The 57671-nt window shown below is 40.9% G+C and carries 55 protein-coding genes (2 of these 55 running past the window's edge); 46 read left to right on the top strand and 9 right to left on the bottom strand.

The features are described 5' to 3' along the window. Positions 1 to 281: the 5' end (the start) of a DUF4867 family protein gene (locus BLP87_RS05885; protein WP_026656510.1), read on the bottom strand. Its footprint begins 364 nt before the window's first position; only the first 281 of its 645 coding nucleotides appear in the window; its start codon is at positions 279 to 281; its stop codon lies beyond the left edge, outside the window. A 183-nt stretch (positions 282 to 464) separates the two neighbouring features. Between BLP87_RS05885 and BLP87_RS05880 the strand changes: the two genes are divergently transcribed. The 11 genes from BLP87_RS05880 (at position 465) to dnaB (ending at position 12022) form a co-directional block, all read left to right on the top strand. After that, a complete protein-coding gene (locus tag BLP87_RS05880) occupies positions 465 to 1106 on the top strand; it encodes an HAD-IA family hydrolase (protein WP_027209231.1) in 642 nt (213 codons plus the stop codon). A gap of 68 nt (positions 1107 to 1174) precedes the next feature. Then, positions 1175 to 1348 carry a chorismate--pyruvate lyase gene (locus tag BLP87_RS05875; protein ID WP_074461856.1) on the top strand — a complete coding sequence of 58 codons (174 nt, stop codon included), beginning with the start codon at positions 1175 to 1177 and terminating at the stop codon, positions 1346 to 1348. Between the two features lie 152 nt (positions 1349 to 1500). Next, positions 1501 to 1716 carry a hypothetical protein gene (locus tag BLP87_RS05870; RefSeq protein ID WP_074461855.1) on the top strand — a complete coding sequence of 72 codons (216 nt, stop codon included), beginning with the start codon at positions 1501 to 1503 and terminating at the stop codon, positions 1714 to 1716. A 119-nt stretch (positions 1717 to 1835) separates the two neighbouring features. Continuing rightward, on the top strand, positions 1836 to 2432 hold the full coding sequence (locus BLP87_RS05865) for a helix-turn-helix domain-containing protein (RefSeq protein WP_074461854.1): 597 nt from the start codon (positions 1836 to 1838) through the stop codon (positions 2430 to 2432). A gap of 163 nt (positions 2433 to 2595) precedes the next feature. Beyond that, a complete protein-coding gene (locus BLP87_RS05860; protein WP_074461853.1) occupies positions 2596 to 4020 on the top strand; it encodes an MBOAT family O-acyltransferase in 1425 nt (474 codons plus the stop codon). A gap of 35 nt (positions 4021 to 4055) precedes the next feature. Beyond that, positions 4056 to 5063 carry a hypothetical protein gene (locus BLP87_RS05855; RefSeq protein WP_074461852.1) on the top strand — a complete coding sequence of 336 codons (1008 nt, stop codon included), beginning with the start codon at positions 4056 to 4058 and terminating at the stop codon, positions 5061 to 5063. A 31-nt stretch (positions 5064 to 5094) separates the two neighbouring features. Next, positions 5095 to 5280 carry a hypothetical protein gene (locus tag BLP87_RS05850; RefSeq protein ID WP_074461851.1) on the top strand — a complete coding sequence of 62 codons (186 nt, stop codon included), beginning with the start codon at positions 5095 to 5097 and terminating at the stop codon, positions 5278 to 5280. A 382-nt stretch (positions 5281 to 5662) separates the two neighbouring features. Further along, positions 5663 to 8050 carry a phosphoketolase family protein gene (locus BLP87_RS05845; protein ID WP_330389993.1) on the top strand — a complete coding sequence of 796 codons (2388 nt, stop codon included), beginning with the start codon at positions 5663 to 5665 and terminating at the stop codon, positions 8048 to 8050. A 120-nt stretch (positions 8051 to 8170) separates the two neighbouring features. After that, on the top strand, positions 8171 to 10228 hold the full coding sequence (locus tag BLP87_RS05840) for a DHH family phosphoesterase (protein ID WP_074461849.1): 2058 nt from the start codon (positions 8171 to 8173) through the stop codon (positions 10226 to 10228). After that, entirely contained in the window at positions 10229 to 10675 is a 447-nt protein-coding gene (rplI, locus tag BLP87_RS05835) for a 50S ribosomal protein L9 (protein ID WP_074461848.1), read from the top strand. Positions 10676 to 10678: 3 nt separating this feature from the next. Further along, positions 10679 to 12022, top strand: a complete 1344-nt coding sequence (dnaB, locus tag BLP87_RS05830) for a replicative DNA helicase (RefSeq protein ID WP_026656524.1) — start codon at positions 10679 to 10681, stop codon at positions 12020 to 12022. Positions 12023 to 12137: 115 nt separating this feature from the next. Here the strand turns inward: dnaB and BLP87_RS05825 are convergent, their stop codons facing one another. Continuing rightward, positions 12138 to 12308: a DUF362 domain-containing protein gene (locus BLP87_RS05825; protein WP_026656525.1), complete on the bottom strand. Its 171-nt coding sequence runs from the start codon at positions 12306 to 12308 to the stop codon at positions 12138 to 12140. A gap of 415 nt (positions 12309 to 12723) precedes the next feature. Here BLP87_RS05825 and nifJ point away from each other — a divergent pair, with 415 nt between their 5' ends. Further along, positions 12724 to 16254 carry a pyruvate:ferredoxin (flavodoxin) oxidoreductase gene (nifJ, locus tag BLP87_RS05820; RefSeq protein ID WP_074461847.1) on the top strand — a complete coding sequence of 1177 codons (3531 nt, stop codon included), beginning with the start codon at positions 12724 to 12726 and terminating at the stop codon, positions 16252 to 16254. Positions 16255 to 16388: 134 nt separating this feature from the next. Here nifJ and BLP87_RS05815 read toward each other — a convergent pair whose 3' ends face one another. Further along, entirely contained in the window at positions 16389 to 17189 is an 801-nt protein-coding gene (locus tag BLP87_RS05815; RefSeq protein WP_074461846.1) for an adaptor protein MecA, read from the bottom strand. 863 nt (positions 17190 to 18052) lie between these two features. Between BLP87_RS05815 and BLP87_RS05810 the strand changes: the two genes are divergently transcribed. Genes BLP87_RS05810 through BLP87_RS05790 form a run of 5 tightly spaced genes read left to right on the top strand, consistent with a single transcriptional unit; the run spans position 18053 to position 22347 of the window. After that, entirely contained in the window at positions 18053 to 19669 is a 1617-nt protein-coding gene (locus tag BLP87_RS05810; RefSeq protein WP_176756608.1) for a glycosyl hydrolase family 18 protein, read from the top strand. A 1-nt stretch (position 19670) separates the two neighbouring features. Next, positions 19671 to 20729, top strand: coding sequence for an L-threonylcarbamoyladenylate synthase (locus BLP87_RS05805; RefSeq protein WP_074461845.1), 1059 nt, complete (start codon positions 19671 to 19673; stop codon positions 20727 to 20729). A gap of 36 nt (positions 20730 to 20765) precedes the next feature. Beyond that, positions 20766 to 21194, top strand: a complete 429-nt coding sequence (gene rpiB, locus BLP87_RS05800) for a ribose 5-phosphate isomerase B (RefSeq protein ID WP_074461844.1) — start codon at positions 20766 to 20768, stop codon at positions 21192 to 21194. Positions 21195 to 21225: 31 nt separating this feature from the next. Further along, the gene (upp, locus tag BLP87_RS05795; RefSeq protein WP_074461843.1) at positions 21226 to 21855 is read left to right on the top strand and encodes a uracil phosphoribosyltransferase; all 630 of its coding nucleotides are present in this window, start codon (positions 21226 to 21228) and stop codon (positions 21853 to 21855) included. A 9-nt stretch (positions 21856 to 21864) separates the two neighbouring features. Continuing rightward, entirely contained in the window at positions 21865 to 22347 is a 483-nt protein-coding gene (locus BLP87_RS05790) for a deoxycytidylate deaminase (protein WP_074461842.1), read from the top strand. Positions 22348 to 22359: 12 nt separating this feature from the next. Here the strand turns inward: BLP87_RS05790 and BLP87_RS05785 are convergent, their stop codons facing one another. Next, positions 22360 to 22848, bottom strand: coding sequence for a ribonuclease FAU-1 family protein (locus BLP87_RS05785; RefSeq protein ID WP_074461841.1), 489 nt, complete (start codon positions 22846 to 22848; stop codon positions 22360 to 22362). A 67-nt stretch (positions 22849 to 22915) separates the two neighbouring features. On the opposite strand from BLP87_RS05785, the gene BLP87_RS05780 reads away from it, so the two are divergent. Further along, positions 22916 to 25636 carry a hypothetical protein gene (locus tag BLP87_RS05780; RefSeq protein ID WP_074461840.1) on the top strand — a complete coding sequence of 907 codons (2721 nt, stop codon included), beginning with the start codon at positions 22916 to 22918 and terminating at the stop codon, positions 25634 to 25636. Between the two features lie 68 nt (positions 25637 to 25704). After that, positions 25705 to 26442 carry a DNA/RNA non-specific endonuclease gene (locus BLP87_RS05775; RefSeq protein WP_083334495.1) on the top strand — a complete coding sequence of 246 codons (738 nt, stop codon included), beginning with the start codon at positions 25705 to 25707 and terminating at the stop codon, positions 26440 to 26442. A gap of 102 nt (positions 26443 to 26544) precedes the next feature. On the opposite strand, the gene BLP87_RS05770 is transcribed toward BLP87_RS05775, so the two are convergent. Then, positions 26545 to 27174 (bottom strand): lactate utilization protein, encoded by a 630-nt coding sequence (locus tag BLP87_RS05770; RefSeq protein WP_074461875.1) that lies wholly within the window; start codon positions 27172 to 27174, stop codon positions 26545 to 26547. Positions 27175 to 27319: 145 nt separating this feature from the next. On the opposite strand from BLP87_RS05770, the gene BLP87_RS05765 reads away from it, so the two are divergent. Further along, on the top strand, positions 27320 to 27973 hold the full coding sequence (locus BLP87_RS05765) for an HAD family hydrolase (RefSeq protein ID WP_074461839.1): 654 nt from the start codon (positions 27320 to 27322) through the stop codon (positions 27971 to 27973). Between the two features lie 75 nt (positions 27974 to 28048). On the opposite strand, the gene BLP87_RS05760 is transcribed toward BLP87_RS05765, so the two are convergent. The 4 genes from BLP87_RS05760 to murC form a co-directional block, all read right to left on the bottom strand. Continuing rightward, positions 28049 to 29263: a ribose-phosphate pyrophosphokinase gene (locus BLP87_RS05760; RefSeq protein ID WP_074461838.1), complete on the bottom strand. Its 1215-nt coding sequence runs from the start codon at positions 29261 to 29263 to the stop codon at positions 28049 to 28051. Next, positions 29263 to 30246, bottom strand: a complete 984-nt coding sequence (locus tag BLP87_RS05755) for an ATP-binding protein (RefSeq protein ID WP_074461837.1) — start codon at positions 30244 to 30246, stop codon at positions 29263 to 29265. The genes BLP87_RS05760 and BLP87_RS05755 overlap by 1 nt, the downstream gene beginning before the upstream one ends. A gap of 200 nt (positions 30247 to 30446) precedes the next feature. Further along, positions 30447 to 31538 carry a DnaD domain protein gene (locus BLP87_RS05750; protein WP_242871819.1) on the bottom strand — a complete coding sequence of 364 codons (1092 nt, stop codon included), beginning with the start codon at positions 31536 to 31538 and terminating at the stop codon, positions 30447 to 30449. Between the two features lie 287 nt (positions 31539 to 31825). Beyond that, entirely contained in the window at positions 31826 to 33220 is a 1395-nt protein-coding gene (murC, locus tag BLP87_RS05745; protein ID WP_074461836.1) for a UDP-N-acetylmuramate--L-alanine ligase, read from the bottom strand. Between the two features lie 249 nt (positions 33221 to 33469). Here murC and BLP87_RS05740 point away from each other — a divergent pair, with 249 nt between their 5' ends. The 26 genes from BLP87_RS05740 to BLP87_RS05610 all read left to right on the top strand — a co-directional run. After that, positions 33470 to 34738, top strand: a complete 1269-nt coding sequence (locus BLP87_RS05740) for a glucose-1-phosphate adenylyltransferase (RefSeq protein ID WP_074461835.1) — start codon at positions 33470 to 33472, stop codon at positions 34736 to 34738. Between the two features lies 1 nt (position 34739). Further along, entirely contained in the window at positions 34740 to 35858 is a 1119-nt protein-coding gene (gene glgD, locus BLP87_RS05735; protein WP_026656545.1) for a glucose-1-phosphate adenylyltransferase subunit GlgD, read from the top strand. Positions 35859 to 35911: 53 nt separating this feature from the next. Further along, the gene (gene spoVG, locus BLP87_RS05730; RefSeq protein WP_074461873.1) at positions 35912 to 36190 is read left to right on the top strand and encodes a septation regulator SpoVG; all 279 of its coding nucleotides are present in this window, start codon (positions 35912 to 35914) and stop codon (positions 36188 to 36190) included. Positions 36191 to 36363: 173 nt separating this feature from the next. Further along, positions 36364 to 36639, top strand: a complete 276-nt coding sequence (locus tag BLP87_RS05725; RefSeq protein ID WP_074461834.1) for a hypothetical protein — start codon at positions 36364 to 36366, stop codon at positions 36637 to 36639. Positions 36640 to 36735: 96 nt separating this feature from the next. Next, the gene (locus BLP87_RS05720) at positions 36736 to 36996 is read left to right on the top strand and encodes a prevent-host-death protein (protein ID WP_074461833.1); all 261 of its coding nucleotides are present in this window, start codon (positions 36736 to 36738) and stop codon (positions 36994 to 36996) included. Beyond that, the gene (locus BLP87_RS05715) at positions 36993 to 37340 is read left to right on the top strand and encodes a type II toxin-antitoxin system RelE/ParE family toxin (RefSeq protein ID WP_074461832.1); all 348 of its coding nucleotides are present in this window, start codon (positions 36993 to 36995) and stop codon (positions 37338 to 37340) included. Before BLP87_RS05720 ends, BLP87_RS05715 begins: the two co-directional genes overlap by 4 nt. Positions 37341 to 37508: 168 nt before the next feature. Then, complete coding sequence (gene pth, locus BLP87_RS05710) at positions 37509 to 38078, top strand: aminoacyl-tRNA hydrolase (protein ID WP_074461872.1); 570 nt, start codon at positions 37509 to 37511, stop codon at positions 38076 to 38078. Further along, entirely contained in the window at positions 38079 to 41633 is a 3555-nt protein-coding gene (mfd, locus tag BLP87_RS05705; RefSeq protein ID WP_074461831.1) for a transcription-repair coupling factor, read from the top strand. A gap of 142 nt (positions 41634 to 41775) precedes the next feature. Then, positions 41776 to 42168, top strand: coding sequence for a hypothetical protein (locus BLP87_RS05700; RefSeq protein WP_074461830.1), 393 nt, complete (start codon positions 41776 to 41778; stop codon positions 42166 to 42168). A 91-nt stretch (positions 42169 to 42259) separates the two neighbouring features. Next, complete coding sequence (locus tag BLP87_RS05695) at positions 42260 to 42544, top strand: type II toxin-antitoxin system Phd/YefM family antitoxin (protein ID WP_074461829.1); 285 nt, start codon at positions 42260 to 42262, stop codon at positions 42542 to 42544. Next, entirely contained in the window at positions 42541 to 42858 is a 318-nt protein-coding gene (locus BLP87_RS05690) for a type II toxin-antitoxin system RelE/ParE family toxin (RefSeq protein ID WP_074461828.1), read from the top strand. Before BLP87_RS05695 ends, BLP87_RS05690 begins: the two co-directional genes overlap by 4 nt. Before the next feature lie 119 nt (positions 42859 to 42977). After that, positions 42978 to 44168 (top strand): pyridoxal phosphate-dependent aminotransferase, encoded by a 1191-nt coding sequence (locus BLP87_RS05685; RefSeq protein ID WP_074461827.1) that lies wholly within the window; start codon positions 42978 to 42980, stop codon positions 44166 to 44168. A gap of 25 nt (positions 44169 to 44193) precedes the next feature. After that, entirely contained in the window at positions 44194 to 44847 is a 654-nt protein-coding gene (locus BLP87_RS05680; protein ID WP_074461826.1) for a phosphatase PAP2 family protein, read from the top strand. A gap of 127 nt (positions 44848 to 44974) precedes the next feature. Then, entirely contained in the window at positions 44975 to 45490 is a 516-nt protein-coding gene (locus BLP87_RS15995; RefSeq protein ID WP_176756606.1) for a DUF6465 family protein, read from the top strand. Between the two features lie 958 nt (positions 45491 to 46448). Further along, positions 46449 to 47042: a hypothetical protein gene (locus tag BLP87_RS05665; protein ID WP_074461824.1), complete on the top strand. Its 594-nt coding sequence runs from the start codon at positions 46449 to 46451 to the stop codon at positions 47040 to 47042. A 24-nt stretch (positions 47043 to 47066) separates the two neighbouring features. Further along, positions 47067 to 47297 carry a helix-turn-helix domain-containing protein gene (locus BLP87_RS05660; protein WP_074461823.1) on the top strand — a complete coding sequence of 77 codons (231 nt, stop codon included), beginning with the start codon at positions 47067 to 47069 and terminating at the stop codon, positions 47295 to 47297. An 11-nt stretch (positions 47298 to 47308) separates the two neighbouring features. After that, positions 47309 to 48223 (top strand): ABC transporter ATP-binding protein, encoded by a 915-nt coding sequence (locus tag BLP87_RS05655; protein WP_074461822.1) that lies wholly within the window; start codon positions 47309 to 47311, stop codon positions 48221 to 48223. Continuing rightward, the gene (locus BLP87_RS05650; RefSeq protein ID WP_074461821.1) at positions 48208 to 48933 is read left to right on the top strand and encodes an ABC transporter permease; all 726 of its coding nucleotides are present in this window, start codon (positions 48208 to 48210) and stop codon (positions 48931 to 48933) included. The genes BLP87_RS05655 and BLP87_RS05650 overlap by 16 nt, the downstream gene beginning before the upstream one ends. An 8-nt stretch (positions 48934 to 48941) precedes the next feature. After that, positions 48942 to 49652: a hypothetical protein gene (locus BLP87_RS05645; protein WP_074461820.1), complete on the top strand. Its 711-nt coding sequence runs from the start codon at positions 48942 to 48944 to the stop codon at positions 49650 to 49652. Between the two features lie 471 nt (positions 49653 to 50123). Continuing rightward, on the top strand, positions 50124 to 51158 hold the full coding sequence (hrcA, locus tag BLP87_RS05640) for a heat-inducible transcriptional repressor HrcA (protein ID WP_083334494.1): 1035 nt from the start codon (positions 50124 to 50126) through the stop codon (positions 51156 to 51158). 50 nt (positions 51159 to 51208) lie between these two features. Continuing rightward, positions 51209 to 51898 (top strand): nucleotide exchange factor GrpE, encoded by a 690-nt coding sequence (gene grpE / locus BLP87_RS05635; protein ID WP_074461818.1) that lies wholly within the window; start codon positions 51209 to 51211, stop codon positions 51896 to 51898. 81 nt (positions 51899 to 51979) lie between these two features. Further along, positions 51980 to 53860 carry a molecular chaperone DnaK gene (gene dnaK, locus BLP87_RS05630; protein ID WP_074461817.1) on the top strand — a complete coding sequence of 627 codons (1881 nt, stop codon included), beginning with the start codon at positions 51980 to 51982 and terminating at the stop codon, positions 53858 to 53860. Between the two features lie 101 nt (positions 53861 to 53961). Then, positions 53962 to 55143 carry a molecular chaperone DnaJ gene (dnaJ, locus tag BLP87_RS05625; RefSeq protein ID WP_074461816.1) on the top strand — a complete coding sequence of 394 codons (1182 nt, stop codon included), beginning with the start codon at positions 53962 to 53964 and terminating at the stop codon, positions 55141 to 55143. Positions 55144 to 55422: 279 nt separating this feature from the next. Further along, positions 55423 to 56460, top strand: coding sequence for a 50S ribosomal protein L11 methyltransferase (gene prmA / locus BLP87_RS05620; protein ID WP_074461815.1), 1038 nt, complete (start codon positions 55423 to 55425; stop codon positions 56458 to 56460). Next, the gene (locus BLP87_RS05615) at positions 56460 to 57212 is read left to right on the top strand and encodes an RsmE family RNA methyltransferase (protein ID WP_074461814.1); all 753 of its coding nucleotides are present in this window, start codon (positions 56460 to 56462) and stop codon (positions 57210 to 57212) included. Before prmA ends, BLP87_RS05615 begins: the two co-directional genes overlap by 1 nt. A gap of 3 nt (positions 57213 to 57215) precedes the next feature. After that, positions 57216 to 57671 carry the 5' portion of a cysteine desulfurase family protein gene (locus BLP87_RS05610; protein WP_074461813.1) on the top strand. Its footprint extends 702 nt past the window's final position, so 456 of the gene's 1158 nt are visible here — the first part of the coding sequence; its start codon is at positions 57216 to 57218; the stop codon falls past the right edge of the window.

The raw sequence follows: 57671 nt of genomic DNA, 5'->3' as shown, positions 1-57671 counted from the left end.
TTGATCTCTGATGAACGGTGATACTCAAGACAGTTGAGCTTGGTGTTGTGTCCGTTGCACCATCCGAACTGCATATCGGAACCGCCAAAGAGGCTGTTTGTAATTGATGTTGCTGCAGCGAGAGACTGAAGTGCAGGCTCCTCGGCAACATAGTCTGTTCCCTCGGGAACGGGAGTGCTTGACTTAAGAGCCTCCACGATTGCCTTCTTTTCTTCTTCATAACCCTCGATGATCCTACCGTAATTTGTGAATTCAGGATCGTTTACATTATATATTTTCATAACCTTCTCCTTTCAAGAATTATTGATAATAATAATCATATTGCTATTTTACAGAGAAATCTTATCATTTGGTAGCGATTTCTTTTCAAAAGTTGCTTTTGTTATCAGATAAGCGATAAATCTTTACTTTTAAAGTGCCTGTGTGCTAAAGTGTGTAAAAGGTTTAGACAGGGGAGGAATTTGATGAAGTATAAAAATCTATTATTTGATCTTGACGGAACACTGACTGATTCATCTGAAGGAATCACAAAAAGTGCATTATATACATTTGAAAAGATGCAGATAACTCCGCCGGAAGAAAGTGAGCTTTATACATTTATCGGACCTCCGCTCGGATACAGCTTCGTAAAACACGGAGTTGAGGAAAAAGACAAGGACAAGGCGGTAGCAATATACAGAGAGCGCTACAATTCGATCGGAAAGTTTGAAAATGCGCCGTACCGCGGAATGATAGATCTTTTAAAGAAATTTAAAGACGAAGGATATAAATTATATGTTGCCACATCGAAGCCTGAAAAGACGGCGATAGAAGTACTCGATCATTTTGATATGACGGGATATTTTGATGAGATTGCGGGGGCAACTGTAGACGGCAGCAGAGAAAAGAAGGACGATGTAATAAGATACCTTCTTGATAAGATAGGAGAAGACGAGTCGGATACAGTGATGATCGGTGACACTAATTATGATGTCCTCGGAGCTGCGGAACTTGGAATCCCTTGTATTGCGGTGACGTGGGGATTTGGTGATATTGATGAGATGAAAAAATCCGGTGCAGTTGCAATTGTTAGCAGTATGGATGAACTATACGAGGCAGTGAGATAATGATAGCTGTTGGCGCGTTTTACTATGATAGAGAAATTTCATATCGAATTTGAAAGGAGATAAGCCAGATGGAAACATGGTTTTATGTAGTTGAAAGTATTGACGGCGATTATGCGAATCTTCGCAGAACTGATATCGAGTCGGATGATCTGAAGCTCGTTGCAAGAGCTCTTTTGCCCGATGGAATAGCGGAAGGAACTAAGCTTAAGTACGAACTTATGCAGTATTCGATAGTTGATTGATAATGAGTCTTTTGCAAATTTGCGAAAAAAGCGAATTAAACACGTTTTTTTCGCTACATCGAGTATATATATCGGTGGCGGGACAGAATATAATAAATATATCAACAAGCATCGGATAAAGATAACTTATATTTGAAAGGTTGGTGGGAATTATGTTGACACTGTTATTTATTATATTATTCTTCGGAATTTTCGGTAGGATGATCGGGTTTGCTTTTAAGGCAACCTGGGGAATCTTTAAGGTTATGACATTTTTGGTATTTTTACCGCTTATTCTGGTAGGATTGGTATTTGGCGGACTTATTTCCATAGCGTTCCCGATATTGGTCGTAGTCGGGCTTGCTAATTTATTTATGCGACTGACATAAGCGTAAAACAGTGGGATGTAAAGAATTTTTTACATCCCACTATTGTTTGTGTAAAAGTTTTTTGATGGCGGATAAACAGATATCTCGATATTCTTAAGCAGAAAGAGAGACGGCAATATATGGAACTTGGGATTAGAATAAAGGAATTAAGGAATGTTCAAGGAATTAATCAGGATGAACTTGCGAATAAGCTTTTTGTATCGAGGCAGACAGTATCGAACTGGGAAAACGGAAAGAGCTATCCTGATATTCAAAGCGTTCTGTTGCTAAGTGAAATATTTGATGTCTCCGTTGACAATCTGCTTAAAGGAGATATTGAGAAGATGGAAAAAATAGTTACAGAAGATACGCAACAGGATATTAATAAGATGATCGTTTACGCGCGCGTGATGGTATTTTTTTATGGCATAATGCTTGTTTCTGCTCCGATTTTGGTTCATCTGATCGGATTATGGTTTCTTATACCATATGCGATAGAAGCTGCATTAGGCATATATTTTGCGTATAAAGTCGAGGAGATCAAGAAAAAGCATGATGTTCAGACTTATAAGGAGATTATCAGATTTTCTAAAGGCGAAAGGCTGACACATACTGAAAAGATAGAGGAAAAAGTAAAACGCCCTTATCAGAAAGTTTTGTCCGCGATAATATCCGGATTAATAGCTATCGTGATATTTGTCGGATTACAATTTATTCTTTTAAAGTTTTTAAAATGATTCAGAAAAACCGCAAGATTAATGAAAATATAGCATCTGATGTAATAAAGACTTCCGTTTTTGCGCAAACGGGAGTCTTTTTTCGTGAAAATATTCATGGATGACAGAATATTTGTTAAATGATAGAATGGAAATGTAAATTATTTGTTTAGGAGGTTTGTTTGTGGCATTTTCTTTGTACACTGCTGTCTTTTTGATTTCTGTGATAGCAGTTTTTTTTATTGTTCGAAAGGAAGCAAGGCCGCTCGTGCTACTCTTGGCGAGTGTTTCATATATATATCATCTTAATGGAAGAGCTTTAGTTGTGCTTTTGGTGACAACTGCCATCGTCTATGCTTTTGGATTACTGATTCAGTTTTTTAAAGATAAGAATAGGAACAGGTCAGCCGGTGCTTGTCTTTTTGCAGGCTTATTTCTTCTGGTTTTTTCATTGTCTTTTCTGAAGTTTTCATCCAGAATTCCAATGTTTTCAAAACTGATTGTTCCGATTGGCTTTTCTTATTATGCATTCCAGGCAATCGGATATATTGTTGATATTTACAACGGTAAGATCCGCGCGGAAAAGAATATGATGTACCTTGCGCTCTATATGAGTTTTTTCCCTAAATTTGTAAGCGGTCCCATAGAACGTGAAGAAGATTTCGTGGCACAGATAAAGGAACTTAAAGAGGTTAGATTTCTGGACGAGCAAAGACTTTCCGAGGCTTTTGGATACATATTGTACGGATATTTTATGAAGCTGGTGGTTGCCGATAATTTGGGGGTTCTTGTGACTAAGTTGTTCAACGGCTACAGAGACAGCGGCAGTTTATGGCTTATTATAGGATCGCTGTCATACACTATGCAGATTTACTGCGATTTTGCGGGATATTCGGCGTTGGCTGTCGGAGTTTCAAGGATTTTTGGAATCAATCTTGTCCAGAATTTTACGTCGCCATATATGGCCGTGAATATTTCGGATTTTTGGCGCAGATGGCACAGGTCTCTTAGTATGTGGCTTAGGGATTATGTTTATATTCCGCTTGGAGGAAACAGAAAAGGCGTGCTCAGACAGTGTATAAATGTGGCAATCGTATTTATTTTATGCGGCATCTGGCACGGTAATGGGCTTAATTTCCTGGCCTGGGGGATGCTTCATGCTATATATTCCGTTATTGATGTTTTGGTCAGAAGGCGGAGGAACAAGGATAAAGCTAAAAGTTTTCTTTCAGAATTGAAGGGGCGTTTTGTTACTTTTTGCTGTGCTTCTTTTGCATGGATATTTTTTGGAGCCAGTGGTCTGAAAACTGCCGTTGAATACTGCATTGCCATGGTTACGGCAGGCAGCGCGGGAACTACTTTCATTGCAGAATACAATGAATTGTGCAATGAGACGACTCGAACAAATTTTATGGTGGGGTTCATTCTGATTGTTATTTTGATGGATGTCATAAGTTATAAGAGAAATAAGCCATTTCCGGTTGTGTTGCAGGATTTAGCCTGCGGCGCAAGGTATCTTATATATTATCTTATGATAATTACGATTATAATTTTTGGCCTCTACGGACCGGGCTATAGTGCAAGTAATTTTATGTATATGAATTTTTGATCTTTATTGTGTATTGAAACGGGGTAACGCATTATATGTTAAAAAAGAGGGTTTTACAGATTTTTTTCATATGCCTGACAATCTTTACTCTATGGTATCTTGACGGTGTGTTTTGTATAAAGTCGGCGCATGGAATAAATCAGGCAAGAGGGTTGTATTATCAACCAAAAAATACAATTGACGTGGTGATGATGGGCTCAAGCCATGTGCACTGCGATATAGATACGGGACTTTTGTGGAATGAGCACGGTATAGCGTCTTATGATTACAGCGCTGCCGAGCAACCGTTGTGGTGTACCTATTATTACCTGAGAGAATTTTGCAAGTATCAGAATCCGAAAGTTGTTGTGCTTGATCTATATTCTCCGGCAAGGTTTAAGGATGATTATCAGTACGTTTGGCTTAATCAGAATCTTAACGGAATGAGATTTTCAATGAATAAATTGGGGATGATCGTTGACAGTGTTGAACCGCGCAAGATTGGCAGGATTTTTCCTGATTTTGTCACATATCATGGAAGGGTTGACACACTTAAAGCGGAAGATTTTCTTTATCCGTTTACTGTAAGGAAGGATCTGCAGAATTTTAAAGGCTTTACGCCATACCTAAAGCGGGAGCCGCAGGAAGAACCGGTAATTGATGAGACGGCAAGTGTAGGGGTTACTGTTAAGTCGGAGATTTACCTTACCAAGATTATTGAATATACGCAGGAAAATGATATTGAACTGTTTCTTGTCGTGACCCCGTATATCACATCTGCGGAAGATGAAAAAGTATATAACAGACTAAAAGAGATCGCAGAGTATTATGGTGTGCAGTTTAACAGTACGAACTATGATTACGGCGAGATCGGACTTGATTTTGAAAAAGATTTTAATGATGAATCACATTTAAATTATTGGGGAGCATATAAATTCACTCATTATCTCGGCGGGGAGCTTAAGAGGCGATTTGAAATCCCGGACAGAAGGGGAGAGAAGGGATACGATTCATGGCAAAAAAATTATGAGGAAATTGCAGAGTATGTAAAAGAAAATACCTGATCGCGTAGTTTTTGAAAGGATGGTGACGGTTATGTTTTTTGGAAAGAGTGATAAGGATGTGCGACTTTCGGACAGTCAGTACAAGAAGCTTGTGAAAAACATGGGGAAGCAGGAACGCAAAGAGTTTGACCGCAAGCAAAAACAGCTCCAAAGGGAGAGGGATGATGACTGGCTTTTAGGAATGCTGTTCCTTACAGATGATTCGGATGATATGTAGTGAGTGAAAATAAACGTGGTTGCAATTGATGCAATCACGTTTATTAAATATCTATAAAATAACAAGAAAACCCATGAAAATGTGATAAAATAAGGCGAATTCTCTATAAAAGTTTCATATGGCAGAAGCATTATTTGCGATTGCACAATTGCTATATTATTAACAGAACGCACAACCATGCGGGTTACAGGATATGAGGGAGCGACATTTTTTTCACAATAGCAATAATTGATAAAGATTTAGCAATAATAATATAGTAAATGTTCTTCAAATAGCTTATCTTACAATAGATATATCAACGACCACGAGATTTTATAAAGAGATATACAGAGGTTTGATATGGCACATAGTATCGGTGATAAATAACGCCGGTATGTAATCAATAAAAAGGGAGAGGAATAATATGAATCACATGGAAATTACTGATGAGTATTTAGGAAAAATGGACGCCTACTGGCGTGCAACTAATTACCTCGCAGCAGCACAGTTGTACCTTCTTGAGAACCCGCTTCTTCGTGAACCACTTAAGAAGGAGCATATCAAAAAGAAAATCGTAGGACACTGGGGAACAGTTCCCGGACAGAACTTTATTTATGTTCACCTCAACAGAGTGATCAATAAGTATGATCAGGACATGATCCTTATCTCAGGTCCCGGCCACGGCGGAAACTTCTTCGTAGCCAACACATATCTTGAGGGATCATACAGTGAAGTATATCCTAACGTAAGCCGTGATATGGATGGTTTACAGAAGCTTTGCAAGCAGTTCTCATTCCCCGGCGGTATCTCAAGCCACGTTGCTCCTGAGACTCCCGGTTCTATCCATGAGGGTGGTGAGCTTGGTTATTCTATTGCACACGCTTTCGGTGCTGTATTTGATAACCCTGAACTTATCGCTGCATGTGTAGTTGGTGACGGTGAGGCTGAGACAGGACCTCTTGCTACATCATGGCAGTCAAATAAATTCCTTAACCCCGTTTCTGATGGAGCTGTTCTTCCTATTCTTCATCTTAACGGATTTAAGATTTCTAACCCTACAATTCTTTCTCGTCTTTCACACGAGGAGCTTGAGGCATTCTTCAAGGGTAACGGCTGGAAGCCTTACTTCGTTGAAGGATCAGATCCTAAGGAAATGCATCGTAAGATGGCTGAAACTCTCGATGTTGTTATGGATGAGATTAAGGCTATTCAGAAGAATGCAAGAACAACAGGCGATACAACAAGACCTGTATGGCCTATGATCGTTCTTCGTACTCCTAAGGGATGGACAGGACCTAAGTTCGTAGACGGAAACAAGATCGAGGGCTCATTCCAGGCACACCAGGTACCTGTAATGATGGATAAGCCTGAGCACCTTGATATCCTCAAGGAATGGCTCGAGAGCTATCATGCAGAGGAACTCTTTGATGAGAACGGACGTCTCATTCCTGAGCTTGAGGAGCTTGCTCCTAAGGGAGACAGACGTATCGGTGCTAACCCTCATGCAAACGGTGGTAAGCTTCTTCACGATCTCAGACTTCCTGATTTCCGTGATTATGCTATCGATGTTCCCGCTCCCGGTTCAGTTGAGAAGCAGGATATGATCGAGCTTGGCGGATACATCAGAGACGTATTCAAGCTTAATGACGAGCACAAGAACTTCCGTATCTTCGGACCTGACGAGACAATGTCTAACCGTCTCAACAAGGTATTTGAAGTTACAAACCGTGATTGGAACAATCCTATCGACAAAGATACAGACCAGTTCCTTGCATCAGACGGACGTGTAATGGATTCAATGCTTTCAGAGCATATGTGTGAAGGATGGCTTGAAGGATACCTTCTTACAGGTAGACACGGATTCTTCGCAAGTTATGAAGCATTCATCCGTATTATAGATTCAATGGCAGCACAGCATGCTAAGTGGCTTAAGGTTTGCAACGGTCTTTCATGGAGACAGCCTATCGCATCTCTTAACCTTCTTCTTACATCAAACGTATGGCAGCAGGATCACAACGGATTCACACATCAGGATCCCGGATTCCTTGACCATATTTCAAATAAGAAGGCAGACGTTGTAAGACTTTATCTTCCACCCGATGCTAACTGCTTGCTCTCAACAATGGATCACTGCTTGAAGAGTAAGAACTACGTAAATGCTATTGTAGCAAGTAAGCATCCAAGACCACAGTGGCTTACAATGGAGCAGGCTGTTAAGCACTGCACACAGGGTATCGGCATTTGGGATTGGGCTTCAACAGATACAGGTGAAGAGCCTGATATCGTACTTGCATGCTGCGGTGATACACCTACACTTGAGGCTCTTGCTGCAGTTGATATTCTCCACAGAGAGATGCCTGAAGTTAAGGTTCGTTTCGTAAACGTTGTCGATCTTATGAAGATGGAGCCTAAGAACAAGCATCCTCACGGACTTTCAGACGTAGAGTACGATACAATCTTTACAAAGGATAAGCCTATTGTATTTGCATTCCATGGATATCCGACTCTTATCCATGAGCTTACATATACAAGAACAAACAGAAACATCCACGTTTATGGATATCATGAAGAGGGAACAATCACAACTCCTTTCGACATGAGAGTTCAGAACAAGATCGACCGTTTCGATCTCGTTATCGCTATGCTTAACAACATGCCTCAGTTTGGCAACAAGGGCGCATTCCTCATTCAGAAGATGAGAGATAAGCTCGTTGAGCATAAGACATACATTCACGACATTGGTGTAGATATGCCCGAAGTTGCTGAGTGGAAGTGGACAGGTGTGAAGTAATCACATTCTTCTTTATATTCAAATATTATCGGAGGCGTCTGCGACGTATTGTCGCAGATGCCTTTTATGTTATAATAAGGAATGGAATGTCTAAAGGATTCCGGAAGAGGACCAAAAAATATGGCTACTAAAAACAGAATCAAACTAAAAGGTAAATTAGTGACATATCTTAAAGTATTGGCTTACTTGGGTATTATGTTACTTTTTGTAAATATTGCGGTATTTATTGTTGATGACTCAGCGGGTCTGATTCTTTTGATATTTACAGGTTTTTATTTTGTTTCAGTCATGTACCTTAATTTCTATAATAAGCCGATTATAATGAATGAGCTTATAAGCTTCGCGACGCAGTATGGGCAGATTCAGAAGAGATTGCTTAAAGAGCTCGATCTTGCGCATGCCATTCTTGACGATTCTGGAAAAATTGTCTGGGCAAATACAGCATTTGAAAAAGCAGTTCATATAGAAAAGGGACTTTATAAGAAGACTATTTTTTCTCTTTTCCCGGGAATAGCTGCTGATAAGTTTCCCGTTGATAACGAGGAAGTATCTTATAAAGTAGATTACGAGAACAGCAATTTCACTATCAAGTTTAAAAGAATATCTCTTCACGAGATGGCTGTAAACAGCGATATTATAGATGCCGAGAGCTATGAGGGAAGCCTTATAGCGGTTTATCTATATGATGAAACGGCGCTTAGACTTGCTATTCAGGAAGTTGATAACCAGTCGCTTGCGGCGGGACTTATCTATATAGATAACTATGAAGAGGCTCTGAACAGTGTAGAAGAGGTTAGAAGATCTCTTTTGACCGCTCTTATAGACAGAAAGATCAATAAATACATTGCTTCAAGCAACGGTATTTCCAAAAAGATAGAAAAAGATAAGTATTTCGTTGTAATGCCCAAGAAGTCTTGTGAGACGCTTATTCAGCAGAGATTTGATATCCTTGAAGATGTTAAGACCGTCAATATCGGAAATGAGATGGCTGTAACGCTCAGTATCGGACTTGGTCTTGACGGACTTTCATATGCGCAGAATTATGAGTTTGCGCGTAATGCCATCGATCTTGCGCTTGGACGAGGCGGAGATCAGGCTGTTGTTAAGAGCGTGGACAGCACATCTTACTACGGCGGAAAGAGCCAGACTATTGAAAAGAGCACCCGAGTTAAAGCGAGAGTTAAAGCTCATGCTCTTCGTGAGATTATTTCCGGAAAAGATACCGTTATCGTAATGGGACACAGATTGGGAGATGTGGACAGTTTTGGCGCATCTGTCGGAATTTACAGGATTGCCAGAACTTTGGAAAAGAAGTGTCACATAGTTTTAAACGATGTGACGGCATCAATGCAGCCGCTTGTCGATCTGTTCAAGAGTAATCCCGATTACGAAGACGATATGATCATCAACAATCAGCAGGCAATTGATATTGCCGGAAACAATACCGTTTTGGTAGTTGTTGACGTTAATAAACCGAGCATTACAGAGTGCCCGGAACTGTTGAGATTCTGTAAGACTATTGTTGTTCTCGATCACCACAGAGCGGGAACGGAAGTTATAGAAAATGCCACGCTATCATATGTTGAGCCGTATGCTTCATCAGCGTGCGAGATGGTTTCAGAGATTCTTCAGTACATCGGAGAGAATGTCAAGATTCATAATGAAGAGGCTGACAGTCTTTATTCCGGAATGGTGGTTGATACCAATAACTTTATGAACAAGACCGGTGTCAGAACTTTTGAGGCGGCAGCATTTCTTAGGAGAAACGGCGCAGATGTGACAAGAGTCAGAAAGCTGTTCCGTGAAGATGCCGATGAGTATAAAGCTAAGGCCGATGCAGTCAGCCAGGCTGAGATATATCGTGACAGATATGCTATTTCCATTATGAAGAATGATGATATACAAAGCCCTACAATAATAGGAGCGCAGGCGGCAAACGAGCTTCTTAACATAAAAGGTGTAAGAGCAAGTTTTGTCTGTACCGATTATCAGAACAAAGTATACGTGAGTGCAAGATCCATAGACGAAGTCAATGTTCAGATCATTATGGAGAGACTTGGCGGCGGCGGCCACATGAGCTCAGCCGGATGCCAGATAGACGGAATGTCTCTTGAAGAGGCTGTTGACGTAGTTAAGGACGAAATTGATAAAATGATTGAAGAAGGAGAATTGTCATAAATGCAGGTTATATTACTTGAAGATGTAAAGAGTTTGGGTAAAAAAGGCGAGATCGTAAAAGTAAGCGACGGATATGCCAAGAACTTTGTTATCCCCAAAAAGCTCGGAGTAGAAGCTACACAGAAAAATCTTAATGAGCTTAAAAATCAGCAGAAAAGAGATTCAATTTTGGCGCAGCAGCGTCTTGACGAAGCTAAAGCATACGGTGAAAAGATAAGCAAAGAGACAGTGCAACTCACAATGAAAGCCGGAGAGGGCGGAAGAGTATTTGGATCTGTTTCTTCAAAAGAAATAGTGACGGCAGCAAAAGCTCAGTTTGGATTTGATATTGATAAAAAGAAACTTCAGATGCCGGAAGCTATTAAATCATTTGGAACTTATGAGATTCCGGTCAAACTTCATCCTCAGGTTACTACGGTGTTAAAAGTGAGCGTAAAGGAACAATAAGAAATGGCAGAGGAGACTCTATTAAAGCGTGTCGCCCCCAATAGTCTGGAAGCGGAACAATCTGTTGTGGGTGCGATGCTTATGGATAAAGAAGCAATAGAAATTGCGTCCGAGATTGTTAATCCGGACGATTTTTATAACAGGCAACTCGGAACAGTATTTGAGACAATGGTAGAACTGAACCGTGAAGGAAGCGCTGTTGATTTTGTCACGCTTCAAAACAGGCTCAGGGAAAAAAATGTTCCGCCACAGGTCAGCAGTGCCGAGTATATAGGTGAGCTGGTTTCTGCAGTACCTACATCTGCAAATGTAAAGTATTATGCTCAGATAGTTGCAGATAAATCTACACTAAGAAAACTGATTCGCGTAAGTGAAGAGACAATAAATACATGTTATTCAAATTCTGAGAATATGGAAGGAATACTCAATGATGTTGAAAAGAGTGTATTCCAGATCACGCAGAAGAGAAATACGGGTGAATTCGTTTCTATCGACCAGGTAGTTATGAATGCGTTGAACCGAATAGAGCAGGCAAGTAAGATGAAAGGAAATGTTACAGGCCTTTCTACCGGTTTCCTTGATCTTGATTACAGTACGGCAGGATTTCAGCCATCCGATCTGATTCTTATCGCGGCAAGACCTTCAATGGGTAAAACGGCGTTTGTACTTAATATTGCAGAGCATATGGCTTTCCATGACAATAAATGCGTTGCTATATTTTCGCTAGAAATGTCAAAGGAACAGCTCGTAAACAGATTGCTTGCGATGGAGTCTCATGTTGATTCACAGCATATCAGAACGGGTAATATGTCTGATATGGACTGGGAAAACCTCATCGAAAGCGCAGATGTTGTCGGCTCTTCCAAACTTATCATAGATGATACTCCCGGTATTTCCATTCAGGAGCTTAGATCAAAGTGCAGAAAGTACAAGATGGATCATGGGCTTAATATAATCATGATCGACTACTTGCAGCTTATGACAGGCGGATCCGGAAGAGGCTCCGAATCGCGTCAGCAGGAAATATCGGATATTTCAAGATCTCTTAAAGCTCTTGCCAGAGAGCTTAATGTACCGGTTGTTGCGCTCTCGCAGCTTTCCCGTGCGGTTGAGCAAAGACCCGATCATAGGCCCATGCTTTCAGACCTTCGAGAATCCGGAGCTATCGAGCAGGACGCCGACATGGTAATGTTCATTTATAGAGATGATTACTATAACAAAGACACTGAGAAAAAAGGTGTTGCGGACATTATCATTGCAAAGCAGAGAAATGGCCCGATCGGAACGGTTGATCTTCTTTGGCTTCCCGAATTTACCAAGTTTGCGAACTTGGAGAAGGGGCATTGAGGCAGAAAAGATAGTGAGGCAAGCTCATAGGGCTAAAGCCAATTATTTGAAAATAAAAAAGAGCATTTATCCAAGTAAACTTGGAAAATGCTCTTTATTATTTACTTGCTTGGCGTTAGCCCTGTGTGATAGCACCTACAGGACACTGAGCAGCACAAGATCCGCAGTCGATGCATGTATTTGCGTCGATAACGAACTGTGAGTCACCCTGTGAAATTGCAGAAACAGGACACTGAGCAGCGCATGAGCCACAGCTGATGCAGCCATCATTAATAACGTATGCCATAATAATCTCCTTCCATATTAAAGTGCAATTGTGTGTATCAAAAAACGACTGGTATCTTGCCATTACCAATCTTTAATACGTCTATATCATATAATAATAATGATATTTAGGCAATATAGTAAACAAAAACTTTTCTCAGTAAATATCGCAAAATGATAAAAAATTAACAGATAATAACGACTACACAATAGGGTTGAAAAAGTTGCTGTAAAGTAGCTGAAAGCCTTGTGCGCATTGACATCTGCATGGATTTAATGATAGTATTGAATTTGGCAGAACATGAGTGAAAATAAGACCGCATCGCTTTTTTTAAAGATTGAAGCGTGTATACGGAATTGTTACACTATTTCTTTTTTTTTAACACAATTTAATAAATGTGCCAAAAATAATCCAAATAAAGGTAGGAGGAAACAAAATGGCTAGAAACATGAAAACCATGGACGGTAACGAGGCTGCTGCATATGCTTCATATGCATTTACCGAAGTTGCTGCCATGTACCCTATCACCCCTTCATCTGTTATGCCTGAACATGTAGATGAGTGGGCAACAGCCGGAAAGAAAAATATTTTCGGTCGTACGGTTCAGATTACAGAGATGCAGTCTGAGGCGGGTGCAGCAGGTGCTGTACACGGATCATTGGTAGTAGGTGCTCTTACATCTACATATACCGCTTCTCAGGGTCTTCTTCTTATGATCCCTGACATCTACAAAGTTGCCGGTGAGAGACTTCCCGGAGTATTCAACGTATCGGCTCGTTGCGTAGCTTCACATGCGCTCAACATTTTTGGCGACCATTCAGACGTTTATGCTTGCCGTCAGACAGGTGCAGCAATGCTCTGTGATTCAAGCGTACAGGAAGTTATGGACTTAACACCTGTTGCTTACTGCGCAGCTATTGAAGGACGTATTCCTTTCATTAATTTCTTTGACGGATTCCGTACATCACACGAGATTCAGAAGATCGAAGTGTGGGATTACAAGGATCTTGATGAGATGGTAAATCACGATGCCATTGATGCTTTCAAGGCAAATGCTTTGAATCCCAATCATCCGTGCCAGATGGGTTCAGCTCAGAATCCCGACATTTTCTTCCAGACAAGAGAAGCTTGTAACACAGGCTATAATGAACTTCCTGACATCGTTCAGAAGTATATGGATAAAGTTAATGCCAAGATTGGTACAGACTATAAGCTCTTTAACTACTACGGAGATCCTAATGCAGAAGTGGTTATCGTTGCTATGGGTTCTGTAAACGATACAATCGAGGAGACAATCGATTACCTTGAGAAAACGGGCAAGAAGGTCGGTGTTGTAAAAGTCAGACTTTACAGACCTTTCTCAGCAAAAGCTCTTGTAGCAGCTATTCCTGATTCTGTTAAGAGAATCCAGGTTCTCGACAGAACAAAGGAGCCCGGATCATATCGTGAGCCTCTTGCTCTTGATGTTATCGCAGCTCTTAAGGGAACAAAGTTCGAGAGCGTTCCTGTATTCTGCGGACGTTATGGACTTGGTTCAAAAGATACAACTCCTGCACAGATTGTTGCAGTATTTGAGAATACAGAAAAAGAAGAGTTCACTATCGGTATCGAAGATGACGTAACAAACCTTTCACTTAAGGTTGGTGCTCCTCTTGTTACAACTCCCGAGGGAACAACAAACTGTAAGTTCTGGGGACTTGGTGCTGACGGTACTGTTGGTGCAAACAAGAACTCTATCAAGATTATCGGTGACAACACTGACATGTATGCTCAGGCATACTTTGATTATGACTCTAAGAAGTCAGGTGGTGTTACAATGTCTCACCTTAGATTTGGTAAGACTCCCATCAAGTCAACATACCTTATCAAGAAGGCAGACTTCGTAGCATGCCACAATCCTTCATATATCCGCAAGTTCAACATGGTTCAGGAAATTGTGGACGGAGGATCATTCCTTCTTAACTGCCCTTGGACAGTAGAACAGCTCGAGACTGAGATTCCCGGACAGGTTAAGAAGTTCATGTACGATCATAAGATCAACTTCTATATCATGAACGGTTCTAAGATCGGTGTTGAAGTTGGAATGGGACCTACAAGAATTAACACAATTCTTCAGTCGGCATTCTTCAACATTACAAAGATCATTCCTGAAGATGATGCAATTAAGTTCATGAAAGATGCAGCACAGAAGACATACGGCCGTAAGGGTGAAGATGTCGTTAAGAAGAACTGGGCAGCTATCGATGCCGGAGCAGATCCGAAGAACCTTATCAAGGTTGAGATTCCTGAGTCTTGGAAAGATGCCAAGGATGAAGGCCTTGACTTCAAGAAGGCTGAGGGAAGCAGAAAGGATGTTATCGACTTCGTTAATAATATCCAGACTAAGGTTAATGCTCAGGAAGGTAACAACCTTAAGGTTTCAGATTGTCTTCCTTACGTTGATGGTGCTACACCTTCAGGATCGGCTGCATACGAGAAGAGAGGTATCGCGGTTAATGTTCCTAAGTGGGATGCTACAAAGTGCGTAGAGTGTGGATTCTGTTCACTTGTATGTCCTCACGCAGCAATCCGTACAGTTGCTCTTACAGACGACGAAGTTGCTAAGGCACCTGAAGGACTTCAGACTAAGGATGTTAACGGTGTACCCGGATACAAGTTCTCAATCGTTATTTCGGCTCTTGACTGTACAGGATGCGGATCTTGCGCAAATGTATGTCTTGGAAATAAGGCAGGCGAGACACTTAAGATGGGTGCAATCGCAGATAATAAGGATGAGCAGAAGTACTTCGACTACGCTGTAACTCTTCCTGAGAAGAAAGATGTAGTTGAGAAGCTCAAAGCTACAACAATCAGAGGATCTCAGTTCAAGCAGCCTCTCCTTGAGTTCTCGGGAGCATGCGCAGGTTGTGGTGAGACACCTTACGTTAAACTTGTTACTCAGCTCTTTGGTGACAGAATGTACGTTGCAAATGCTACAGGATGTACATCAATCTGGGGTAACTCTTCACCTTCAACACCTTATACCGTAAATGCGGAAGGTCACGGACCTGCATGGGATAACTCATTGTTCGAGGACAACGCAGAGTTTGGTATGGGTATGGTACTTGCTCAGAACGCACTTCGTGATGCAATCAAAGAGCAGGTTGAGACTGTAGTAGCCGATGGCGGAAAAGCTAAGGATGCAGCTCAGAAGTGGCTTGATACATTCAGTAACGGTGCTGAGAATACAGCAGCTACAAATGAACTTATTGCAGCTCTTGAAGGCGACAATTCAGATGCAGCTAAATACATCAAGAAGAATAAAGACTTCGCAGCTAAGAAGTCACAGTGGATCTTCGGTGGTGACGGATGGGCATTCGATATCGGATTCGGTGGTCTCGACCACGTACTTGCTTCCGGTAAGGATGTAAACGTTCTCGTTGTTAACACTGAGGTTTACTCAAATACAGGCGGACAGTCATCTAAGGCTACTCCTACAGGTGCTGTTGCACAGTTCGCAGCAGGTGGAAAAGAGATTAAACAGAAAGACCTTGCTTCAATTGCTATGAGCTATGGATATGTTTACGTTGCTCAGATCGCTATGGGTGCTGATATGAACCAGACAATCAAGGCAATCTCTGAGGCTGAGGCATATCCGGGACCTTCACTTATCATCGCATATGCTCCTTGTATCAACCAGGGTCTTAAGGCCGGCATGAACAAGGTTATGGATGAAGAGAAGAAGGCTGTTGCTACAGGATATTGGGATATGTTCAGATTCAATCCTCAGGCAGACAAGAAGTTCACTCTTGATAGCAAGCCTGCTACAGAGGACTTCCAGAGCTTCCTTGACGGAGAGGTCAGATACCTTTCACTTAAGCTCAAGAATCCTGAGAGAGCAGCAGAGCTCAATGCAAAAGCAGCTGAGCATGCTAAGGAACACAGAGCATATCTTGAGAAACTTGTTTCTTTGTATGGAAATGAGTAATTCATAGAAATAGATTCTGTGAGATATAAGAAATAAAAAGAGAAGCAATTGTCATTTCGACAGTTGCTTCTCTTTTTGACACAAAAAATGCAGGAGAAAGACATTGATTTCTCCTGCATTAAATATTTACTTGTTTACTGAATTGCTGAAAGAGCCTGTACTGCGTTGCTCTTAATAACAATGGAGTAATGCTCCGATAAATATTGTTCCTCAGCACTACTTCCAAATTTTGCCGTTCCGTATTCTGTTAATAAGGAACAGATATTTTTGAAGAGATTATCTTCAAGATCACCTTGATGAAGGATCAGGTAATACTTACCTTTTGTTTCATCCTTATATAATGTGTTCTCGCCATTAAATTTCTTGCTTACAATAACCGCGAATTTGCTTGCTTCATGCAAAGAATCAAAAGAAAAAATCTGTATGCCTCTTCCTATCGGTTGGTCTTTTTTCTTGACGCTTGAAGTTTTCTCCTTAAGTTTTTTTACATCTGATGAAGTATTCCCTGCATTATAGTCCTGATACTCATTCAAGTTGCTGTGCTGCAGTCTTTTAAAGAGAGAAGAAACGTCCGCTTCCTCATTTCCGTCGTAATCTGCTTCTTCGTAATCCTCATATTCTTCATCATCAGAGTCTTCCTCGTGAACCGAAGGGGCGAAATTGGAAAATCTGGTATCCAATTCTTCAGGATCATCTACTTTAGTGATTACAAGAACGATACATTCAGAATTGATCGGTATAGCTTCTATCATAAGCGGGGTATCTTCTGCATCAAAACCGAATGCTATATTTGCTTGCTGCATCATATCTTGGAAAAGTTCTTTTGCTTTGTCGGTACCATACGCAAGTTCTGTTATCTTAAGGTCGCGTTTCGCAAGGTCATCTCTGGTAAGCGTGCATCGGATTTGGTGATCGTTGACTTTTTCTATCTTCATGATGCGTTACCTCCTGACTTTGGAATACATAGATACTAATTTATTGAGTTTTCGATGTCAATAGATGTATCGACATATTTTAAAAATAAATTCGCATCTACATAAAATCTTAAGAAATTTCGACGGTAAATCTTAAGATTTATCTGTTATGATATTTTTTGTGAGACGCCTTTCGAGGATATGAATCCGGGAAGGAGGCGATTGAGGAATTATTTATCTACTGATCTATGGTTCTGCGTTTCTTCGCAGAATGTCTTACAGATAGTTTCAAAATAAATCCCAAAAATTATTACATCACAACAGATTTGAGCATAAACAAAAGATATTGTTTACAATATCATTATACCATATATTTGCGCTGTATTTGAGCGTAGAAACAAGGGTTTGCGAAGTGGTGTCTCATACAGATTAATATACGTCAAATCATATTTGAAACGATAAAATGGTCTAGCAAGGAATTATCACAAAGAAATGACCTTTTGGCCTTCGTTTCGGATAGAATGTCCCCAAAAACTGCAATAAAAACATCAAATGAAATTTTTATAAAGAGGTTCCCGCCATAACATATACAATAAATAGTTAAATATATTGCTTTAGGGGACATTCATAATGACGTTTAGTTAATAGTCTGTTATAATAGAGGGCGATTGTAAAGGAGCTAGATAATGACAAGAAGAAATACAAGACGAAGACCAAGCCCCAATTCGAGAAGAAGATCCGGGTCAAGATCCCGATCCAGGAGAGGATCCCGCAGAAGACCAAGAAGGAGATTTAATCCGGCGGTTTTTATAATCGCCCTTATTTTAATTTTAGGAGCAGTTTTCGTAGTTCAAAGTGGAGAAGATTTAGATTCACTTGTTCATATGTTTTCATATAGTAATAAAAAAGCAGATCTTAAAGCCTATTTTGATATAAAGGGTAAAGATGACGTTGCAATCGTACTCGGTGATGAGTACATAGAGAAAAGAGCAAAGCTCTGGGACGGCGAATACTATGTAGATCTTGAAGTTATCCGTAACAACATTAATCCTAAGTTCTACTACAGTAAAGAAGACGGTACGCTGAAGTATACAACTCCGGATACCATTATTACTTCTAATATAGGAGAAAACAGTTGGACGGATTCAAACGGCGGAGCCGGAGAAGAGAAATACGTTATCTCCAAAGAGGGAGACGATACCCTCTATGTTGCGCTTGAGTATGTGAAAAAATACAGTAATTTTGCATATGAAGCATTTACAGAGCCTAATCACATACAGCTTACGACAAAATGGGATGAACAGGCTGTTGCTACCATCGCAAGAAGGACCGATCTTAGAGTAAAGGGCGGCCCTAAGAGTGATGTCCTTAGAAGGCTTAATAAAGGCGAAGAAGTCGTACTTCTTGAAGAGTTTGAGAACTGGATTCAGGTAAAGAGTGCAGATTCGCTCATAGGTTATATAGAGAAAAAGAAACTTAAGGATCCCAAAAAAGTAACACCCGAGCCTGTTACGGATTATCAGGAACCTGAGTATACGAGAATCAAGAAAGATCATCTGATCAATCTTGCGTTCCACAGCATCGGAAGTGAAGCAGGAAATGCAACACTTACAGATTATATATCCAATACAAAGGGAATTAATGTAATAGCGCCACAGTGGCTTTATTTTGAAGATGCAGAAGGAACGGTTGGAAGTATCGGATCGGCAGACTATGTCAAGGAAGCACATGCAGCGGGAATGGATGTGTGGGTTATTTTTGATGATATGAAAAATAATGATAAGTTCAAACTTATGGAGCTTCTTCCTTATGCGGAGAAAAGAGCTAAGATAATAAAGGAAGCTTTGGCACAGGTTGCTCTTTTGGGTGCAGATGGCTTAAACCTTGATTTTGAGAGTATTTTATCCGAAGAGAAATCACAGCCGTTTATTGAGTTTGTACGAGAAATGTCGATTGCGTGCAGACAACAGGGAATAGTATTTTCTATTGATAACTATTATCCTATTTACAATAAGTTCATGAATATAAAAGAACAGGGCGTAGTTGCGGATTACATCATATTGATGGGATATGATGAACATACAGACGGTGGAGAACCCGGACCCAACTCTTCCATAGGTTTCGTTGAGCAGGGTCTTGATCTTGTTCTTCAGGATGTGGATCCTTCGAAAGTTATAAATGCAGTGCCGTTCTATTCACGTGCATGGCAGGAAAAAGACGGAAAATACGGAAGTTATGTTCAACATATGAAGAATGTGCAAGAATATCTTTCAACCAATGGAATATCGGTTTCATGGGATGAAGAAGCAGGCCAGAATTACGGTGAAGGTACGACAAAAGACGGCAGTCCTTGTAAGATATGGGTTGAAGATTCGCAGTCTATTGCCAAGAAGATAGAGGCAATGAAAGCGAGAAATATTGCGGGAATTGCCGAGTGGGCAATCGGACAGGAATCCAGTGATGTCTGGGATGTTATCACAAGTTATACAGAGGGACAGTAAGTTGGAAACTGAGCTGGTAGTAATAGACGAGAATAATATTAATGCCGAGGCAGAAAATGCAATAAAGCGAGCCGGAGAAGTAATAAGAAGAGGCGGACTTGTGGCATTTCCGACTGAGACAGTATACGGACTGGGCGGAGACGCCCTTAACCCCGAATCTTCCAAAAAGATATACGCGGCTAAGGGAAGACCGTCTGACAATCCGCTTATAGTTCACATTGCAGATATTAAGGATTTAGAATTAATAACAGACGGTGTTTCGGAGGCGGCCCTAAAGCTTGCCAAGGCTTATTGGCCCGGACCTCTTACCATGATAATGAATAAGAGTGATAAAGTTCCGCTTGAGACAACGGGCGGACTTGGAACGGTGGCCATAAGGATGCCGAACAATAAGATCGCGCTTGAACTTATTAAGGCTTCGGGCGGATATATTGCGGCACCGAGTGCAAATACGTCGGGACGTCCAAGCCCTACGGTTGCGAGATACTGTGTCGAAGATCTTGGCGGAAAGATTGAGATGATAATAGACGGAGGCCAGGTCGGAATAGGACTTGAGTCTACAATCGTCGATCTTACATCGGAGGTTCCGATGATCTTAAGGCCGGGATATATAACCGCAGATATGATAGAGAAAGTGCTTGGAGAAGTAACCATAGATAAGACTATCATAGACAGTTCTTCAAACCTTAAGCCCAAGGCACCCGGAATGAAGTACAAGCACTATGCGCCGAAGGGCAATCTTACTATAGTAAGCGGCCCGCAGGATAAAGTTGTTGAATATATTAACGGTGAGACAAAAAAGGCTATGGAAGAAGGAAAGAGAACCGGAGTAATAGGTACCGATTCAACAACTTCTTTATACAAAGCCGATACGGTCAAAAGTCTCGGAAATAGAGAAGATGAAAAGACAATAGCTCATGAGTTGTTTAAAGCGCTCAGAGAATTTGATGATGAAGGCATAGACGTTATGTTTTCGGAATCGTTTGATGACAGCGGAATAGGTCAGGCCATTATGAACAGGCTCTTAAAAGCCGCCGGACATAATGTGATATCCTTATAAAGGATTTGTATTATAATATGAAAAGAGGAAACAGGCATGATAGCACTTGGAAGCGATCACGGTGGATATGACCTTAAAGAGGTTGTAAAAGAGCATTTACAGAAAAGGGGATTCGAAGTAAAAGATTTTGGTACATACAGTAAAGAATCCTGTGATTATCCCGATTTTGGAAGAGCGGCAGCAGAAGCTGTGGCAAGCGGGGAATGTGAAAAAGGAATTGTTATCTGCACGACGGGAATAGGTATTTCTATTGTTGCAAATAAAGTTAAAGGTATAAGATGTGCTCTTTGCTCAGAGACAACATCAGCCAGACTTACAAGAGAACACAATGATGCAAACATGCTTGCTATGGGAGGCGGACTCGTAGGAAATCTGCTTGCTCTCGAGATAGTTGATACATTTCTTGATACGGAATTTTCTGAGATGGAGAAGCACAGTCGCAGAATTTCAAAAATTGAGGAATAAGTAATAGGGGCTCTTAGGCTAGGAGGACAGCATGGGAAAAGTTGTTATAATGGATCATCCTCTGATTCAGCATAAGATTGGATATATCAGAAGGATTGATACGGGAACCAAGGACTTTAGACAGACAATAAGCGAAATAGCAATGCTTATTTGTTACGAAGCGACAAGAGAACTGCAGTTACATGATGTTGAGATTGAAACACCTATATGCAAGACAACGGTTAAGGAACTAAAGGGCAGAAAACTCTGCGTAGTTCCTATTTTGCGTGCAGGCCTTGGAATGGTTGACGGCATGCTTGCTCTTATTCCTGCAGCTAAGGTTGGACATATCGGATTATACAGAGATCCGGAGACACTTAAACCTGTGGAATATTATTGTAAGATGCCTGCAGATGTTTCAGAGAGAGAAATATTTGTGGTAGATCCGATGCTTGCTACAGGAGGTTCTTCTGTTGCAGCTATAAATATGCTTAAAGAAAAAGGATGCAAGCACATTCATTTTATGTGTATAATTGCTGCTCCCGAGGGGCTTAAAGCAATGCAGGAAGCGCATCCTGATGTTGATATTTATGTCGGCGCTTTGGATGAAAAGCTGAATGAACATGGCTACATTGTTCCGGGACTTGGAGATGCGGGAGACAGAATATTTGGAACCAAATAAGGAGCAGACATGAAGAGAGAAGACTATATATCATGGGATGAATATTTCATGGGAGTTGCCAAGCTTGCAGCTATGAGATCAAAAGATCCAAACACACAGGTTGGCAGTTGCATAGTCAGTGAGGATAACAACATTCTTTCCATGGGATACAACGGATTTCCAAAGGGATGTTCAGATGAGGATTTCCCATGGGAACGCGACGGAGAGGATGAACTTTCAACTAAGTATCCGTTTGTAACTCACAGTGAGCTCAACGCCATTTTAAATTACAGAGGCGGAAGCCTCGTCGGAGCAAAGCTCTATGTATCTCTTTTTCCTTGCAACGAATGTGCAAAAGCAATCATTCAGGCAGGGATAAAGACGGTTGTATATGACAGCGACAAATATGAATCTTCCGCGACAACAAGAGCATCAAAAAAGATGTTTGATGCAGCGGGCGTCAGATATTACAAATATGAACGAAGCGGAAGAGATATAAAGATTACTATCTGATCAAGAGTTTTATCATTCTTGCTCTGATATGATCTTTTCGATGGGCGCTGTCAGTGAGCATATGCCATTTTCGTAGATTTCGTTAAGGAGTCTGTTCAGGGAGAGCAGACTCTTTTTGAGCAAAGACTCATCGATAAGCTTTTTTTCAAAAGCTTCGGACAATTCATCGAGATCGTCAATCTTCATCTTGCCGTCTGGAAAGACTATGACATCGGCAAGAAGATCAATCACGGTAAGTGTATTAGATTCAGTATCGCGGTCATAGGTTATAATGTCAAAGTACCAACGCGAAAGGGTGTTATCTGCTTTCAGAAATTTGCTGATCTTGTATCCTTCTTTGAAGTAATAGCAGGAATAGCCGTTGCAGATATCAGATCTTTTTTTAAGAGCTTTCCATTTGGTGATCATGACAGATTCGTCAAGCTTAAGAATCTCGTCATTCTTAAGTTCAACGCATTCATCCGGTATGAAACGTTTTCGATATAGAATAGGATAATTCATATGTGTCCTTTCCATATTGATGATTATATTATGAAAATCTTACTATTATTAAATTTGAAAGTCAATTATGCGTGATAATACAATCAAAAAAACAACTATAAAAATTGCATATTTTTTTGGCCTTCTGATTATATCAATATTCGTTATCAGCAAATTATCCAATATTGATAAGGCTGATATGACTGCGAAGATGTCTCCGGCATCACTTCCCGTCATAACCATGCAGAGCGGTGACAAAGAGGTTAATCCTCTTCACGGATATCTGTCGGAGGTTAATGCCAACTACGTAAGAGGAACGGTCTGGCCGATAAATTCGGATCGTACAATGTCTTTTAAGATCAATACTTTCGGACAAAAGATATCGAATGTCGGATTTGAACTCAGAAATATAGGTAAGGACAACAGACTTATCGCAGATGAGGATCAGACCGAATTCAAAGAGCATGAAAATACCATTGATTGCAAGATTCAGCTTGCTCCTGTTGCGGACCTTATTTTGGCCGGAAGAGAGTATATGCTTGTAATAAAGGTTGAGCTCAACAACGCGGTTGCAAAGTACTATACGAGAATAGTCTGGACCGAAGGTGATGAGACAAGGTACAACATTGATAATGAGATAGATTTTATAACAGGTTTTTCCGAGGCTACGTTCGATAAGGAAAGAGCGAAAGCCGAGTATGCCAAGTATTTGGAAACAGATAAGGATAAAGAGAAAAATGACACTTTTTCAAGGGTTAATCTGCACAGCAGTTTTGATCAGGTAACCTGGGGAAGTCTTCTTGATAAGAGCCTTGCGGATAACAAGAGTAAGAGTGCCACCGTTTTTGGAAAAGATAAAGACAAAGAAGAAGCGGTTGATGTCAGAATCACGGATCATACCAAGCCTCAGATATATGTAAATGATATACAGAGTGACATCGGAACTTATAAGCTCCAGTACAGAGTGACCACGCAGGAAGGTGAAGACAGCAGGCTGTATAATGTTACGGAAGTCTATAGGGTAAAGTGGACAAAGAAGAGACCGTTCATTTTAAATTTCGAGAGAAAGATGAACTGTATTTTTGATACATCTTCTTATTCTGTCGGAAAGAATTCAATTACGCTCGGAATCTGCAGTCCTGATTTTGAATTTAAGGAGAGCGGCGGAGTAAGCGAAGGCGGAAGCGTTTTTGCATTTGTAAGTGAGAACAGGCTTTTTTCCTATAATAATGTTGATGGACGACTTGCATATATTTTTGGATTCTATGATAAAGAAAATGATGATATAAGAGCTAACTGGGATAATAACGAGGTAAAGATCCTTAATGTTGATGAAGACGGAGATGTGAGATTTGTTGTTGCAGGTTACATGAACCGCGGAATACATGAAGGAAGAGTCGGTATAGCAGTGTATAACTACAGTGCTTCTTTGAATGCTGTGGAGGAACAGGCATTTATTGAGTGCGGACAGGCAGCAGAGATCATTGAAGATTGCGTGGAAACACTTGCTTATGTAAATGACAGCAACACCTTTTATATAATGCTTGATCAGAATATCTATGAGGTCAATCTTACAGACAGGACTTATAATCTTGTCGTTGAGGATATAGGTGAAGGTTCATATAAGATTTCTGAATCGGAGGGAACCATAGCCTGGCAGGGAGATGATCTGACAAGATTTGATGTAATGAATCTTGATACGAAGATAAAAGAAGAAATAACGGCTGAAAATGGCGAAAAAGTAATCCTTATGGGATTTAGGGGCGAAGACTTTGTGTATGGATTCGTAAGGGCAGAAGATGAAGCCAAGGATCAGCTTGGAAATCCGTTATATCTGATGCATAGAATACAGGTTCATAACATGTCAGCCATGCAGGAAGGCAGCAAGCCTCTGGATGACAGAGAGGTTCCGAGTGAATACGGATATGTTACGGGTATCAAGAAAATTGGTAAGCAGATTAATTTCTACTGTGTAAAAAAGAATGAAAACGGTGAATATGAGAGTACCGATGAGCTTGGAATGGAGCATGAGTATGTTTTCAATTATACTCAGGAAGACAAAGCGGTCAGAAACAAAGTAACACAGGTTGCGGTTGATGAATACGAGAAGATTGTACAGATCGGTACCAAAAATGAAGTAAAGCCAAATCAGATAAAAGTTCTCACACCAAATCAGATTCTGTTTGAGGAAAGCAGAAACGTCGATGTGGAGCTCAAGCGAGATGCGGGAAAAAATCCTTTTTATTATGTGTATGATATGAAAGGAAAGGCTAAAGTGTACACGGATTCTGCAAAGGCTGTTAAGGATGCCGAGCTTAATTCTGGTGCGGTTGTCGGAGATACCAATAATTATATTTGGAGAAAGGGCGACAGGCTTTCACAAAATCGTATTGTTTCGCTTACAGAGAAGATTGAGAACTATGAGGGCATTACGACAAAGAATCCCACAGCGGTTTGTATCGATCTTATTCTGTACCACTATGGCGGCAGAAATATGGATGTTGAGTCTTCTCTTGCAAGCGGAAACAGTGTTGAGGATATTTTGAAGGCGCAGTTTACCGATGCAAATATTGTCAGGCTTGACGGCTGTACGCTTGATACAGTTTTGTACTACATAAGTAAGGGACTTCCGATAATGGCATTTTTGGAAAATGATGATGCGGTATTGCTTCTTGGATATGACAGTCAGAACATTGATTATCTCGATCCGAGATTGGGAAAAATTCAGAAGCTTGGAATGACCGATGCCAAAGATCTTTTTGCTAAAAACGGAAATCATTTCATTACTTATGTGCCTAATGAAAAATAAGCAAAGTTTTCTGAAAAAACATATTTAAGACACAGGATTTTCACTTTAGTGTTGCAGAATAGCTTAATATGGCTAGGAAAAAGAAGAAAAAAACCAAACTGACTGCACACTACAAAAAAATTATGGCTTTGCTTTCGCTGATCTGTGCGGTATATTTTTCCGTTTATTATCCGGAATTATTACCCGAAGCAAATGTTTCAAACAGTGTAAGTGAAGAGACCGATTTTTCAGGAGAAGCCTCGGTAGAGGTAAATGGAAATAAACCTACATTTACCGAGGATGAGATTGTTGATCAATCGTTTGAAAAATACGGTGAACAAGATTCTCTCGGAAGGTGTACTACAGCAGTCGCCTGTGTTGGGCAGGATATTATGCCGACCGAAAAGCGAGAATCTATTGCAAGGATCAAGCCCACCGGCTGGAAGCAGAATAAGTATCCGGGAGTGGTAAGATCAAAACCTCCGTACTTGTACAACAGATGTCATCTTATAGGATTTCAGTTGACCGGAGAGAATGATAATGACAAGAACTTCGTGACGGGAACAAGATACTTGAACGTGGATGGGATGCTTCCGTATGAGAATATGGTCGCGTCATATGTAAAGGAGAGTGGTAATCACGTAATGTATCGAGTTACACCTGTATTTGAAGGTGATAACCTCTTATGCAGTGGAGTAAATATTGAGGCACTGTCCGTTGAAGATGGCGGAGCGGGAATATGCTTTAATGTATTTTGTTATAACGTTCAGCCCGGAGTTGTGCTTAATTACGCTGACGGAAGCAATTGGCTTGAAGAACAGACATAAATAGCAATTTGGAAATAAATATAGAAAGAAGATAGGATAGAAATATGGAGATAGGTTCTTTTGATCTAGAACTTATCTCCATTTACGTTATCTTGATTGAAATCAGAATCCAAGGCTGTCATTTACAAGGATGACGTGGATTCTCTCCGCGTGTCTGGAAAAACGTGTTACGAGGAACTGGCAACAAATTGTGTCAGGTGACTTGCAGTCCATGCATGAACCTGTTTTGCAGCATGGTGTGCTAAGACCAAAGCGCTGGGCGTTTATAGGTGCTGCGACGTTCCTTGCTCTTTTAAGGGCACTGTCGACATCCGGGCATACTTTGTTCATGCCGACAATAAACACAACCTTCTTAGGTCCCTGAGCTATTGCCGATACACGGTTAGCGTTGCCGTCGATGTTGACAAGAATACCGTCTTCCGTAATGGCGTTGGCGCTTGAGAGAAAGACATCTGCATCGTATGCTGCAAGCATAGCTGCACGTTTATCTTCATATTCGTCTCGGTCTATGAAGTTGTAGTTGCCTTCTTTGAGCTCTTTTACAAGACCAATCTCGTGTGCGCTCATTGCGCCGCCCATAGTAACGCTTGAACCTGTAGGAATCAGAACCATGGCAAGCTTAAGAGCTTCTTCTTTGGAAGATGCGAAATAGCCGCTCATATTTCTTGATTCAAGACCTTTAATAACTTTCTGGGCAAGAAGGGTATTTCTTTTTGTAATGTTTTCGTTTATTGCCATAGAAACCTCCTTAGTAGTACATCATATACGTAATTATATTACAACGGAAAAACTGATAAAAGCATTAAAGAACTCATACACAGTTTAAAGTCATGTTATTATATTTTTGTGGAAAACCGATCAAAGCGAGGATGAGATTGTGGATAAAAAAGCAGATGCGGTAATATTTGATCTTGACGGTACATTAACGGATACGGAGAAGTATTATCAGACAGCGTGGCCAAAGGCGCTTGAACACTTTGGATATAAAATGGAAAAAGAAAAAGCACTGGAGCTTAGATCACTCGGAAGACCTTTTGCACCTGCAAAATTCAAGGAATGGTACGGCGAAGACTTTGATTACATGAAAGTGAGAGAGTACAGAAAAAGTCTTGTTGAAGAGCTTATAAGGGAGAGTGGGATACCGCTTAAGCCCGGGGCAAAAGAGATACTTACATGGCTTCGTGAAAATGGCATACTTACGTGCATTGCTACCGCCAATGACTATGAAAGAACAGAGCGTTATCTGAAAAAAATAGGTCTCTTTGAGTATTTTGATAAGATAATATGTGCAAATATGGTGGAAAAAGGAAAACCTGCACCTGATATATATTCATATGCGTGTAAGGAGCTTGGCTTGCCTCCCGATAGGACATTTGCGGTTGAGGATTCACCAAACGGAGTAACAAGTGCATACAGGGCAGGGTGCAAAGTTATTATGATTCCCGACCTCACACAGCCGGACAGTGAGCTTGAAAAACTCCTATATAAGAAATTAGATTCCCTGATACAGATAAAAGAACTGCTTAGTTGAATATCTTTCAACTAAGCAGTATTTTCATAACATTGGAAATTGCTATTTAAATTAAATAAGAAATTTCTAAATTGATCAGATTTTCTTCTCTGCTTCAAGTGAAGCTCTGAGCTCACCACTGTTATATCTCTCAATAATGCTGTTGATTCTCTCAACAGGATTGAGAAGATCGCTGATAGAAGCATCGTGGTTAAGAGTATCGATAAGGTAAGCGATATACTTACTCATATCACAGCTAATGTACCATTCACGTGAGAGAAGCTCAGGTGTCTGGTAGATAAGGTTTGTTGTGAATACTTTATCTATAATGCCGTTCTTGTATGCTTCGTCAAATACATCGAGTCCGCCTGTAAAGAGACCAAATGTTGAGAAAGCATAGATTCTAGCTGCCTTGCGCTCTTTAAGTGCTTTTGCAACATCAAGTAAGCTTTCGCCTGATGAAATCATGTCGTCAACGATGATAACGGATTTTCCTTCAACACTTGTTCCGAGGAACTCATGTGAAACGATGGGATTTCTTCCGTTTACAACCTGTGTATAATCGCGACGCTTGTAGAACATTCCCACATCGAGACCGAGCACGCTTGCAAGATAGATTGCACGGCTCATTCCGCCCTCATCCGGACTGATTACCATCATGTTGTCTGAATCGATCTTAAGATCCCAGACATTTCTAAGAAGTGCTTTGATAAACTGATATGTTGTTCTAACGGTTTCAAAACCGTTAAGAGGAATAGCATTCTGTACTCTCGGATCGTGAGCATCAAAAGTGATGATGTTATCAACGCCCATGCTTACAAGTTCCTGAAGTGCGATAGCACAATCAAGAGATTCTCTGGAATTTCTCTTGTGCTGTCTTGATTCGTAGAGGAAAGGCATAATAACGGTAATTCTTCTGGCTTTTCCACCTACAGCAGCGATAATTCTCTTAAGATCCTGATAATGATCATCAGGAGACATGTGATTTTCTCTGCCAAACATTGAGTATGTCTGTGAATAGTTACATACGTCTACAAGGAGAAAGAGGTCATCTCCACGAACGGAAGTTTTAATAACACCTTTTGCTTCACCTGTTCCGAATCTCGGTACCTCTGCTTCAAGGATATAAGATGGTCTCTCATAACCTGTAAAGGCTAAGCTTCCTTTGTGTTCGTTTTCTCTTTCGGCTCTCCATTTTACGAGATAGTAATCAACCTTTTCAGCCAAGGTCTTAACACCTTTTAATGGAATGATTCCCAACGAACCAACGGGAATTGTTTCCAGATTACGTTTCTCTTCTTTTTTAGGCATTACTGAAAATCCTCACTTTCTTTTATGGCAATCTTTTTGATTTTCCTGATGTCTGGACCGGAGAGTTTTAGCAGCTTATAGTTGCTTGCAACTCTTGAAAAAATTCGATCCGAATATATAATCTGAACTTCTTCCAAAGACAGATTAGTGTTAATGATCGTTGACTTCTTGCGAAGATCTCGTTCATTTAAGCATGCAAAAAGTTCGGAAGACACGAAACTGTTTGTGCGCTCCGTACCAAGATCGTCTATTATAAGAAGTTCACAGTTATAGATATCATCATAGATTCCGCGAAGTTCTTGCTTGTTCTTGTAGTCAAATGAATTTTCTGCCAGAAGTTCAAACAAGCCCGATGAGCTGAAATATATCACTGAATGACCTTTTTTTAGCAGCTCATTGGCAACACAAGTTGACAGGAATGATTTGCCAACACCCACTGTACCATAAATGAAAAGATTTTGGTAGTCAGAGTTGAAAGAGTTTACAAAAAGTTCAGCGGTCTTTAGCGCACCGCGGAATCTCTGCAGATCGTCGCCCTGATAATATTTTTCATTTACTAGTTTGAAGTTGGCTGTTTTGGCCATTTCTTTGAGATTTGATCTATCGTAGAGCTTTTCAATTATCTTTTGTTTGAAACAGTGACACTTTTCGTTGCCGATATAGCCAGTATCCTTGCAATGAGGGCAGGAGTAGCCCATATCTAGATAGTCATCTGAAAAGCCGGATTCAATAAGAAGTAATTTTTTTTGACGGGCGAGTTCTGCGAGTTGATGCCTTAGTATCGAACGGTCAAGTCTCTCGCCTGAAAGAAGTCTTTTGCCGAAATCAACGCTGATAGTAGAGGACTTATCCTCAAGTTCTTTGTAACCGGGGATGCTTTCATAAACGGAGCGCTTACGCTCCTCGAGTTCCTGTCTGTGAAGAGAGCGCATCTCTTCATAAGTGTGCATTATTTCATCGAATTGCGCGTTGGTCAATGCCATTTGTTCATACCTTTCCAAAATCAGCAAATGCATAACGTTACAGTATAGTGTTGTTTACATACTTATGCCCTGTACGTGCTTCAGGGAAGGCTTGTGCTCCGGATCATATGTAGATGCGTCACACAAATGCCGCCGCCGAACCAAAGTACAGGGCCGAGCATGTATGTACCCATATCCGATTCCCCAATCAAATATGAGCATCAGTTGTCCAAAAGCTGCTTCTCAAGCTCGGCAAAATTATAAGTATTTTGCTGGAACTGATTAAAGCGATTCTGGACCCCGCCTGGGCGAATATATGATTCGTCGGAGCGGATCTTGGTATTAATGGATGCAACGGAAGCCTTCGATCTCTTTTTGCGGAGATCTTCAGTGAAGTCAGCATCAAGTCTGGCAATATCCTCCCTGGAAGATACGTTGTTTGAATGCCAGTTTCGAAGAATTGAATCACAATATCTGAGTCGATTCTTCTGAGTCGCCATTACAGTGCGGTCGCAGGCTTCCATAATGATATCCATTGAAAAACCCAACTCCCTACGCCACGATTTAATGAAGTTTCCTTCCTTTTCCGTGGGACTATTTTCCATACCGAGTGCCTTCATGATCTCGATTATCTCGTGATCATGCTTGAAATTCTCCACGCGAGCCTGCTTTGGCGTTTTGATGCCTTGCTGAGTCCAGTTTAATGCAACTTTTTCCACATATCTGAAATCAGCCTTATGATTATCGACGCAATATTGCATCAGATAGTCCAAAAGATCGTCGGAAAACTTTAGTTCATCCTTTATGTAGAACAGAGTCATAAGCTCTGTCGATGTAAGAGGTCTCTTAAAATACTGTTCTGCAGGAAATACGATATTTGCAGCGGAAGACTGCTTGAAAGCACTGATCTCGGCGGCAGTATAGTTAGGCTTCGCCTTGATCGTGTTTTCCGGTTTGGAAGCGGGAACAGTTCTCAGAGACTGTTCGCTCTTTCGCGGAGCAGCCGGTTTCTGAGAAGTAATATCTTCCATATGTATTCCTATAAGTGTATCTGAGTTATCGTATTCAAGACTGATGAGAGCCTTTTTCTCCCAATACTTGAGAGCGCGGACTACGTCCTTCTCAGTATGGTTGAATTTATCTGCCAACGCAGAAACGCTTGTAGGCAGATTGGCCTTCATCATGCGCAACAAATAAAGGTAGATCTTTATCTGCGCATCATTAGCATCCTGCATGTATTCATCTATAAAAATATTTGAAACACTGGTAGAATCCTCCCCCACCTTAGTACTGATAGTTACACGCCCCATCATCTCTCTAATCACCTGCTTTACTTTTTCATCACATGTAGGATTATAGCATGGTAATTTTTAATATGATATGGGAAAAGTGACGAAGAGAAGCGGAATTTGAGAGATTGGCAAAAAGTGGAAATCTTTGTGGATAATGTGGATAACGTGGATTATTATTAAAAAAATCTAAAAAAACAGCCAAACTCTCATAAAGACCGGAAAAATTGGTCTTGTTGAAAAGTCTGACTGTTATCCACGAAGAATATTTTTTATAAATTGAACCAAAAAAGTGGAAAAGTGGAAAAGTATTAATGGCCGAGTAGTTCGTTGCCGATTTTTACTACATCTCCGGCTCCCATGGTTATCAACAAATCTCCTTTAGTGCAATTTTGCAAAAGAAATTTCTCGACTTCAGAAAAGCCATCCAAAGTAGGAAAATATGTGCATTCATGGCCAAGTTCAACAATCTTGTCGCAGAGGGTACGTGAGCTGATGCCCAATGTATCGGTCTCTCTGGCGGCATAGATATCAACAAGTACCACTTTATCCGCAAATGAAAGTGCTTCGGCAAATTCGTCAAGAAGCGCCTTTGTTCTTGTATATGTATGTGGCTGGAACACGCACCAGATCTTGTTATGTGGATAATTCTGAGCTGCGGTGAGTGTAGCCTTTATCTCTGTGGGATGGTGAGCGTAGTCATCAATGATGGTTACGCCGTGGATTTCTCCTTTGTGCTCGAAACGTCTGCTTGTACCGCCAAATAACGAGAGAGCTTTTGTTGCAACATCCGAATCTATATTAAGAATATTGCTCACAGCGATCGATGCAAGTGCGTTATATACATTGTGAAGTCCGGGAACCGCAAGCTTTACATCAAGCACTTTTCCGCCCGGAATATGAGCTTTAAATGAAGGATTTCCGTGCTCATCATATTCTATATCGGAAGGATAGTAGTCAAAATCTTCTTTTGAACCGTATGTTATTATTTCACATCCAAGTCCGTCCGTGATTGCATTATAATTCTCGATATCGCCGTTTATGACAAGTGTTCCGTCATCGGGAAGGAGATGTGCGAATTTTGTAAAAGAGTTTCTTATATCATCAAGATCTTTGAAGAAATCAAGGTGATCCGCATCTATATTGGAAATAACACTGATCTTGGGAAAGAAGCTGAGGAAACTGTTAGTGTATTCGCATGCCTCTGTAACAAAGTAATCAGATTTTCCTACGCGGATATTTCCACCTATGTCGCTGAATACGCCGCCTATTGAAAGGGTGGGATCGGTATCTGCTTCAAGAAGTATCTTTGAAAGCATTGAAGTAGTTGTAGTTTTTCCGTGTGTTCCGCTTATCGCAATAGGAATCTTATACTCCTTCATTATCTGACCGAGAAGCTCGGCTCTTGTTAAAATGGGAATATTTGCTGCTTTAGCAGCCATGAATTCCGGATTGTCGGGATGGATCGCTGCAGTATGTACAACAACGTCAATGGGGCTCGCATCTGTAATGTTCTGAGCACACTGACCGTACATAATGTTAACTCCAAGGTCGGAAAGAGCTTTAGTCATGGGAGATTCTTTGGAATCGGAACCGGAAACTTTGAAGCCTCTTTCTACTAATATGTGAGCAAGACCGCTCATAGAAATACCGCCAATCCCCATAAAATAAACATGCACCGGTTTGTTAAAATCAATAGTGTACATAAAAAACCCTCATTTCATAGAATACGTATTATAACGTAATCTATATTGTAACACGATTTTTTACAAAGTCAAAAACCGAAACCCGAAAGAGTGAAAATATATTCTATATTTAGAGTATTTATGTTTTTTAAATAATATGTTTATGATATACTCATATATAAGAGGTAACATTTTTTTCTGTAATACAGGACAGTGAGTTTGGTGTATCAAAAACCGGCAGCTATAGCCGGATCCGCAACGAGGTGGAACATGATAAAAAAAGAGATGATCGCCATGCTGCTGGCGGGGGGCCAGGGAAGCAGATTAGGAGTGTTGACAGCAAAGATGGCAAAGCCGGCTGTCTCTTTTGGCGGAAAGTATCGAATAATCGATTTTCCGCTTAGTAACTGTATCAATTCTGGAGTGGACACTGTGGGTGTTCTTACGCAGTATCGTCCGCTCAGGCTTAATTCTCACATTGGAATAGGTATACCGTGGGATCTTGATCGAAATTTCGGAGGAGTCACGGTTCTTCCTCCTTATGAAAAAAGCTCCAACAGTGAATGGTATACCGGTACTGCCAATGCTATTTACCAAAACTTTGAGTATATGGAAAATTATAATCCGGATTATGTACTGATCCTTTCGGGAGATCATATATATAAAATGGATTATGAGACTATGCTTGACTTTCACAAATCAAGCGGAGCGGATGTAACCATTGCGGTTATGCCGGTTCCGATGGAGGAAGCAAGCAGGTTCGGAATAATGATCGCAGATGAAAATAAGAAGATCGTGGATTTCGAGGAAAAACCGGAGCATCCCAGAAGCAACCTTGCTTCGATGGGTATTTACATTTTTTCCTGGGAAGCGTTAAAAGATTCTCTTATTAATAATAAGGATCAGTCGGGACTTGATTTTGGTAAGCATATTATTCCTTATTGTAAAGAACAGGGATTGTCGCTATACGCATATGAATTTGACGGCTATTGGAAGGATGTGGGTACTCTTACATCTTACTGGCAGGCAAATATGGAGCTTATAGACATCGTTCCCGAGTTTAATCTATATGAGGAATACTGGAAGATATATACTTCCAGTGGTGTTCAACCGCCTCAGTATCTGGGCCCGGAGAGTGCCGTGGAGAGAAGTATCATCGGCGAAGGCTGTGAGATCTACGGCAAGGTTTACAGCTCGGTTATCAGCCCGGGAGTTAAGATCGGAAAAGGTACTGTGGTCAGCAATTCAATAATAATGAATGAGACCGTTATCGGTGAGGGTTGCAATATAGAAAAAGGAATCATCGCCGAGAAGGTTACCATAGGAAACAACGTAAGAATCGGAGCTTTTGAGGAAAAAGAAAACGATTCAAAGCCCAATATTTATTGTGAAGGTCTCTGCACTATCGGAGAGAAGTCGGTTATTCCCGACAATGTGACGATTGGAAAGAATACGGTTATCTCAGGTGTGACTGTTGAAAAGGATTACAAAGACGGTAAACTTGACAGCGGAAAGACACTAGATAAGGCAGGTGATTGATATGAGGGCGATTGGCATAATTTTAGCGGGCGGCAGCAGTAGCAGGATGCAGGAATTATCCCAAAAGAGAGCGGTTTGTGCGATGCCTGTGGCAGGTTTTTACAGAAGTATCGATTTTGCCCTGAGCAACATGACAAACTCTCATATCCAGACAGTTGCCGTATTTACTCAGTACAATGCAGGAAGTCTCAATGCACACTTGAGTTCATCAAAATGGTGGGACTTTGGCAGAAAACAGGGTGGATTGTATGTGTTCACTCCGGCGGTGAAAGCATCCGGAAACTTATGGTATAGGGGAACGGCAGACGCAATTGCGCAGAATCTTGATTTCTTGCGAGCCTGCCATGAACCGTATGTGATCATTACTTCCGGTGACTGCGTATATAAGATGGATTATGGAAAGCTTCTTGAATATCACATTCAGAAGCAGGCCGATATAACGGTTGTATGCAAAGACATGCCGGCAAATACGGATACCGAGAGATTCGGAACCGTAAGAATGAATGAAGAGAGCCGGATAGAGGAATTTGAAGAAAAACCTGTGATATCGCGGTCAAATACAATATCCTGCGGAATATATGTAGTCAGACGAAGGCAATTGATCGAACTTATCGAAAAGGCTGATAAAGAAGGGCGCTATGATTTTGTGCGTGACATCCTTGTGAGATACAAGGATATGAAGCGCATCTACGGATACAAGATAAAAGAATACTGGAACAATATCGCTTCCGTTGAAGATTATTTCCGAACAAACATGGATTTCTTAAAGGCGGAGATCAGACAGTATTTCTTTAGGGAATATCCGGGAATCTACACGAAAGTTGTAGACCTTCCTCCTGCCAAGTACAACGTTGGAGTAAATGTAAAAAACAGTATTATCTCCAGCGGATGCATCATAAACGGAACAATAGAAGATTCCGTGATATTTAAAGGTGCTTTTATAGGAAATAATTGTTACATTAAGAATGCTATCATCTTAAATGATGTTTACATCGGCGACAATACACATATCGAGAACTGTATCGTGGAAAGTCACGGCACGATTCAGGCAAACTCTTACTACAAGGAAGATGACGGCATTAAAATAGTTATAGAAAATAACGAAAGATACATGATCTAAGTAATATTACTGCAGACTTCATGAAATTTTTTTGACCAAGAGGGGGTTATATGATGAAGATAACAGACGTCAGAGTAAGAAAAGTTACAAAGCAAGGAAAAATGCGTGCAATCGTATCGGTTACATTTGAAAATGAATTTGTTGTTCATGACATCAAGGTAATCGAAGGTGAGAGAGGCTTGTTTATAGCAATGCCCAGCAAAAAGTCTACGGACGGCGAATACCGTGACATCGCACATCCGATCAACTCAGATATGAGAAAGGTTCTTCAGGACACTATCCTGGAAGCTTATGATAAAGCAGCCGCAGAAGACAGCGAGGGGGAAGTTTGACATAACGGCTGAATGAAATATTGAGTAGAAATAAGGCTTGCGGATTGGAGTGATTTCCATTCCGCAAGTCTTTTACATTTTAATGAATTGAATGATAAATTAAGACAAATTGTGTTATTATATCATACAGAGGTTAACTAAATAAAAATTAAATAAGGAGCTGGGGAAATACTATGGAAAATGTGATGATTGTATTGCTACACATTTTTTTGGCTACTGTATGTTTATGGTCTATGTACAAAGCTGCAAGGAGACTTGTTGCCAAGAGAGCCGACAAAGATGAACATATAGATGATGTTTACGAATATGCCGGATTTGTAATAGCTGTAATTATGGTATTGATGTATGTTGCTCTTTTATTTATGGGCGCATACGGGATTACAAGTGCATGCCCGCTGGCGTGTGCGGCAATGTGCGTGAATCAACAGCGCGTAAATAATGAAGTATAAGGTTTTATAACGAATAGGTTTTGCTGAAAGATTAGTAGACAAATTATTCAGCAAAACCTATAATACATTTAGAGATGCATTGACGGAGGTGATTTTATGCCTGTTATTAAACCGATTTCTGATCTGAGGAATTATACTGAGGTTACCGGTAATGTTAGTTATGGTAATAGGGTATATTTAACAAAAAATGGACATGGGAATATAACCATGATAGATATGAAGGAGCTTGACGATCTTGAAAAAGAGCTGGCCCTTTATAAATTTAAATATGAAATGGCTATTGCTGAGCAGTCTATAAGAACAGAAGGTACTGTTTCTGAAGATGAATTAGCAAAAGAGTTAGGGGTAAAACTTTGAGAAACATAGAGTATTCGAGAGTAGTTCAGAGAAAACTCAATGCTCTAAAAATGCAACTTTGCGAAAAGTTTGATGATGATATGGCACGAAAGTCTATGGCAAAAATTTTGCGTGACATTCACCATCTTTCTGATAATTGCGAAATTGGGATTAGGATTTCTAAGATATATGAGATAGATACAGATTATCGGTATCTTTTTACAACTCACAATTATTTCATATATAGGGTCGAAAAGACATCGGTAGTTATAGTAAACATGTTTAATGAAAAAGAGGATTTTATGCTAAAACTATTCGGTGTTTGTGGTAGAACGCAGGAGTCGATAGATTATTGGGGCGATTGACATAATGTAAGCAGTTATGGAGAAATCTATAGCTGCTATATTTAGGTTTTTAATGACGAAGATAGAAAAAGCAATGATCTTGGCTGACATTGCGATATTGAGGGAGATGTAGCAGTGTTAGGATTAATAAAGAGTTTTTTTGCAAAAAAAGAAGAGGAAACAGGCAATATGTATGTTATAGCGGGACTTGGAAATCCCGAAAAGAAATATTTCGGAACAAGACACAATGTGGGATTTGAGACAATAGACGCATTGTCGGATAAATATAATATAGGACTTACAGAGACGAAGTTTAAGGCGGTTTACGGAAAAGGAAAAATCGGTGATCAGAAGGTCATTCTTGTAAAGCCGCTTACATATATGAATTTGAGCGGAGAGGCGATAAGACCTATCTGCGACTATTTCAAGGTCGATACCAAGACAGAACTCATTGTGATCTCGGACGACGTGGAGCTTGATGTCGGCAATATAAGAGTAAGACCCAAGGGAAGTGCCGGAGGACACAACGGCCTTAAGAACATAATCGCGCAGCTTGGACATGACGAGTTTAGGCGAGTGCGTGTCGGAGTCGGTAAGAAACCAAAGGAATATGATATGGTGAACTGGGTTCTCGGTCACTTCGAGGGCGAAGACGCGGTAGGAATCAAGGATGGAATAGGACGAGCTGTCGATGCGATATGCGAGATAATGGAAAACGGCGTTGACAGTGCCATGAACAAATTTAACGGTAAAAAATAAATGAGAGCGATAACAACTCCTTTAAACGAATTAAAAGAATTCGAAGAACTGAATAAATATCTCGAGAAGCCCTTTGCCTGTGCGGAAGTAACGGGATGCGTAGACTCCCAGAAGCTTCATTTTATAAGCAGTCTTGGGGCTGACTTTAAGTACAGAATAATCGTAACTTACAGTGATCTTAGGGCAAAAGAGATCTTTGAGGATTATAAGTTCTATGACAAGAATGTCACTGTATATCCCGCCAAAGACCTTATTTTTTACCAGGCAGATGTTCACAGTAACGAGATAGTAAGGCAGAGAATACGCTGCATGAGAAGGCTTCTTGAGGGAAGACCGGTAACTGTAGTAACGACTTTTGCTGCGCTTATGGCGCCTCAGATAAGACCTGAAGTTATAAAAGAGAATATTCTTTCTCTGGATAAACACGTTCCGATAGATGAGACGGAGATGGCAAAGCGTCTCATTACAATGGGATATGTCAGAAACTATCAGGTAGAGGGACCGGGAGAGTTTTCAGTAAGAGGAGATATTGTTGACGTTTTTGACTTGACTGAGGATAACCCTTACAGAATAGAACTTTGGGGCGATGAGATCCAGTCGATCAGAAGCTTTGATATCATGTCGCAGAGGTCGCTTGAAAAGCTTGAATCCATCGACATCTATCCAGCATCCGAGATTATCCTCGATGAGAAGAAACTCAGAGAAGGAATGGACAGAATAAACGAAGATACCGAAAAGGTATATCAGTCTCTTAGCGCCGACTTTAAGACAGAAGAAGCTCACAGGCTAAAAAAGCAGACAGAAGAACTGAGCGAGCAGCTCTTTGAACTCCACTCGGTAGTCAATCTTGAGAGTTACATCCGTTATTTTTACGACGACACCGTCACTATTCAGGAGATGTTCCCGAAGGGAAAGAGCTGTATCTTTATCGATGAACCTCAAAGAGTTCAGGAACATGCAATGGCTGTCGAATCCGAATTCAGAGAGAGTATGACGCACAGAGCCGAGAAGGGATATGTACTTCCGGCACAGATGGATCTTTTGTATTCAATAGATAACTGTATATCAAGAATGGGGAATGGGCGAAGAGTGCTTGTTTCCGCTCTTGCCATGCCCAAATCGCAGAATCTCTTTTCACCGGAAAAGAGCTGGGACATAAGCGCAAGGAGCGTCGCACCTTATAATAACAGTTTCGATTCGCTTGTAAGCGATCTTAAGAAATATGTGAAAAACGGCTACAGAGTCCTTATACTCTCGGGTTCAAGAACAAGGGCAAAGAGGATTGTTGAAGATTTAAGAGATAATCTCGTTACAGCTTTTTATAGCGAGGATCCGGGAAGAGTTCTGCGTCCCGGTGAGATAATGACGTACTACGGAAGGATTCTTAAGGGATTTGAGTATCCGGGAATTAAGTTTGCGGTAATTGCAGAGAGCGATATTTTTACCGAGCATACAAGGAAGAAGAAAAAGAGAAAATCTAAATACACCGGCGAGAAGATTTCCAATTTCGCAGATCTTAAGATCGGTGATTATGTGGTTCACGAAGAACACGGACTTGGAATATACAGAGGAATTGAGAAGGTTGAAACTGACAATGTTGTCAGAGATTATATAAAGGTTGAATACGGAGACGGCGGAAATCTTTATATTCTGGCGACGGGACTTGGAGTTATCCAAAAGTATGCATCGGGCGGAGAGGAAGGACACGGTCATAAGCCAAAGCTCAACAAACTCGGTACATTGGAGTGGACGCATACTAAGAATAAAGTCAGAGCGGCGGTTGAAGAGGTCGCGCAGGATCTTGTCGAACTCTACGCGAAGAGGCGAGAGACCAAGGGCTATGAATTTAGTAAGGATACGGTCTGGCAGCAGGAGTTTGAGGACGCCTTTCCTTATCAGGAGACCGAAGATCAGCTAAGTGCCATTGAAGAGACCAAGAAAGATATGGAATCGCCTGTTATCATGGACAGGCTTGTCTGCGGTGACGTGGGATTCGGTAAGACTGAGATTGCGATACGTGCTGCCTTTAAAGCTGTTCAGGATGGTAAGCAGGTTGCGGTTCTTGTTCCTACAACCATCCTTGCGCAGCAGCATTACAATACTTTTTGCGAACGAATGAGAGATTTTCCTGTGAGAGTCGATCTGATGTCAAGATTCAGGACGGCAAAAGAGCAGGCTAAGACCGTGACAGACCTTAAGAAAGGTCTTGTTGATATAGTTATCGGAACGCACAGGCTTCTTTCCAAAGACGTTCAGTACAAGGATTTAGGGCTTCTTATCGTAGATGAGGAACAGCGTTTTGGTGTTACACACAAGGAAAAGATAAAGACTATAAAAGAGAGCGTCGATGTTTTGACGCTCACCGCAACGCCAATCCCGCGAACGCTTCATATGTCGCTTGTCGGAATAAGAGAGATGTCTGTCCTTGAAGAAGCGCCTAACGACAGACTTCCAATCCAAACCTATGTTATGGAATACAACGATGAGCTTGTGCGGGAAGCGATAGTAAGAGAGCTTGGAAGAGGCGGCCAGGTTTATTACGTGTACAACAGAGTAAACGACATAGCGGATGTTGCGGCAAGGATTCAGAAACTTGTGCCTGAAGCAAACGTTGCCTTTGCTCACGGACAGATGAAAGAGTCTGAGCTTGAGCGTATAATGTACGACTTTATCGATGGTACTGTCGATGTTCTCGTTTCAACGACCATCATCGAGACGGGCCTTGATATTTCTAATGTAAATACTATGATCATTCATGACTCGGACAAGATGGGGCTTTCCCAGCTCTATCAGCTGAGGGGAAGGGTCGGACGCTCGAACCGTACGGCTTATGCTTTCCTTATGTACAAGAGAGATAAGGTGTTAAAAGAGGTTGCGGAAAAGAGACTGTCTGCGATCAGAGAGTTTACCGACCTCGGAAGCGGATTTAAGATTGCTATGCGTGATCTTGAGATAAGGGGTGCAGGAAGCCTTTTGGGCAAAAAACAAAGCGGACACATGCAGTCTGTCGGATATGACCTTTACTGCAAGATGCTCGAAGAAGCGGTGCGCCACAAGAAAAATCCGGGCGAAAAGGATACAAGAGAAGATATCAACACCGTTATCGATCTTGATGTAAGTGCGTATATACCCGACAGCTATATCTTAAATGAAGAACAAAAGCTTGAGATATATAAGAGAATTGCAAGTATCGAAAATCAGACAGAGAGCGATGATATGAGAGATGAACTTGTCGACAGATTCGGAGAAGTCCCGAAGACTGCGCTTAATCTTCTCAGGATATCTATTATCCGAACCGCTGCGCACAGACTCTACGTGCCTGAAATAAAAGGCGGTGACGGCAAGATAGAGATAAAAGTAACTCCAAATGCCAAGATAAAGGGAGAGAAGATTCCCGGATTTCTTGCAAAGTACGAAGGAAAAATGAATTTCCATGCTGCCGGAAACCCTGTTTTTATCTATAAGTACAAGAAAGATAAAAACAGCGAGAAGGCAGAGGATATGCTCCTTAAGGACACAGAGGAGATACTTAAGACTATGGAAGAACTTTTGTAGTTGTCGTGTGTACACGATAAAAATGCCATAAATTGTCGTGTATGCACGATAAAAATGAAGAAAGAGGTTCTAATATAGAGGTAATCCCTGCTTACAAGTTCTTTTTGTGGTAGGGAAAAGAGAAGCCGTGAGGTGTGAGAATATGAAAAAGAGAGAAACGATTGTAGCAATAATGCTATGCATTGCCATGCTTTTTACAGCATGTGGTACAGATGACAAAAAAGACAGTGTTGATGCGATCTCGGAAGAACAGGCATATAATGCAGTTATCAACTACAATAAAGCCATTGGTTCGGGGATTGACGATGAGATCAATACAGAGGGTTACACAGAGTATTGGGATGTTTCAACAAATGAAGACGGAAAGATAGTGGTATTATATCGCTCCTATACAGCGGCGCAGATTCGCTATTATGTCGATCCTGTTTCAGGGGATGCGTATGTTACAGAGCTTGTTCCCGGAATTATAGATGAGGAACAGGAAACGGGAGAGACTTTTAATGTAAGAGATTACCTTGATGGCGATAACTCTTGACAGTGCACATGGATATCATCCCAAGCTATAGGGATGTGCCAATATAGACATATTATGATATAATATGTCTATATATGTGAGGAGGTAATATATGTTCGCTTTACAGGAGACAATCAGACCATCTGCTGATCTGAGAAATCATTATAACGATATATCTAAGCAGTGCAGGGAAGAAAAAGAGGCAGTTATCATTACTGTAAACGGAAGAGGGGATACGGTATCTCTTTCATATGAGGAATACAAGAGAATGAAGGCTAGACTAGAACTTCTGGAAATCCTTGCAGAGGCAGATGAGGATGTCAAGAATGGAAGAGTGGCGCCTATTCAGGATACATTTGATGATCTTAGGAATATCCTGAAGGAGGATCAGGATTGAAATATAAGATAATTCGTACTGATACTGCTGATTCTCTTATCAGAAAAATAATTCTTTATGTAGCTGAGAATTTTGGCAATGATGTTGCTTTGGAAAAACTTGATGAACTGGAAAAGGATATTCTATCGCTTAGGGATGATCCGTATATAGGTGTTGATCCCAAGTATACTGTTTTCAGACGACAGGGATATAAGGTCTTAATAACAAAGATGGATCTTGTGTTTTACAAAATTGATGAGATTAATAAGGTCATAACTGTTTACGTTGTTGTTGACCAGAGGCAGGATTATCTTAGCATAATAAGAGGATTGTAAAAGGCTAAAATGAATATATATCCCCAAAAATAAAAAGGAGTTTCAAATGATGAAGCTCCTTTTTTGTGTTATACTGAGATACAAAGTTTTTACTTAATGCTTAAGGAGAAATGAAGATAATGATTAACGAGACATATAAAGAGATGCTTGGCGCAAAGTCGGTAATTAGAGAACTTTCGGAATATGCTACCGCTAGGGGAAGAGAGATCGGATACGAGAACGTTTTTGATTTCAGTCTGGGTAACCCTTCCGTTGCGGTTCCTCAGGAATTTACAGATGAGATGATAAGACTTCTTCAGACGGAAGATACAATGACACTTCACGGATATACTCCCAGTCTCGGAAATCCTTTGTATAAAGAAAAGATTGCGCAGTCTTTAAATAAAAGATTTGGAATGAACTACGGACCTGAGCACATCTTCCCTACAACAGGGGCAGCAGGTGCGATCTCACATGCGATAAGAGCTATCACAAAGCCGGGAGACAAGGCACTTGCATTTGCACCTTTTTTCCCTGAGTACAGACCTTATATAACGGGAGCCGGAGTTGAACTTGAGGTTGTTCCGGCAGATACAGAGACTTTCCAGATTAACTTTGATAAATTTGAAGAGATGTTTACAAAAGATGTTGCGGCAGTTCTTGTAAACACACCAAACAACCCTTCGGGAGTTGCATATTCTACAGAGACACTTACAAGACTTGCCGAGATTCTTACAGCTAAGTCAAAAGAGTTCGGCCATACGGTATATCTTTTGTCCGATGAACCATACAGAGAGATTGTGTTCAAAGGCGCTGACGCTCCGTATGTATCAAAGTTCTACGATCACACTTTGAGCTGCTACTCATTCTCCAAATCTCTTTCTCTTCCCGGAGAAAGAATCGGATACGTAGCGGTTAATCCCAAGTGCGACGGCGCAGAGTTTATCGTTCCCATGTGCGGACAGATCTCAAGAGGAACGGGACACAACTGTCCTCCTTCAATCATCCAGCAGGCTGTTGCAAAAGTCTGCGATATGACTGCGGATCTTTCCGTTTATGAGACGAACATGAATATCATCTATGATACTTTGGTTGAACTTGGATTTACGGTTGTAAAACCCGGTGGAACTTTCTACATAATGCCTAAGGCGCTTGAGGAAGATTCTATCGAATTTTGCAAAAAAGCTAAAGAGTACGATCTTATCTTCGTACCCACAGACGGTTTTGGGGCACCGGGCTTTTTCAGAATGGCTTATTGCATAGAGACAGAGAAAGTTGAAAGGGCAATGGAGAGACTTCGTAAGTTCGTAAACGAAGTGTACAAGAAATAATTTTTTGCTATATGGAGGAGGTGCCATGAAAAAAAGAGGCTACGGGAAGACAATATTATTGTTTATTATTTCGATTATATATACGGTACTTGTTACTTTTGTCGACAAGCAGACTATCGGCCCTGAGGGCACCAGCGTTGGATTTTCCGCGATAAATAAGGTATTTCTTGATCTTATTTCTTATAATCCGATGTGGGATAAGATCACAGACCTTATGCTGATGATCGCTATTCTTACGGCGGTATATTTTGCGGCAACGGGATTTCTTCAGCTTGTAAAAGAAAAAAGAACTCTTGCCGAGATCGATAAAGATATCCTTATCATGGGATTTTTGTATGTGATACTTGTTATCATGTATGTGCTTTTTGATAAAGTTCCTTTTAACTACAGACCGGTTCTTTTACCTGACGAAGTTGAACTTGAGGCGTCATTTCCTTCGACACATGTACTTATGATCTGTACGATCATGGGTAGCGCAATCGCTGCGTGGAGAGAAAGATTCTATGATGACGAGAATCTTGTTACAGTACTCAAAGTCTTTGCCTGTGCGGTAATGTTCATAGGTGTTGTCGGAAGAGTGCTGGCAGGCGTGCATTGGTTCAGTGATATATGCGCAGGACTGCTTTTTTCAGCTACTTTGATATCGGCATATGAAGCTACACTTGATAAAATGGGATGATTTGGCTGACGTTTTTTCGCAGATTCTTTGACAATGCAGTTTAATGGTGATAAACTTAATTCCGTAATCACTTTAATGTTTTAACGAGTTTCATAAATCATTGCGATTTTGAGGAGGATGACGAGAAATGGCAGAGATTAAGAAGGCGGAAGCAGTTGTAAAACCTGTTGCAACTATTAAGAATCCTACTTTTATTACTGAAGTTAAAACACCTGAAGTAAAGGATACAACTGCCGAGACAAAGAAGGCACCGGCAAAGAAGGCTACTGCTAAAAAGGCAACAACTAAGAAAACAACAGCCAAGAAGACAACTACCAAGAAAGCTGCAAGCACAGCAAAGAAGACAACAGCTACTAAGACAGCTGCAAAGAAAACTACAGCAAAGAAGACGGCAGCTAAGACAACAGCTAAGAAGACTACTACAAGAAAAGCAGCAACAAAGCCTAATGTTATGATAGAGATTCAGTATTCATACAAGCATATCTCAAACGATGAGCTTGTTCAGAAATCGTTGGATAACTATCAGTATGACCTTAAGGGCGATCCTACAAAGGTTAAGAAGCTCAGCATTTACGTTAAGCCGCAGGAAGACAAGGCTTACTACGTAGTTGATGACAAGATTTCAGGCGACATCGATATCTGATGCGATGCATGTGGCAGTTGCCGGAATATGAAAAAGAAATATGATATAAAAATGTTAGAAGCAATGATCGGAGAGATTCGGTTGTTGCTTCTTTTTTGTGTCATAGGAAAAGCTTTATATAATAGGAAATTCCACGTGGCAGTGAAAACAAAGAAACAATGTGATGTTATAGTGCTTAGAGGCAAAGACGCTTTCGGATATGAAGGTGGTCTTTGTCTTTTTTTATTGAAGCCTCGGCGTAGCCCGCTACGTCTGTGCTTTCAGATACGCACTATCGGGCAAGCATACTTCGCATTAGTCCGGATATTTTGCAATTTTGCGATCGTTATGCAAGGCATCGAAATTATAGATACCTATGATTTTTGATGCTTTATAAGTATGTAATAAGAGGTTGAAGCATCGAAAATGGTATATTTCCGGATTTTTGATGATGTGCAGACTGTAAAATCCGGACGTATGGCATCAATTTCGAATGTTTTCAAATTTTTCGATGCTTGCAAGTACGACAAGCGAAAGGCATCTTTTCTTGAGTTTTAATCCGAGTTTCCGAGCTCTGAGTTTCAAAGTTCCCGAGTGGTGTCCATCCGTCTGTCTGTCTCAGTTTTGTCTTGCTATTCAGCCTGTCTCGCTTCCCGGCGTCTCGTCTCGGCTCTATTCAGCGTCTCGTCTCGGCTCTATTCAGCTTCTATTCAGCGTCTCGACTCGGCCTCGACTCTCTTTTCGATAAAAAATAAAACAAATTAGATAAATAATTATCGTTTAACATTAAAAAGTTATTGACGGGTATAAAATGCGATGATATATTATACTCATGAACGGGGCATAACCGAGCTGACCGAGTGTAGCAATAGTGCAGGGTGACCGGACGCGGCTACCTGACACGGCGATGTGCCGGAACGAAAATGATTAAAAACAACGATTTAGTGCGGACAAGGGATTCGCAGATGGGAGACTAAAGATGAGAGAGTATGAGGTAAAGCTTGCAAATATAAAGAAGAGTTGTAATACAACAAGAAAAATTGCGAATGTGTTGGGTGTATTGATGGCAGTAGTTGCTGTGGCGGCGCTTGTCGGAGGCGTGTTGATATTTGCTTATAGGGACGACATAAATAAAAATGCTGTGGTAGAAAATATTAACGGAAAAACAGTTGCACATATATGCGGTGATGATGGGACTGAACTTTTTGAATTAGATAATTTGGGGATACAGATTGCGTTGGGTTCTGTGAGTTTCACGGGAGTGTTTGCCAATAAGGGAATGGTTGCAGAGGGGCTTGGTGTAGGATGCTTTATTATAGCTGTTGTGCTTGCTGTCGTTGCCGGTATTTTTATCTTGATAATGAATGTGTTTAAAGTGGTTGAAAACAGTGATTCGCCTTTCAGTGAAGAAGTTATGAAAAAACTTAAGGCGGCATTTATAATAATTACCGTTTTTACGGCACTTGCAGTTGGCATTGGACCTGCGGTTCTTACCGGAGTAGTGTTCTGGAGTATATATTGTATCCTCGATTACGGTTATGTTCTCCAGAAAGAAGCAGATGAAACCTTATAATTTCGGAATCATGAGGTGAACATTATGGGCAAGATTATACTTAGATTGGACCGCGTCATGGCTGACAGAAAAATGTCTCTGAACGAACTGTCTGCAAAAGTTGGCGTATCAAATGTAAATCTATCCAAGATAAAAACAGGAAAGATCAGTGCTGTAAGGTTTTCTACACTTGAAGCAATATGTGAAGCACTTAATTGCCAGCCGGGGGATATACTTGAATATGATCCCGACGCGGTGCAGGATAGCAAAGAATAAAAAGGAAAAATATGGAAATCACTATAGAGAACCTAACTAAAAGATTTGGAGATCAAATCGCGGTAAAAAATTTGTTTCTTAAGATTCCGGCAGGTAAGATATATGGTTTCATAGGCGCAAACGGCGCCGGAAAAACGACGACCATGAAAATGATGGTAGGACTGTTAAAGCCTGATTCGGGCGTCGTCAGATACAACGGAAAAGAAATGAAACATCTGGATAGCAGTATAATGCAGGATGTAGGCGTGTTTATCAGTAAACCCAATTACTATCCCAATCTGACGGCAAGAGAAAATCTTGCATATCTTCAGCGAATACTTGGGAAACCTGTTGAAGAGGCGGACAGAGTTCTTAAGCTTGTTGGGCTTGACGCTGTTGGTGACAAAAAAGTTTCTAAGTTTTCTTTTGGAATGAAGCAAAGACTTGGGCTTGCCATTTCCTTTCTGAATAATCCCAAGGTACTTATTCTTGATGAGCCGACTAACGGGCTCGACCCCAAAGGAATATTTGAGATTAGAGAGATGCTGGGAGATTTGGCGCATCAAAGCGGATGTACGATTTTTATCTCGAGCCACAATATTGCAGAGATTGAGAAGCTTTCAGATAGAATATGCATTATCGATAGAGGTAAAAAGATATTTGAAGGAAGCGTTGATGAACTATATGAAACTGAAGGACTGGAATATTGTATAAGGACAAATGATTCTGAAAAAGCAGCGAAGCTTTTTGGCAAGATTGGACTGACATATGTAAGAAAAAATGATGCATTCTTTATGGAGATGGCAAAAGAAAAAATACCTGCATTGTTAAAACTTCTTATTGATGCAAATGTTGAAGTATATGAGGTGTCGCCAAACAACAGCCTTGAAAACATATATCTGGCGCTTACCGGAAAAGAAAGAGGTGGCGTATGCAGTGTCTTATAAGAGAAGAAATAAAAAAGATACAGGCTGACAAGTGCGTGCCATATGTGATAACCGGCTTTGCGGTGTTATGTAACTTGATTGTAGCGGTCTTATGCAAGTTTGATGTGACTAACGGGGATGTACTTGCATTATACGGAAAAAACGGAGTGAATCTATATTTTTTCATCGGTATAAATACGCTTGTTGGGCTCTTTTGCGCGATGTTTGTCGGATACATGATTTTGACAAAAGAATATATAAATGATACTTGGAATCTTCTGATGACAAAACTGTTTGACGGCAAGAAACTTGTTGTGGCCAAATTCATCGTATTTATGCTGTATCAGAGCATATACATACTTTTTTCTATTGTTTTATACATTCCGATTTCAAAGCTCTTAATTCGCGCAGATATAGATTTCAGAATGCTTGGAAGTGTTCTGATCATAGCTTTTTTCATAAATGCATTCTGTTATATACTTCAATACTGTATTCAACTATATGTCAAAAATTTCCCCATAGCCGTTGTGTCAGGACTTCTGCTTGTCTACATTCTCGGACCGATCAGAGAAATCGTACATGTTGCAAATTACATCGGAACGGTTGCCGGAACGTACGCATTTGAATCCGGAAATATATATAATGCAAAGTTCCTTGCTACAGCCGCATTACTGAATATTGCAATCGGCGCTTCTTTTGTATATATAAGCGGGAAAAAGTTCTACTCATAGGAGGGAACATGGATTATTTAAGATTTGAACTAAGAAAAATTAAAGGTTCCGGGATATTCGTAATCGGAGCTGTTCTGACAATCTTGTCTGTTTTGTTTCAGGGATATTTGGGGCTCATGGTAAAAGAAATAACATGCGATATCATTCATGTTACTGCACTGAATCTTTTTTCAACCCTTATTTTCCCTATATTTATATCAGTTGTGGTTTCGGAGAGCTTCTCTATAGAAGAGACAAATTGTGGAATCGCAAATTCTTATTTCAGTAATATTTCAATAATAAAAATCTATTCGATGAAACTTTTGACTGTCAGACTTATAAATCTTTTTTATTTCATATTGGCAACTGCGATAACCATGATATTTGTTGCCCTAAAAGGCGGAAATACTGTGGATATATTTTTTAAAGAATGGAACTGGATTGCTCTTACTATTATAAATATCCACACCCTGATAAACGTTGTTGCCATTCTTATCGTGTGTTTCAAAAGCAGACTTTTAGCAATGATGATATCTGTCATTGCAACAGTTTTTGCAAGCCTCCTTAACCCGCTGGGAATTTCCTGGCTCAACCCCTGGTATGGATTTGAACATGCTCTTTTTTACAGAGGACTTAGTCATCTTGCCATAACCTACATGATAATCCTATTTACTCTAAGTGAATTCCTTATAAAAAAGAAAATTAAGGAAATTCCACCCCTTTTGGAAAGCATGGTCTAATGCGGCTTTAAAAAGTATATATCAATAATACTCAGAAAACCGCAACTATTGAGAACTTAGTGGTTGGCACACATAGTTTAGTGCCGGCTTCTCATAATCGTCCGGGCTAAAAGGTATATATATGGAAATGCGCAGTTCTTGGACGAGGATGATGATTTTCAAAATAAAAGAAGAGGGAGATGCCGATTGTTCTGAGCAACGTCGAAATGAGGCATCTCCCTCTTCTTTATATTTTAGAAAATCACACCGCAGCCGAACACAAGCATTTTCATATATATACCTTATGCACAGTCGTAATGAAAGCCACCACTTTATATACTTTTTAGAAAAGGTATGTTGACATTAATGGTCCGGAGTGATAATTTATGATACAGAAGATGTTAGCACTCAAGTTGAGTGAGTGCTAACACTCAAAAAAACAAGTTACCGTCCAATGAATTTAACCGGTGAATACATAGGAAGGTGGACACTTTGGAATTAGACGATAGAAAAAGAAAAATACTTCATGCGATAGTCAGAAACTACCTCGAGACGGGCGAACCTGTGGGAAGCCGCACAATATCCAAGTACACGGATCTTAATCTCAGCTCGGCAACGATTAGAAATGAGATGGCGGATCTTGAAGAGATGGGGCTCATCATTCAGCCGCATACTTCGGCGGGGCGTATTCCTTCAGATCAGGGTTATCGCGTATACGTTGATGAGATGCTTCGCGATAAAGAGCAGGAAGTGGAGAATATGAAGGAGATGCTTCTTGATAAAGAAGAGAAGCTTGAGACACTCCTTAAGAAGGTTGCCAAGACGCTGGCAGTTGATACCAATTATGCAACAATGATCTCGGCACCTCAGATCAGAAAGAACAAACTTAAATTTATACAGATATCTAAGGTCGACGAAGAACATCTTCTTGCGACCATTGTGATAGAAGGCAATGTCATTAAGAACAAGATCATAAATGTCGAGGAAATGCTTGATGACGCCACGATGTTGAAGCTCAACATTTTGCTGAATACAAGGTTGGACGGGCTTGCGGTTGAGGACATTAACCTCGGACTTATAGCTTCTGTCAAACAGGAAGCCGGCATACACAGTGAGATTATAGGAAACGTCATTGATGCTGCGGCAGAGTCTATCACGGCTGACGATGACCTTCAGATATATACAAGCGGAACGATGAACATTTTTAAGTATCCCGAGCTTACAGACAGCGCCAAAGCAAGCGAACTTATCAGTACGTTTGAAGATGGCAAGGATCTTAACAACATCGTTGAAAATACTCTTTCTGCCGACGCGGAAGAGACAGGAATCCAGGTTTATATCGGAAATGAAACTCCGGTTCAGGCAATGAAGGATTGCAGTGTTGTAACCGCAACTTATGAACTTGGTGACGGAATGAAAGGTACAGTCGGAATAATCGGTCCCAAGAGAATGGACTATGACAAAGTTATTTCGACTCTTAAGAATATGAGATACGCTCTTGATGAGCTGTATAAGAAAAAGAGCTAGTGCATAGTCAGTAAGATGACGGATGTACCGAGTGAGGAGGCAAAGTTAAATTGAGCAGTACAGATAAGAAAAAAGTTCACGATAAACCTGCTAAGGAAGTAAACGAGCAGGAGAAGGAAGTTCTCGAAGAGATCATGGAAGAGCTTGAAGAGGAAGCCAAGGAGAATAAGGAGGCTGCTGAAAAAGCCGAAGCCGAGGCAGAAATTTCTGAAGAGGAAGCTTCCGCGGAAGAGAATGAAGAAACTTCCGAAGAAGAATCAGGAGATAAGAAGAAAGGTCTTTTTAATAAAAAAGAAAAAAAGGACCCTCTCAAAGAAAAAATTGATGAACTCAATGACAGACTTATAAGACAGGTTGCTGAGTTTGATAATTTCAGAAAAAGAACTGACAAAGAAAAAGCCCAGATGTTTGAGCAGGGCCAGGGAAGCATTCTCGAGAAGCTTCTCCCTGTAATAGATAATTTTGAGCGAGGGCTTCAGGCAGTTCCCGAAGCGGAAAAAGACGGAGCTTTTGCAGACGGTATGAACAAGATCTATAAGCAGCTTATGAAGCAGATGGAAGATCTTGGAGTAACCCCGATTGAAGCTGTGGGTAAAGAATTCGATCCCAACTTCCACAATGCGGTTATGCAGGTGGAGAGCGAGGAATATGAATCCGGAATTGTTGCACAGGAACTTCAAAAGGGATATATGTTCCACGACACCGTGCTCAGACACAGCATGGTTGGTGTTACCCAGTGAGTGGTATAGAAAAAGACAAATCAATATCACTGTATATCAATACGTAAATAATTCAATTTTTATAACGGAGGAAAAGTAGAAATGAGTAAAATTATCGGTATCGACTTAGGTACAACAAATAGCTGCGTAGCAGTTATGGAAGGCGGAAAGCCTACTGTTATCGCTAATGCAGAGGGAGCCAGAACAACACCTTCAATCGTTGCTTTCACAAAGAACGGCGAGAGAATAGTTGGTGAACCCGCTAAGCGTCAGGCAGTTACAAATGCAGACAATACAATCTCTTCAATCAAGAGAGATATGGGTACAGACAACGGTCGTACAATCGACGGAAAGAAATACTCACCTCAGCAGATTTCAGCTATGATCCTTCAGAAGCTCAAAGCTGATGCAGAGCAGTACCTTGGCGAGAAAGTATCTGAAGCTGTAATCACAGTTCCCGCATACTTCAATGACGCACAGCGTCAGGCAACTAAGGACGCAGGTAAGATCGCAGGTCTTGAGGTTAAGAGAATCATCAACGAGCCTACAGCAGCTGCACTTGCTTACGGACTTGATAACGAGAAAGAGCAGAAGATCATGGTTTATGACCTTGGTGGTGGTACATTCGACGTATCAATCATCGAGATCGGTGACGGTGTCATCGAAGTTCTTTCTACAAACGGTGATACACACCTTGGTGGTGATGACTTCGACCAGGCTATCATCAACTGGATGGTTCAGGACTTCAAGAGCAAAGAAGGCGTTGATCTTTCAGGCGATAAGATGGCTATGCAGAGACTTAAGGAAGCTGCAGAGAAGGCTAAGAAAGAGCTTTCTTCATCAACAACAACAAATATCAACCTTCCTTTCATTTCAGCAGGCGCTGATGGCCCTAAGCACTTCGATGTAGACCTTACAAGAGCTAAATTCGAAGAACTTATCCATGACCTTGTTGAGAGAACAGCAATCCCTGTTCAGAACGCTATGAAAGATGCAGGTCTTACAAATTCAGATATCGGAAAGGTTCTCCTTGTAGGTGGATCAACTCGTGTTCCTTGCGTAGTTGAGAAGGTTAAGCAGCTTACAGGCCAGGAGCCTTCAAAGAACCTTAACCCCGATGAGTGCGTTGCTATCGGTGCTTCTATCCAGGGTGGTAAGCTCGCTGGAGATGCAGGCGCAGGTGATATCCTTCTTCTTGATGTAACACCTCTTTCACTTTCAATCGAGACAATGGGTGGTGTTGCTACAAGACTTATCGAGCGTAATACAACTATTCCTACAAAGAAGAGCCAGGTATTCTCAACAGCAGCTGACAATCAGACAGCCGTTGATATCAACGTCCTTCAGGGTGAGAGACAGTTCGCTAAGGACAATAAGTCACTCGGACAGTTCAGACTTGACGGAATTCCTCCGGCAATGAGAGGTGTTCCTCAGATCGAGGTAACATTTGATATCGATGCAAACGGTATCGTTAATGTATCTGCTAAGGATCTTGGAACAGGAAAAGAGCAGCACATCACAATTACAGCAGGATCAAACATGTCTGATGAGGATATCGATAAGGCTGTTAAGGAGGCTCAGGAATATGAAGCACAGGATAAGAAGCGTAAAGAAGGAATTGATGCGCGTAACGATGCTGATTCATTTGTATTCCAGACTGAGAAAGCTCTTCAGGAAGTTGGCGACAAGATAGACGCTTCACAGAAGCAGGTAGTTGAGGATGACATCAAAGCTCTTAAGGAAACTCTCGAGAGCACAAAGGATAAAGAGCTTTCAGACAGCGAGATTGATTCTCTCAAGAGCCAGAAAGAAAAGCTTATGACTGATGCTCAGGCACTCTTTGCTAAGATGTATGAAGGTGCTCAGGCAGCAGGTGCCGGCCCTGATATGGGTGCAGCAGGAGCAGGTCCTGACATGGGCGGTGCTTCAAATGCAGCTGATAACAATGATAACGTTGTTGACGGCGATTACAGAGAAGTATAATTAGTTTTACGATAAAGATTCTGATAGCCAGACGAATAATCGCCTGGCTATTCGGAGCATTTTGAAACAGAGAGAAAATTTGATGATATTTGAGGAGTGTTATGGCAGAGCAAAAGCGTGACTACTATGAGGTTCTCGGAGTAAGTAAGAGTGCCTCTGATGATGAGATTAAAAAAGCATATCGTGTACTTGCTAAAAAATATCATCCTGACATGAATCCCGGAGACGCATCTGCAGCAGAGAAGTTTAAAGAAGCTTCCGAAGCATATGCCGTACTCAGCGATCCTGAGAAAAAGAGACAGTACGATCAGTTTGGTCATGCTGCTTTTGAAGGCGGATCCGGTGGATTTGGCGGATTTGATTTTAACGGTGCGGATTTCGGAGACATATTCGGAGATATATTCGGAGATTTCTTCGGAGGCGGAAGGTCACGTGGCGGCGCAAGAAGTGGCCCTTCTAAGGGAGCCAATCTGCGTGCCAGCGTAAGGATTACTTTCCTCGAAGCTGTATTTGGCTGCGAGAAAGAACTTGATCTTACGATAAAAGACCCCTGCCCTACATGTCATGGAACCGGTGCTAAGCCCGGAACTTCGGCACAGACATGTCCTAAGTGCGGAGGAAAAGGACAGATTGTATATACACAGCAGTCATTCTTTGGCACTGTAAGAAATGTCCAGACATGTCCGGAATGTGGCGGAACAGGTAAAGTTATCAAGGATAAGTGTACCGATTGCCACGGAACAGGATATATCGCAAGCAGGAAAAAGATTCAGGTTACGATCCCTGCAGGTATAGATAACGGACAGAGTGTACGAATCCGTGATAAGGGTGAGCCTGGAATAAACGGTGGCCCGAGAGGAGATCTTCTTGTTGAAGTTATCATCTCAGATCATCCTATCTTCCAGAGAGAGGGATACGACATTTATTCCATGGTGCCGGTATCATTTGCGGTTGCAACTCTCGGAGGAACGGTTCTTATCGATACTGTAGACGGTAAGGTCGCTTATGATGTGAAGGCCGGAACTCAGACGGATACAAGAGTGAGACTTCGCGGAAAAGGCGTTCCTTCGCTCAGAGATAAGTCGGTTCGCGGCGATCACTATGTAACACTTGTTGTGCAGGTTCCCGAGAAAATTTCAAAAGAAGCAAAAGACATTCTTAAGAAATTTGATGAACTCACAGGTGACTCTCTTACAGCAGCAGAGCGCATGATGGATTCCAAGGATAAAGATCCCGGAGGAGATAATCCCGGCAGCAAGAAAAAGAAATCATTTTGGAAATAAAATTTACTTATAAATTTTGCTTATGAATTGATTTGTGGTATACTTCCGTAGTTAGAAATGACTACGGAAGTTTTTGTGATATAGGAGTCATAAGTCGGAAATGCGTGCATGCTTGCATGAGTAGCATTTCGACTTTATGACCCGAACAGAAATGAGGAAATAGCAATTTACGAAGTAAATTAGCGTTTTCCGAATTTCTGTAGAATTGCGAGAATGGCGTATGCCATGAAGCAATTCGTATATCACAAAATATTTACAATTATATATAGGTGAAAAGATATGAAATGGATGCGTTTTAGAGTTCGTACAAACGAAGAGGCGGAAGATATCATAATAAGTTACCTGGAAGATATAGGGCTTGAAGGTGCGCAGATTGAAGATAATGCGCCGTTGACAGCTTCCGATAAAGAGCAGATGTTTATTGATGCGCCCGAGCTTGAGCCTGATAATACAGAGACAGGAATAGAAGAAGGCGTCGCTTATCTCAATTTCTTTTTGGAAATCGATGATAATAACATGCTGACGGTCGAGTATCCGGATGATAACGGTGAATATGCCACGGTTAAGAGAACTCCTGATGAAATGCTTTCACAGATAAAAGAAAAGCTTGCCGAACTCAAAGCTTTTACAGATATAGGCGACGGGACAGTTTCTGTTGATGTAACGGAAGATATTGACTGGATAAACAACTGGAAGCAGTATTTTCATAAGTTTTATATAGATGATGTTCTTATTATCCCTTCATGGGAGAAAGAAACCGATGAGGATAAAGAAAAGGCTGAGATGGTTCTTCACATAGATCCCGGAACAGCTTTTGGAACAGGAATGCATGAAACTACCCAGCTCTGCATCAGAATGCTCAGAAAGTACGTTACACCTGAGACGGAACTTTTAGATGTAGGAACGGGAAGCGGAGTTCTTTCCATTCTTTCTCTTATGTTCGGTGCAAAGCACGCTGTCGGAACAGATCTTGATGAATGTGCCGTTCCCGCGGTAAAAGAAAATATGGAGAACAACAACATAAGTCCCGATAAGTTTGACATGATGATCGGAAATATCATAGATGACAAAGAGATACAGGACAAAGTCGGATATGATAAGTATGATATTGTTGTTGCGAACATACTTGCAAACGTACTTGTTCCACTCACACCGGTTATTATGAACAATCTTAAGAGCGGCGGAATATATATCACATCGGGAATAATCGACACTAAAGAGGAAGAAGTCAAAAAAGCACATCTTGATGCCGGACTTGAGATACTTGAGATCCATCATCAAGGAGACTGGGTTTCTATCACATCGAGGAAAAATTGATGTACCATTTTTTTGTTGAAAGCGCGCAGGTAAGTCCTGATTTAAAGCGTGTTGATATAGTCGGAGCGGATTACAATCATATAGCAAATGTGCTCAGGATGAAGGTCGGAGAGCAGTTTTCTGTAAGCATCAGAGAAGAAAACGACGGCAGAGAGCTCTTTTATGAGATTGAAGAGATCAATAAGACAAGCGTTGTCGGGAAACTTTGCTTTGTAGAGGAAGTGGGAAATGAACTTCCGTCTAAGATCTATCTTTTCCAGGGACTTCCGAAGGTTGATAAAATGGAGCTCATCATTCAGAAGGCTGTTGAACTCGGAGCTTTTGAGATTATACCTATGTCTACCAAAAGGTGTATAGTTAAGCTTGATGCAAAAAAAGCTGAATCAAAAGTCAAGAGATGGCAGGCAATAGCGGAGGCGGCAGCCAAGCAGAGTAAGAGAGCGGTCATCCCTGTGGTGAAAGAACCGATGACGATGAAGCAGGCAATAGAGTATGCAAAAGATCTTGACGTAAAGCTCATACCCTATGAGCTTGCCGAGCATATAGATGAAACCAAGAAGATAATTGAGGGTATAAAGCCCGGAGAAAATATCGCTGTATTTATCGGACCGGAAGGCGGTTTTTCGGAAGAGGAAGTGGCACTTGCCAAGGAAAACGGAGTTCTTCCGATAACACTCGGAAAGAGAATACTCAGAACAGAAACAGCAGGTTTTACGATTATTTCATGGCTTATGTATCATTTAGAAGGATGAGAAATGGAAGCATATTTGGATAATTCGGCTACAACAAGAGCATTTGATGAAGTTGCGGACCTTGTAGCTAAGATAATGAAAGAAGAATACGGAAATCCATCAAGTGTCCATCACATGGGACTTGTTTCCGGAGAAAGGCTTGCACAGGCGAGAGAGACTATTGCATCAACGCTTAAAGTTGACAGCAATGAGATAGTCTTTACTTCGGGCGGAACAGAATCTGATAATTTTGCCATAATCGGTGCCGCAAGAGCAAATAAGTGGCGCGGAAAGCACATCATAACCACATCGATCGAGCACCCTGCGGTACTTGTGACTATGGAATATCTGCAGAAAGAGGGATTTGAGATAACTTATCTTCCTGTCGATCATGAAGGAAAAGTGAGCCTTGATGACCTTAAATCTGCGATAAGAGAAGACACTATTCTTGTGTCTATGATGTTTGTAAATAATGAGATC

It is taken from the genome of Butyrivibrio hungatei, assembly GCF_900101605.1.
Lineage (GTDB): Bacteria > Bacillota > Clostridia > Lachnospirales > Lachnospiraceae > Butyrivibrio > Butyrivibrio hungatei_B.
This window is presented reverse-complemented; position numbering and strand designations above follow the sequence as displayed.

Excerpts from the sequence above, each read along its gene's own strand:
- BLP87_RS05785 (WP_074461841.1), bottom strand. The coding sequence starts at position 22,848 with ATGAATTATCCTATTCTATATCGAAAACGTTTCATACCGGATGAATGC.
- BLP87_RS05645 (WP_074461820.1), top strand. The coding sequence starts at position 48,942 with ATGGATTATTTAAGATTTGAACTAAGAAAAATTAAAGGTTCCGGGATA.
- BLP87_RS15995 (WP_176756606.1), top strand. The coding sequence starts at position 44,975 with ATGGCAGAGATTAAGAAGGCGGAAGCAGTTGTAAAACCTGTTGCAACT.
- BLP87_RS05840 (WP_074461849.1), top strand. The coding sequence starts at position 8,171 with ATGGCTACTAAAAACAGAATCAAACTAAAAGGTAAATTAGTGACATAT.
- BLP87_RS05790 (WP_074461842.1), top strand. The coding sequence starts at position 21,865 with ATGAAGAGAGAAGACTATATATCATGGGATGAATATTTCATGGGAGTT.
- BLP87_RS05875 (WP_074461856.1), top strand. The coding sequence starts at position 1,175 with ATGGAAACATGGTTTTATGTAGTTGAAAGTATTGACGGCGATTATGCG.
- BLP87_RS05810 (WP_176756608.1), top strand. The coding sequence starts at position 18,053 with ATGTTTTCATATAGTAATAAAAAAGCAGATCTTAAAGCCTATTTTGAT.
- BLP87_RS05665 (WP_074461824.1), top strand. The coding sequence starts at position 46,449 with ATGAGAGAGTATGAGGTAAAGCTTGCAAATATAAAGAAGAGTTGTAAT.
- BLP87_RS05725 (WP_074461834.1), top strand. The coding sequence starts at position 36,364 with ATGGAAAATGTGATGATTGTATTGCTACACATTTTTTTGGCTACTGTA.
- mfd (WP_074461831.1), top strand. The coding sequence starts at position 38,079 with ATGAGAGCGATAACAACTCCTTTAAACGAATTAAAAGAATTCGAAGAA.
- BLP87_RS05685 (WP_074461827.1), top strand. The coding sequence starts at position 42,978 with ATGATTAACGAGACATATAAAGAGATGCTTGGCGCAAAGTCGGTAATT.
- BLP87_RS05680 (WP_074461826.1), top strand. The coding sequence starts at position 44,194 with ATGAAAAAAAGAGGCTACGGGAAGACAATATTATTGTTTATTATTTCG.
- BLP87_RS05855 (WP_074461852.1), top strand. The coding sequence starts at position 4,056 with ATGTTAAAAAAGAGGGTTTTACAGATTTTTTTCATATGCCTGACAATC.
- BLP87_RS05750 (WP_242871819.1), bottom strand. The coding sequence starts at position 31,538 with ATGATGGGGCGTGTAACTATCAGTACTAAGGTGGGGGAGGATTCTACC.
- BLP87_RS05880 (WP_027209231.1), top strand. The coding sequence starts at position 465 with ATGAAGTATAAAAATCTATTATTTGATCTTGACGGAACACTGACTGAT.
- upp (WP_074461843.1), top strand. The coding sequence starts at position 21,226 with ATGGGAAAAGTTGTTATAATGGATCATCCTCTGATTCAGCATAAGATT.
- prmA (WP_074461815.1), top strand. The coding sequence starts at position 55,423 with ATGAAATGGATGCGTTTTAGAGTTCGTACAAACGAAGAGGCGGAAGAT.
- spoVG (WP_074461873.1), top strand. The coding sequence starts at position 35,912 with ATGAAGATAACAGACGTCAGAGTAAGAAAAGTTACAAAGCAAGGAAAA.
- BLP87_RS05865 (WP_074461854.1), top strand. The coding sequence starts at position 1,836 with ATGGAACTTGGGATTAGAATAAAGGAATTAAGGAATGTTCAAGGAATT.
- rplI (WP_074461848.1), top strand. The coding sequence starts at position 10,229 with ATGCAGGTTATATTACTTGAAGATGTAAAGAGTTTGGGTAAAAAAGGC.
- BLP87_RS05695 (WP_074461829.1), top strand. The coding sequence starts at position 42,260 with ATGTTCGCTTTACAGGAGACAATCAGACCATCTGCTGATCTGAGAAAT.
- BLP87_RS05780 (WP_074461840.1), top strand. The coding sequence starts at position 22,916 with ATGCGTGATAATACAATCAAAAAAACAACTATAAAAATTGCATATTTT.
- murC (WP_074461836.1), bottom strand. The coding sequence starts at position 33,220 with ATGTACACTATTGATTTTAACAAACCGGTGCATGTTTATTTTATGGGG.
- BLP87_RS05700 (WP_074461830.1), top strand. The coding sequence starts at position 41,776 with ATGAAAAAGAGAGAAACGATTGTAGCAATAATGCTATGCATTGCCATG.
- BLP87_RS05760 (WP_074461838.1), bottom strand. The coding sequence starts at position 29,263 with ATGCCTAAAAAAGAAGAGAAACGTAATCTGGAAACAATTCCCGTTGGT.
- BLP87_RS05815 (WP_074461846.1), bottom strand. The coding sequence starts at position 17,189 with ATGAAGATAGAAAAAGTCAACGATCACCAAATCCGATGCACGCTTACC.
- glgD (WP_026656545.1), top strand. The coding sequence starts at position 34,740 with ATGAGGGCGATTGGCATAATTTTAGCGGGCGGCAGCAGTAGCAGGATG.
- BLP87_RS05655 (WP_074461822.1), top strand. The coding sequence starts at position 47,309 with ATGGAAATCACTATAGAGAACCTAACTAAAAGATTTGGAGATCAAATC.
- BLP87_RS05825 (WP_026656525.1), bottom strand. The coding sequence starts at position 12,308 with ATGGCATACGTTATTAATGATGGCTGCATCAGCTGTGGCTCATGCGCT.
- pth (WP_074461872.1), top strand. The coding sequence starts at position 37,509 with ATGTATGTTATAGCGGGACTTGGAAATCCCGAAAAGAAATATTTCGGA.
- rpiB (WP_074461844.1), top strand. The coding sequence starts at position 20,766 with ATGATAGCACTTGGAAGCGATCACGGTGGATATGACCTTAAAGAGGTT.
- BLP87_RS05850 (WP_074461851.1), top strand. The coding sequence starts at position 5,095 with ATGTTTTTTGGAAAGAGTGATAAGGATGTGCGACTTTCGGACAGTCAG.
- BLP87_RS05650 (WP_074461821.1), top strand. The coding sequence starts at position 48,208 with ATGCAGTGTCTTATAAGAGAAGAAATAAAAAAGATACAGGCTGACAAG.
- BLP87_RS05755 (WP_074461837.1), bottom strand. The coding sequence starts at position 30,246 with ATGGCATTGACCAACGCGCAATTCGATGAAATAATGCACACTTATGAA.
- BLP87_RS05740 (WP_074461835.1), top strand. The coding sequence starts at position 33,470 with ATGATAAAAAAAGAGATGATCGCCATGCTGCTGGCGGGGGGCCAGGGA.
- BLP87_RS05615 (WP_074461814.1), top strand. The coding sequence starts at position 56,460 with ATGTACCATTTTTTTGTTGAAAGCGCGCAGGTAAGTCCTGATTTAAAG.
- BLP87_RS05775 (WP_083334495.1), top strand. The coding sequence starts at position 25,705 with ATGGCTAGGAAAAAGAAGAAAAAAACCAAACTGACTGCACACTACAAA.
- dnaB (WP_026656524.1), top strand. The coding sequence starts at position 10,679 with ATGGCAGAGGAGACTCTATTAAAGCGTGTCGCCCCCAATAGTCTGGAA.
- BLP87_RS05660 (WP_074461823.1), top strand. The coding sequence starts at position 47,067 with ATGGGCAAGATTATACTTAGATTGGACCGCGTCATGGCTGACAGAAAA.
- BLP87_RS05720 (WP_074461833.1), top strand. The coding sequence starts at position 36,736 with ATGCCTGTTATTAAACCGATTTCTGATCTGAGGAATTATACTGAGGTT.
- nifJ (WP_074461847.1), top strand. The coding sequence starts at position 12,724 with ATGGCTAGAAACATGAAAACCATGGACGGTAACGAGGCTGCTGCATAT.
- BLP87_RS05870 (WP_074461855.1), top strand. The coding sequence starts at position 1,501 with ATGTTGACACTGTTATTTATTATATTATTCTTCGGAATTTTCGGTAGG.
- dnaK (WP_074461817.1), top strand. The coding sequence starts at position 51,980 with ATGAGTAAAATTATCGGTATCGACTTAGGTACAACAAATAGCTGCGTA.
- dnaJ (WP_074461816.1), top strand. The coding sequence starts at position 53,962 with ATGGCAGAGCAAAAGCGTGACTACTATGAGGTTCTCGGAGTAAGTAAG.